Source organism: Streptomyces sp. NBC_00083 (assembly GCF_026343295.1).
GTDB lineage: Bacteria > Actinomycetota > Actinomycetes > Streptomycetales > Streptomycetaceae > Streptomyces.
Genome location: NZ_JAPELY010000002.1, coordinates 504476 through 561939, shown reverse-complemented (window position 1 = coordinate 561939; position 57464 = coordinate 504476). Strand labels below are relative to the sequence as shown.

46 protein-coding genes (2 of these 46 running past the window's edge) are annotated in these 57464 nt (G+C 72.5%); 22 read left to right on the top strand and 24 right to left on the bottom strand.

What is annotated here, in order from left to right; all coding sequences use genetic code 11:
* The 4 genes from OOJ98_RS19030 to OOJ98_RS19015 form a co-directional block, all read left to right on the top strand.
* Nucleotides 1-1677, top strand: partial view of a fatty acyl-AMP ligase gene (locus OOJ98_RS19030; protein WP_267056096.1) — the 3' portion only. Its footprint begins 120 nt before the window's first position; the window shows 1677 of its 1797 coding nt (coding positions 121-1797); its start codon lies beyond the left edge, outside the window; it ends in the stop codon at nucleotides 1675-1677.
* A 50-nt stretch (nucleotides 1678-1727) separates the two neighbouring features.
* Nucleotides 1728-2078 (top strand): acyl carrier protein, encoded by a 351-nt coding sequence (locus OOJ98_RS19025; RefSeq protein ID WP_267056095.1) that lies wholly within the window; start codon nucleotides 1728-1730, stop codon nucleotides 2076-2078.
* On the top strand, nucleotides 2075-2770 hold the full coding sequence (locus OOJ98_RS19020) for a 4'-phosphopantetheinyl transferase superfamily protein (protein WP_323177913.1): 696 nt from the start codon (nucleotides 2075-2077) through the stop codon (nucleotides 2768-2770). The genes OOJ98_RS19025 and OOJ98_RS19020 overlap by 4 nt, the downstream gene beginning before the upstream one ends.
* 80 nt (nucleotides 2771-2850) lie before the next feature.
* Nucleotides 2851-3210: a winged helix-turn-helix domain-containing protein gene (locus OOJ98_RS19015; protein WP_267056094.1), complete on the top strand. Its 360-nt coding sequence runs from the start codon at nucleotides 2851-2853 to the stop codon at nucleotides 3208-3210.
* 43 nt (nucleotides 3211-3253) lie between these two features.
* Here the strand turns inward: OOJ98_RS19015 and OOJ98_RS19010 are convergent, their stop codons facing one another.
* From OOJ98_RS19010 to ychF, 10 genes are all read right to left on the bottom strand, one after another.
* Entirely contained in the window at nucleotides 3254-6964 is a 3711-nt protein-coding gene (locus OOJ98_RS19010; protein WP_267056093.1) for a hypothetical protein, read from the bottom strand.
* Nucleotides 6961-8736, bottom strand: coding sequence for a toll/interleukin-1 receptor domain-containing protein (locus OOJ98_RS19005; RefSeq protein WP_267056092.1), 1776 nt, complete (start codon nucleotides 8734-8736; stop codon nucleotides 6961-6963). The genes OOJ98_RS19010 and OOJ98_RS19005 overlap by 4 nt, the downstream gene beginning before the upstream one ends.
* Nucleotides 8733-10619: a hypothetical protein gene (locus OOJ98_RS19000; protein ID WP_267056091.1), complete on the bottom strand. Its 1887-nt coding sequence runs from the start codon at nucleotides 10617-10619 to the stop codon at nucleotides 8733-8735. Before OOJ98_RS19000 ends, OOJ98_RS19005 begins: the two co-directional genes overlap by 4 nt.
* A complete protein-coding gene (locus OOJ98_RS18995; protein ID WP_267056090.1) occupies nucleotides 10616-10918 on the bottom strand; it encodes a hypothetical protein in 303 nt (100 codons plus the stop codon). The genes OOJ98_RS19000 and OOJ98_RS18995 overlap by 4 nt, the downstream gene beginning before the upstream one ends.
* A gap of 7 nt (nucleotides 10919-10925) precedes the next feature.
* Complete coding sequence (locus OOJ98_RS18990; RefSeq protein WP_267056089.1) at nucleotides 10926-12473, bottom strand: hypothetical protein; 1548 nt, start codon at nucleotides 12471-12473, stop codon at nucleotides 10926-10928.
* Complete coding sequence (locus tag OOJ98_RS18985) at nucleotides 12470-14035, bottom strand: hypothetical protein (protein WP_267056088.1); 1566 nt, start codon at nucleotides 14033-14035, stop codon at nucleotides 12470-12472. Before OOJ98_RS18985 ends, OOJ98_RS18990 begins: the two co-directional genes overlap by 4 nt.
* Complete coding sequence (locus OOJ98_RS18980) at nucleotides 14016-16070, bottom strand: Hsp70 family protein (protein WP_267056087.1); 2055 nt, start codon at nucleotides 16068-16070, stop codon at nucleotides 14016-14018. Before OOJ98_RS18980 ends, OOJ98_RS18985 begins: the two co-directional genes overlap by 20 nt.
* A gap of 104 nt (nucleotides 16071-16174) precedes the next feature.
* A complete protein-coding gene (locus OOJ98_RS18975) occupies nucleotides 16175-16576 on the bottom strand; it encodes a hypothetical protein (protein WP_267056086.1) in 402 nt (133 codons plus the stop codon).
* Nucleotides 16577-16789: 213 nt separating this feature from the next.
* The gene (locus tag OOJ98_RS18970; protein ID WP_267056085.1) at nucleotides 16790-17356 is read right to left on the bottom strand and encodes a DUF2716 domain-containing protein; all 567 of its coding nucleotides are present in this window, start codon (nucleotides 17354-17356) and stop codon (nucleotides 16790-16792) included.
* Nucleotides 17357-17548: 192 nt separating this feature from the next.
* On the bottom strand, nucleotides 17549-18637 hold the full coding sequence (gene ychF / locus OOJ98_RS18965) for a redox-regulated ATPase YchF (RefSeq protein WP_267056084.1): 1089 nt from the start codon (nucleotides 18635-18637) through the stop codon (nucleotides 17549-17551).
* A gap of 218 nt (nucleotides 18638-18855) precedes the next feature.
* Between ychF and OOJ98_RS18960 the strand changes: the two genes are divergently transcribed.
* Nucleotides 18856-19500, top strand: a complete 645-nt coding sequence (locus OOJ98_RS18960) for a DUF6542 domain-containing protein (protein ID WP_267056083.1) — start codon at nucleotides 18856-18858, stop codon at nucleotides 19498-19500.
* 131 nt (nucleotides 19501-19631) lie between these two features.
* Here OOJ98_RS18960 and ppgK read toward each other — a convergent pair whose 3' ends face one another.
* Together ppgK and OOJ98_RS18950 are read right to left on the bottom strand one after the other, a co-directional pair.
* Nucleotides 19632-20384: a polyphosphate--glucose phosphotransferase gene (ppgK, locus tag OOJ98_RS18955; protein ID WP_267056082.1), complete on the bottom strand. Its 753-nt coding sequence runs from the start codon at nucleotides 20382-20384 to the stop codon at nucleotides 19632-19634.
* A 39-nt stretch (nucleotides 20385-20423) separates the two neighbouring features.
* Nucleotides 20424-21461: a 4-hydroxy-3-methylbut-2-enyl diphosphate reductase gene (locus OOJ98_RS18950; RefSeq protein WP_267056081.1), complete on the bottom strand. Its 1038-nt coding sequence runs from the start codon at nucleotides 21459-21461 to the stop codon at nucleotides 20424-20426.
* 139 nt (nucleotides 21462-21600) lie between these two features.
* Here OOJ98_RS18950 and OOJ98_RS18945 point away from each other — a divergent pair, with 139 nt between their 5' ends.
* From OOJ98_RS18945 to OOJ98_RS18930, 4 genes are all read left to right on the top strand, one after another.
* Nucleotides 21601-23070 carry an APC family permease gene (locus OOJ98_RS18945; protein WP_267056080.1) on the top strand — a complete coding sequence of 490 codons (1470 nt, stop codon included), beginning with the start codon at nucleotides 21601-21603 and terminating at the stop codon, nucleotides 23068-23070.
* 9 nt (nucleotides 23071-23079) lie between these two features.
* A complete protein-coding gene (gene xseA, locus OOJ98_RS18940) occupies nucleotides 23080-24294 on the top strand; it encodes an exodeoxyribonuclease VII large subunit (protein WP_267056079.1) in 1215 nt (404 codons plus the stop codon).
* Nucleotides 24295-24304: 10 nt separating this feature from the next.
* Nucleotides 24305-24523 carry an exodeoxyribonuclease VII small subunit gene (locus tag OOJ98_RS18935; protein WP_267056078.1) on the top strand — a complete coding sequence of 73 codons (219 nt, stop codon included), beginning with the start codon at nucleotides 24305-24307 and terminating at the stop codon, nucleotides 24521-24523.
* 549 nt (nucleotides 24524-25072) lie between these two features.
* On the top strand, nucleotides 25073-25663 hold the full coding sequence (locus OOJ98_RS18930) for a malonic semialdehyde reductase (RefSeq protein ID WP_267056077.1): 591 nt from the start codon (nucleotides 25073-25075) through the stop codon (nucleotides 25661-25663).
* Nucleotides 25664-25783: 120 nt separating this feature from the next.
* On the opposite strand, the gene OOJ98_RS18925 is transcribed toward OOJ98_RS18930, so the two are convergent.
* Nucleotides 25784-26326, bottom strand: coding sequence for a DUF4245 domain-containing protein (locus tag OOJ98_RS18925; protein ID WP_267056076.1), 543 nt, complete (start codon nucleotides 26324-26326; stop codon nucleotides 25784-25786).
* Between the two features lie 126 nt (nucleotides 26327-26452).
* On the opposite strand from OOJ98_RS18925, the gene glpX reads away from it, so the two are divergent.
* The gene (gene glpX, locus OOJ98_RS18920) at nucleotides 26453-27484 is read left to right on the top strand and encodes a class II fructose-bisphosphatase (protein WP_267056075.1); all 1032 of its coding nucleotides are present in this window, start codon (nucleotides 26453-26455) and stop codon (nucleotides 27482-27484) included.
* A gap of 117 nt (nucleotides 27485-27601) precedes the next feature.
* On the opposite strand, the gene OOJ98_RS18915 is transcribed toward glpX, so the two are convergent.
* Complete coding sequence (locus OOJ98_RS18915; RefSeq protein ID WP_267056074.1) at nucleotides 27602-27955, bottom strand: WhiB family transcriptional regulator; 354 nt, start codon at nucleotides 27953-27955, stop codon at nucleotides 27602-27604.
* Nucleotides 27956-28106: 151 nt separating this feature from the next.
* Nucleotides 28107-28748 (bottom strand): DUF1707 domain-containing protein, encoded by a 642-nt coding sequence (locus OOJ98_RS18910; RefSeq protein WP_267057024.1) that lies wholly within the window; start codon nucleotides 28746-28748, stop codon nucleotides 28107-28109.
* A 240-nt stretch (nucleotides 28749-28988) separates the two neighbouring features.
* On the opposite strand from OOJ98_RS18910, the gene OOJ98_RS18905 reads away from it, so the two are divergent.
* Nucleotides 28989-30659, top strand: coding sequence for a fumarate hydratase (locus OOJ98_RS18905; RefSeq protein ID WP_267056073.1), 1671 nt, complete (start codon nucleotides 28989-28991; stop codon nucleotides 30657-30659).
* Nucleotides 30660-30755: 96 nt separating this feature from the next.
* Complete coding sequence (locus OOJ98_RS18900) at nucleotides 30756-31124, top strand: hypothetical protein (RefSeq protein ID WP_267056072.1); 369 nt, start codon at nucleotides 30756-30758, stop codon at nucleotides 31122-31124.
* Between the two features lie 21 nt (nucleotides 31125-31145).
* On the opposite strand, the gene OOJ98_RS18895 is transcribed toward OOJ98_RS18900, so the two are convergent.
* The gene (locus tag OOJ98_RS18895) at nucleotides 31146-32669 is read right to left on the bottom strand and encodes a ricin-type beta-trefoil lectin domain protein (protein WP_267056071.1); all 1524 of its coding nucleotides are present in this window, start codon (nucleotides 32667-32669) and stop codon (nucleotides 31146-31148) included.
* 141 nt (nucleotides 32670-32810) lie between these two features.
* Here OOJ98_RS18895 and OOJ98_RS18890 point away from each other — a divergent pair, with 141 nt between their 5' ends.
* The 3 genes from OOJ98_RS18890 (at nucleotide 32811) to OOJ98_RS18880 (ending at nucleotide 37389) form a co-directional block, all read left to right on the top strand.
* Nucleotides 32811-34202 carry an aspartate ammonia-lyase gene (locus tag OOJ98_RS18890; protein ID WP_267056070.1) on the top strand — a complete coding sequence of 464 codons (1392 nt, stop codon included), beginning with the start codon at nucleotides 32811-32813 and terminating at the stop codon, nucleotides 34200-34202.
* Nucleotides 34203-34258: 56 nt separating this feature from the next.
* On the top strand, nucleotides 34259-34936 hold the full coding sequence (locus tag OOJ98_RS18885) for a DUF402 domain-containing protein (RefSeq protein ID WP_267056069.1): 678 nt from the start codon (nucleotides 34259-34261) through the stop codon (nucleotides 34934-34936).
* Between the two features lie 293 nt (nucleotides 34937-35229).
* On the top strand, nucleotides 35230-37389 hold the full coding sequence (locus OOJ98_RS18880; protein WP_267056068.1) for an ATP-binding SpoIIE family protein phosphatase: 2160 nt from the start codon (nucleotides 35230-35232) through the stop codon (nucleotides 37387-37389).
* An 80-nt stretch (nucleotides 37390-37469) separates the two neighbouring features.
* On the opposite strand, the gene OOJ98_RS18875 is transcribed toward OOJ98_RS18880, so the two are convergent.
* Entirely contained in the window at nucleotides 37470-39758 is a 2289-nt protein-coding gene (locus OOJ98_RS18875; protein WP_267056067.1) for a transglycosylase domain-containing protein, read from the bottom strand.
* Nucleotides 39759-40028: 270 nt separating this feature from the next.
* On the opposite strand from OOJ98_RS18875, the gene OOJ98_RS18870 reads away from it, so the two are divergent.
* The 4 genes from OOJ98_RS18870 to OOJ98_RS18855 all read left to right on the top strand — a co-directional run bounded on the left by OOJ98_RS18870 (nucleotide 40029) and on the right by OOJ98_RS18855 (nucleotide 46022).
* Nucleotides 40029-42407 carry an ABC transporter permease gene (locus OOJ98_RS18870; protein ID WP_267056066.1) on the top strand — a complete coding sequence of 793 codons (2379 nt, stop codon included), beginning with the start codon at nucleotides 40029-40031 and terminating at the stop codon, nucleotides 42405-42407.
* Nucleotides 42408-42478: 71 nt separating this feature from the next.
* The gene (locus OOJ98_RS18865) at nucleotides 42479-43003 is read left to right on the top strand and encodes a PadR family transcriptional regulator (protein WP_267056065.1); all 525 of its coding nucleotides are present in this window, start codon (nucleotides 42479-42481) and stop codon (nucleotides 43001-43003) included.
* A complete protein-coding gene (locus OOJ98_RS18860; RefSeq protein WP_267056064.1) occupies nucleotides 43000-43692 on the top strand; it encodes an ABC transporter ATP-binding protein in 693 nt (230 codons plus the stop codon). The genes OOJ98_RS18865 and OOJ98_RS18860 overlap by 4 nt, the downstream gene beginning before the upstream one ends.
* Complete coding sequence (locus OOJ98_RS18855) at nucleotides 43689-46022, top strand: FtsX-like permease family protein (RefSeq protein WP_267056063.1); 2334 nt, start codon at nucleotides 43689-43691, stop codon at nucleotides 46020-46022. Before OOJ98_RS18860 ends, OOJ98_RS18855 begins: the two co-directional genes overlap by 4 nt.
* Before the next feature lie 51 nt (nucleotides 46023-46073).
* Here OOJ98_RS18855 and OOJ98_RS18850 read toward each other — a convergent pair whose 3' ends face one another.
* Nucleotides 46074-47012 (bottom strand): hydrogen peroxide-inducible genes activator, encoded by a 939-nt coding sequence (locus tag OOJ98_RS18850; RefSeq protein WP_267056062.1) that lies wholly within the window; start codon nucleotides 47010-47012, stop codon nucleotides 46074-46076.
* A 151-nt stretch (nucleotides 47013-47163) separates the two neighbouring features.
* Between OOJ98_RS18850 and OOJ98_RS18845 the strand changes: the two genes are divergently transcribed.
* Both OOJ98_RS18845 and OOJ98_RS18840 read left to right on the top strand, forming a co-directional pair.
* Nucleotides 47164-47718, top strand: coding sequence for a peroxiredoxin (locus OOJ98_RS18845; RefSeq protein ID WP_267056061.1), 555 nt, complete (start codon nucleotides 47164-47166; stop codon nucleotides 47716-47718).
* Nucleotides 47719-47721: 3 nt separating this feature from the next.
* Entirely contained in the window at nucleotides 47722-48255 is a 534-nt protein-coding gene (locus OOJ98_RS18840; RefSeq protein ID WP_161251190.1) for an alkyl hydroperoxide reductase, read from the top strand.
* 99 nt (nucleotides 48256-48354) lie between these two features.
* On the opposite strand, the gene OOJ98_RS18835 is transcribed toward OOJ98_RS18840, so the two are convergent.
* The 4 genes from OOJ98_RS18835 to OOJ98_RS18820 all read right to left on the bottom strand — a co-directional run bounded on the left by OOJ98_RS18835 (nucleotide 48355) and on the right by OOJ98_RS18820 (nucleotide 54050).
* A complete protein-coding gene (locus tag OOJ98_RS18835) occupies nucleotides 48355-49854 on the bottom strand; it encodes an AI-2E family transporter (RefSeq protein WP_267056060.1) in 1500 nt (499 codons plus the stop codon).
* A 168-nt stretch (nucleotides 49855-50022) separates the two neighbouring features.
* Nucleotides 50023-50733 carry a transglycosylase SLT domain-containing protein gene (locus tag OOJ98_RS18830; protein WP_267056059.1) on the bottom strand — a complete coding sequence of 237 codons (711 nt, stop codon included), beginning with the start codon at nucleotides 50731-50733 and terminating at the stop codon, nucleotides 50023-50025.
* Between the two features lie 385 nt (nucleotides 50734-51118).
* A complete protein-coding gene (locus tag OOJ98_RS18825) occupies nucleotides 51119-52441 on the bottom strand; it encodes a PhoH family protein (protein WP_267056058.1) in 1323 nt (440 codons plus the stop codon).
* An 847-nt stretch (nucleotides 52442-53288) separates the two neighbouring features.
* Nucleotides 53289-54050, bottom strand: a complete 762-nt coding sequence (locus OOJ98_RS18820; protein WP_114037243.1) for an isoprenyl transferase — start codon at nucleotides 54048-54050, stop codon at nucleotides 53289-53291.
* Nucleotides 54051-54186: 136 nt separating this feature from the next.
* On the opposite strand from OOJ98_RS18820, the gene mgrA reads away from it, so the two are divergent.
* Nucleotides 54187-55224: an L-glyceraldehyde 3-phosphate reductase gene (mgrA, locus tag OOJ98_RS18815; protein WP_267056057.1), complete on the top strand. Its 1038-nt coding sequence runs from the start codon at nucleotides 54187-54189 to the stop codon at nucleotides 55222-55224.
* Between the two features lie 365 nt (nucleotides 55225-55589).
* Here the strand turns inward: mgrA and OOJ98_RS18810 are convergent, their stop codons facing one another.
* Nucleotides 55590-57083: a DUF2079 domain-containing protein gene (locus tag OOJ98_RS18810; protein ID WP_267056056.1), complete on the bottom strand. Its 1494-nt coding sequence runs from the start codon at nucleotides 57081-57083 to the stop codon at nucleotides 55590-55592.
* A gap of 141 nt (nucleotides 57084-57224) precedes the next feature.
* Nucleotides 57225-57464: the 3' end of a class I SAM-dependent methyltransferase gene (locus OOJ98_RS18805; RefSeq protein ID WP_267056055.1), read on the bottom strand. Its footprint extends 564 nt past the window's final position; 240 of the gene's 804 nt are visible here — the last part of the coding sequence; the start codon falls outside the window, past its right edge; the stop codon is at nucleotides 57225-57227.

The following is a 57464-nucleotide window of genomic DNA, read 5'->3' as shown; positions in this document are numbered from 1 at the left end:
GGCGAGCGCGTCGACCGGGTCACGGCGGCGGAGCTGCTCGGCCGGGTCCGTGCCACCGCCGCGGCCCTGCGGACCGTGACGTCGCCCGGCGACCGGGTCGTCGTCCCGGCGCTGCCCGGCGCCGACTTCCCCGTCGGGTTCCTGGCCTGCCTGTACGCGGGGCTCATCGCCGTGCCCGTACCGCCGCTGCGGACCGGCGCCCGCGCCCGGACGAGCGAGCGCGCCGACCGGCTCGCGGTGATCCGCGGGGACTGCGGCGCGGTCGCGGTCCTGGTGTCCCCGGGCGACGAGGCGGGTGCGGACGGGCCGGACACGGACGGCTTCGCCCGCGTCGCCGTGGCACGGTCGCCGGCCCATGCGGACAGCTTCCTGCCCGCCGCGCCCGCGGCCCTCGACGCCGCGGCCGTCGCCCTGCTCCAGTACACCTCGGGGTCGACCAGCGACCCCCGCGGCGTGATCGTCGGCCACGGCAACCTGGTCGCCAACCAGATCGCGCTGCGCGACCGCTGTGACGTCGACTCCGGTACCACCGTGGTGAGTTGGCTCCCCTTCTTCCACGACATGGGACTCTGCACCGGCGTCGCGCTGCCGCTGGTCTCGGGCGCCGCGGCCGTCACGATGGAGCCCGCCACGTTCGTACGCGACCCGCTGGTGTGGCTGCGCGCGATCGAGGCCGAGGAGGACGTCTTCGCGGCCGCGCCGGACTTCGCGTACGAGCTGTGCGTACGGCGCGTCCCCGCGCGGGAGCGCGACCGGCTCGACCTGTCCACCTGGCGGGTGGCGGCCAACGGGGCGGAGCCGGTGCGCGCCGAGACCCTGCGCCGGTTCGCGGACGCCTTCCGGCCCTCGTTCTTCCGTACGGAGGTGTTCTCGCCGGGGTACGGCCTCGCCGAGTGCACGCTGAGCGTCACCCTGGGCCGCCCCCTGTACGAGGCGCCCGTGCGCCGCTACGACCGGGACGCGCTGGCGCGCGGCGCGGCGCTGCCCGCGGCGTCGCCCGGCTCGGCGGTCGAACTGGTCGGCTGCGGAACGGTGTTGGACGGGGTACGGATCCGCGTCGTCGACCCCGAGACGCGGCGCCCGCTGCCCGAGGGGTCGGTCGGCGAGATCTGGGTGGACTCACCCGGGAACTGCCTCGGCTACTGGGGCCGCGAGGCGGAGTCGGCGCAGGTGTTCGCGGCGCGGCTCGAAGGCGAGAACCTCGACGGACCCGCCGGACCCGACGGCCCGGACGGCGTGGCCCCGGGGGCGACGTCCTATGTGCGCACCGGCGACCTCGGGTGCGTCGAGGGCGGCGAACTGTTCATCACGGGACGCCTCAAGGACGTCCTCGTGGTCGGCGGCGAGAACTACTTCCCGCAGGACATCGAGGCGGTCGCGGGCGCCGCGCACGCCGCGTTCGCGCACCAGCGGGCCGCCGCCTGGCCGCTGGACGAGGCGGCGCCGGGGGTCGCGGTGGTCGTCGAGACGACCGAGCGCGACCCCGAGGTGCTCGCCCACGCCGTACGGGCGGCGGGCATCGCCGTCGCGCGGGCGCTGCCGGCTCCGGTGAGCGTCTTCGCCGTCGCCCGCAACCAGGTGCCCCGCACCACCAGCGGCAAGACCCGGCGCCGCGACTGCGCCAAGGACGTACGGGCCGGGCGGCTGCCGCTGCTCGCCCAGTGGTCGAGCCGGTGAAGCGGGCGTCCGGTCCGGGTGCCCCGCGTCCGGCCCAAGCGAAGGAGAGCATGGCCATGGAGAGCTCCGCGCCCGCCGCGCAGGTCGCGGTCACCGAACGGCAGGTGGGCGACCACCTCGTCCAACTCCTCAGTGAACTACTGGAGTTGGAGCGCCACCTCATCGACCGGGAGGTGCCGCTCAGTGCGTACGGGATCGACTCGATGACCAGCACCTGGCTGTCGGGCGAGCTCGGCCGGCGGTGCGGGGTCGAGATCGACCGCGCGGTGCTGCTCGACCGGCCGAGCGTCGCCGAGGTGGCCGAGGACGTGGTCGCGGCCCTGAACCGCACCCGGCCCGGCGCGAACCCCGGCCCGAAGGTCTCCAAGGAGACCGACGCGCCGGCCGATCAGCCGAGTTGATCGCATCGGCACTGCCGGAGGGGGTCGCCTGCGCGGAGCACTTCGGCGACACCCCGGACGAGGGTCTCTTCCCAGCCGAGCGGGCCCTGATGAAGGGGGTGGGGGCCGGGCGGCGCCGGGAGTTCACCACCGTGCGGCACTGCGCCCGCGTCGCCCTGGGCGCGCTCGGCGTGGCGCCTGCCCCGCTCCTGCCCGACGCCGAGGGCGCCCCGCGCTGGCCGGCCGGGACCGTCGGAAGCATGACCCACTGCCGCGGCTACCGCGCCGCCGTCGCCGCCCGGCGCACCGACGTCCGGGCGCTCGGCATCGACGCCGAACCGCACCGCCCGCTGCGCGCGGGCGTCCTGGCGTCGGTGGCGCTCCCCGAGGAGCGCGAGCGCCAGGCGGCGCTCCTCCTCCTGGCCCCGTCCGTCCACTGGGACCGGCTGTTGTTCTGCGCCAAGGAGGCGGCGTTCAAGGCGTGGTTCCCCGAGGGCGTACGCTCCGGCCCCGCGCGTCCGCGCAGCCTGCACGACATCCGCGTCACCCTGCGCCCCGCACCCCCCGGCCACCGCCCCGACCGGGGCGCCTTCGACGCCGAGGTGCTGCCCGGCCGCCCGGGATCGGCCCGCTTCCCCGGTCGCTGGCTGGCGACGGAGGACTTCCTCCTGGCGGCGGTGGCCGACCTCGTCACCCCCTCCGCCTGCCTGTAGGCCGGGACGAACGTTTGACAGCCGTTCATTCCATGGGAAAGTCTCGGCCTACAGGTTTCCGGGATTGCTAGAGGTGGGCCATGACGAGCGAGGAGCTTCTGGCTGTACTTGCCGCCGTCGGCCATGCCCAGCGACTGAGGGTCATCGCCGAGCTCTCCGAGGGCCGGATGTACGTCAGCGAACTGGCCCGCCGTCTCGGCATGTCCCGCCCGTTGCTCTACATGCACCTGGAGCGGCTGGAAAAAGCCGGTCTGGTCCTCGGCAGCCTGGAACTCTCGGACGACGGCAAGGCCCTCAAGTACTTCGAGCTCGCCCCCTTCGACCTGCACGTGAACCTCGCCACCATCCTGGCAGCAGTGGCGGAGGACGCGGCAGCGGGCCCCACCGCGGACACTCCCGAACCAGCCACCGCCCCCAAGCCGAAACGCAAGCGCGCGTAGCTGCGGGTGCGTCCGGGGCGCGCCGCGCCGCCCTGCGCCCCCGTCAGGTTCCGGCCGGGCCGATCGCGGACAGGATCTCCGTCAGTTTCGCCCGGCGGGTCTCGTCCTTCAGGGGGCCCGTGTCCGGGACGCGTTCCTGGGAGCCGGCCTCGGAGCCGGCGAACCGCGTCTCTCCGGTGCCGAGGAGGGCGGTGGCGTGGTGGGCGCACTCCGTGCGGGCCAGGTCGAGCCGGTCGCGCAGGGTGCGGCGGCCCGCGCCGGCGGCCGAGCGGATCTGCTCGCGGAGCTGCCAGGCCTGCCCGTACAGCGCGGTGACCAGGTGGTAGCGCGCTTCCACGTTGCCCGGATCCGCCGTCCACAGGGCGCGCAGTTCGTCCACGAGCAGGCGGAGGTCGTCGGGGCGGTCCCGGTGCGCGGCCATGGTCGCCGCCACCACCAGGGCGCGGCGGCTCTCGACCGTCTCCTCGTCGCTCCACCGCGCCAGGTCCTCGGCGATGCGCTGCACCGCGGGCAACTGCCCGCCCGCGCCGATCCACCGGCTGTACGTCTCGACCATGAGGTGGCGCAGCCGCTCGTCGTCCGAGCCGCCGTCCAGGAGCGCCCGGAGCCGCGCGACGGCTTCGGCGTACGCGCCGCGGTCGATGTCGTGGCGGACGAACGCCGCCGCGAGCCGCTGCCTGCCGCGCTCGCCGAACGCCTCGCGCCGCGCCGTCGACAGCACCTCGCTCGCCTCGTCGTGCCGGTCGAGGCTGGTGAGCAGCCTGGCCAGGGCGCGGGCGGGGCCGGTGGCGCCGGGCAGCCGTGCCACCCACCGTTCGAGCCCGGTCACGGCGGCCTCGACGACGCGCCGCTCGGTGTCGTCACCGGGCGCCGCGGACGTCTCCAGGATGGCGAACGCGGAGCGCGCGGAGGGGTGGTAGAGCTGGGTCGGGTCGTCGAGGAGGTCGGCGTACCGTTCGGGAATGCTGTCGCCGTTGCGGCCCCAGGAGCGGGCGGTACGCCGGAACCGTTCGGGGAAGTCCTGGGTGGCGGCGCCCGCGGAGGTCTCCTCGGCCGCGTCGTAGATCTTCCCGAGGGCGAAGTTGCAGGCCAGCTGGGCCAGTTGGTTGTGGCGCGCGAGGGTTTCGGCCGGGTTGCCCGGGATGCCGAGGAGCCGCGCGGCGCGCAGTACCACCTCGTTGGCCGGGTCGAGCGGCATCGCGTCGACGAGGCGCAGGTTGGCGATGACGTCGCCGCAGTACTCGGTGAGCGGCCACTCCGCCTCCGCCGCGGTCAGCGCCCCCACGAGCCGCAGCCGCCACAGGACACGGCCGCGCACCCATGTTTCGTGCTCCTGCTCCTCGGCCTCGTCACTGGCCCTGCGGGTGCGCCCCTGGGCCTGTGACGCGTCCCGGTACGCCTCGTCGATCCGCTGCCGGCACAGCTTCGCGAACGGCTCCCGTACCCGGGGCGGCAGTTCGCGCACGGCCGTGGCCACGCTCTGTTCGGCGCGGTCGCGGGCGGCGGCCAGCTCCTCCTCGCCGACCGAGCGGCCGACTCCGAGCAGCAGGGTCGGAGCGCGGTGGGCGAGCGTGTGGTTGAGCTCTTCGAGGCGCAGATGGGCCGTGGCGACCGCGACCTTGCCGGTACTGGCGAGGACCACCGGCACGTCGCGCGGGTCGCCGTCCAGCTCGTTGTGGGGCGCCGAGCCCGCGCACAGCGGGGCCGTGCCGAAGGAGCCGGCCAGGACCCGGTGCACCTCGGCCCGCTCGGCCGCCCCGCGCCGGATGTCGCCGTGGGCCAGGTCCTTGAGGTACAGCGCTTCGAGATGGCGGCGCCACGCCTGCGCGGCCGGGGCCAGGTCCCCGGCGGAGGTGTGCGCCACCGCGAGGTTGCGCAGCACGCCGGGGTGGAGCGGGTCGTCCCTGAGCATGGCGCCCCAGCGCTGCCGGGCGGCGGTCGTCCGACCCAGACGCAGATCGGACTCGGCCTGCCGGCCGCCCAAGTAGGCGCGGAGCAGGGCGACGGCCTCGCGGTGGCGCAGCGCGGGCGGATAGGCGTCGAGGGTGCGCCAGGCCTCGTCGAAGTTGGCGTCGAGCCGGGCCTCGGCGGCCCGCAGGGCGTGGGTGACGCGTTCGCGCGGTCCCGCGTCGGCGGGCGGCGGCGCGGGCGCCGGGATCCGGTCGGCGGGCGGGGCCGCCGCGGCGACGGCACCGGACCCGGGAAGCTGTTCGCTCTCCAGCTCCGCGAGGCGTGCGCCGAGGGCCAGTCCGTGCGCGGACGGCGCGGGCTCCACACCCGCGAACTCCCCTGCCTTGGCGCCCAGTTTGCGCTCGACCTTCTTCGTCAGGATGCTGCGCAGGCTGCCCAGCGGCTGCTGGAACAGCGCCTCGCACTCCTCGACCCGGCGGCGGAACTCCGCGAACTCCATGACCAGGCCGGCCGGTTCGGCGTCCTTGAACCGCTGGAGCGCCTCCAGCCACCCCTGCCGCACCGCTTCGAGGCGGGGCACGAGACCGCCGAGGATCTCCTTGTCCCCCGTGACCCGCGCGAAGTCCTCGGCGGCGCCGAGCGCCCCCTTCGCCAGCGCCTTCGCGTGGGCGAGCGCGTCGTCGCCGAGCCCGCCCAGCCGGCCGGCGGCCGCCTCGAACACCGCGAGCCGTTCGTCGGGTCCCGCCGGACCCGCGGGCCCGGCGGAGGCGTCCGGCGCCACCACGTCCCGCATCGGCTCGGGCGGGGCCGCGCCGAGTGCCTTCTCCGCGGCGCGCAGGGCCTTCTCGTGCCGGGCGGGGTCGCCGTCGGTGAAGGCCCTGGCGGCCGCGTGGGCGCCGAGGTCGGGGAAGCGCAGGGGCCGCCAGAACAGCCGCTGCCGGTGGATGAGCGCGGTGAGCGTGTCGGGCAGCGACCCGTCCGCGAGGCAGGCCGCGAGCCGGTCGGGGAGTTCGGCGCGGTCGGTCTCGAACAGGTCGCAGACCAGGTGCAGCAGGCGGAGCGCGGGCCCGTCCTGGCGGGGCAGCCGCTGCGCCAGGCGGCGTACCGTCGCGGGCGGATAGCCGTACACCATCCACTCCACGGCGAGCACCGCGAACGCGGCGCTCCCGCCGTGCCGCCGCCCCGCCAGTTCGGCGATGTGGGCGAGTTCCTCGGCGAGCGCGTCCCGGCCGCGCTCCGCGGTGCGGCCGCGCAGCCGCCCGTCGGCCGCCATGTCGTGGACGCCGGACCAGCGGCACTCCCCGGGCCGCAGCAGCGGCAGCGGGGGCTCGGCGCGCCGGTCCGAGCCGTCCGGGTCACCCTCCGGGCCGTCCGGGTCACCTTCCGGTTCGAAGTCGTCGCGGCCCGCCCGGATCGTGTCGGCGATGGTCTGCGCGCGGGTGCGGTCGTCACCTGCGTACCCCTCGGTTCCGGCGCGGGCCTCGTCGAGCCGGCGGTGCGCGAGGCTCAGATGGGCCCAGATCCGGTGGTGGGTGGGGGCAAGATCGGCCGCGGCCGTCAGCCAGCGCACCGCGGCCTCCAGACGGCCGTGGCGCAAATAGAGCAGCCCCACGTGGTACGGGTGCTTGGGGTTGGCGTTGTCGAGGCGGTGGGCGCGGGCGAGCAGGGTCAGTGCCCGCGCGGGCTCGGTCGAGGGATGCACGCCGATCCGGAAGCAGGCCTCGACGACGGCGTCCAACTGCCCCTGCGTGACGGGCAGTTGCTGCTCCATGTCGGCCCACAGCTGTCCGGTCAGCCGCTCCAGCACATCCGGCCGGCTCTCCAGCGCTCTCGGTGCGCTCATGCCCGCTCCCCCTGGACCGGCCCGCCGCCGCCCAGTTCGCCGGGCGGCACGATGAGGATCCGCTCGCCGTCCGACACCGCGGCCCGCTCCCCGTCCCCGGACAGGGTCATCGGATGCCGCGACACATAGGTCGTACGGCCGTCGCGGACCAGCGCGTGCGAGCCGTCGGGGTGGGCGAGGACCAGGAGCCGTCCGCCCCGCGCGGCGGCCACCGGCCGGGCGCCCGGCACCGAGTGGAAGCCGACGCGCACCGCGAGTTCGGCGTCGAAGCACACGCCGTGGCCGGCCGCGTCGACGATCGCCGTCAGCTCCTCCCCGGGCAGGGCCGCGGTGACCGCGCCGATCGGCTGGGCGACCTGGAGCAGCCGTCCTCCCGCCGGGTCGAGGCGGTGGATCCGCTGCTCGCCGACGGCCAGCACGAAGCCCCGCGTCCGGGCCATGGCCAGCAGCATCGGCTCCAGGGTGTGCTCGGCGCCGGCCCGGCCCGCGGTGTAGCGGGTGAGCCTCCCGTCGAGGCCGCCCACCAGCAGGCCCTCGCCGTCGGCGGTCAACACCTGGACGCCCGCCCGGTGTTCGAGCACCCGCTCCGGCCCGGCCCCGTCGAGGGTCAGGCGCCAGACCGCCCCGCCCCACAGACCCGCGTACAGGGTGTCGTCGGCGTCGAAGGCCAGCGCGCCCGGCACGGTGAGCCGGGCGCCGGTCCGCGCCGGGAGGTCCACGGCGCGGACCCGGCCGTCCGGGGCGGCGAGCACCACACGGCCCGACCAGTCGGCGACGGCGAGCAGACGCCGTCCGCGCGCCCAGAGCCGGGGCCGGTCCCTCAGCTCCACGACGCCCGCGGCCTCGTGCTCCGCGGTGTGCACGGTCAGGGTGCGGCCGTCGAGGACGGCGAGCGCGCGGCCGTCGGGGAAGAACACCGGACGGCCGCGCGCGGCCAGCACGGGCCGGTCCGGCTCGTTCCAGGAGGGCGGCTCCTCGGGCGCCCCGACCGCGAAGGGCCCGGTGGTGGCGGGCTCGCAGCCCGGCGCGGTCGTGACGAGCCGCACCTCGGCGGCGGCGTTGCGGAACGCGAGGTCGGCGAAGACCGCCCTGTTCCGCACGACCGGCACGGTGAGCGTGCCCGTCAGCTCGGCGTCGGCCGGTTCGGCGCCGATGGTGACCGTGCCGTCGGCCGGCCACTGCGGGGCGCCCTCCGGCACGGATCCGGTGACGCTGACCGGCGCGAGGGTGTGGCCGACCACCGCCCCCGCGACGGCGGTGTCGAACCGCAGGGTGGTGCGCGTCCCCGCGGTGCGCAGACCGACCGCCCTGCGCACCTCCTCGATCCAGTGCGGACGCGTGGTGGGGATCCAGTTGATCCGGTTCACGATGTACGGGACCTTCGCGGCGGCGCCCGGGTCGATGAGCAGCGGAATGAGCCGGCCGCCCTCGGGCGGGTTCAGCTTGTACGCCTCGTGCAGCTCCCACTGGCAGACGGGCTTGTCGAAGTAGGTCGCCGAGTAGAGCGCGACGACATGGCGGCTGCGCGGCAGTGCCTCTTCGAGGAAGGTCTGCCAGTCGACGCCCAGCGGGGTGCCGCTGGTGCGGGACACGTCGAGGTAGATCCGCGGGGCCGAGCCGTGCGCGGTCACACAGCCGCTGAGGGCGTCGTGCAGGTCCTTGGCCTGGATGTAGTCCTCGCGCGCGTAGCTGATGAACACGTCCCACTGGCCGCCGCCGGGCGGTACCGCCCCGCCGCTCGCCGTCGCGGTGTCCTGTCCCGCCGTCGTCATCGCAGCGTCCCGGCGATCGTCTGGATCAGTTCGTCGAGCAGTTTCAGGTCGCGGGGGTCCAGGCCGCGCTTGCCGCCGCGGCGCACGCGGCGCGCGTCCTCGATGATCCGGCCGAGTTCGGTGCGTACCGTGTACGGATCGGCGCGCAGCCGCGCGAGGGGCTCGGACTGCCGGGCGGCGAGGTCGTTGAACCGGCGTACCAGGGCGGAGACTTCGATGCTCCCCTTCACCTTGTCGACCTCCGCGCGGCGCGAGCCCACGAGAGCGGCCAGTTCGTCGAGCTGGCCGCCCGCGCCCTGCCTCGCGGTCGTGCGCGCGCTCTTGATCTCGGCGGAGATCCTGTCCAGGGACTGGCCGAGCCGGTCCGCGTCGCGCGCGGTGGAGATGCCGCCGCCGACCGACGACATGAGGCGGTCGTACGTCTCGTAGAGGGAGCCCACGACCAGGGAGTCGGCGATCTCCACCAGCCGCTGCCGGACGGCCTGTTCGAGCTCCCGGACGATCCGGGTGCCGGTCTCGCTGTGCACGGCCGACGCCAGGACGGGCAGGACGCCGCCCAGGTCGGTGAGGCGCTGGCGCAGCGCCGTGAGGCGTGCGACATCGACGCCTCCGCGCACGGACTCCATGGCGTCGACGTAGGCGTCCACGACGGGGTTGACGAGGGAGGCCTCCTGCCAGCTCCTGATCGCCTCCAGCAGCTCCCCGGCCTGGGTGATGGTCGGGTCGCGCAGCGCGGTCCTGGCGCAGGCGGCCGCCCGGTCGGGGTCGCGCAGCAGCTGGTAGAGGCAGGCCGCGTACAGGAAGTTGAGCCAGGGGAAGCCGGGCACGAGGGCGAGCACATGGGCGAGGAGGCGCTCGGCCTGCTCGGCCCGGCCGGTGCGCATCAGCTCGGCGGCGCGCTGCCCGTCGGCGTCGGCGATCAGCGAGTACAGGTCGTCGGCGCGGTCGGCGGGCAGCGGCGGTGCGGGGGGCGGCGCGTGCCGGTCGGTCCGGCGGGCGAGCTGGGAGAGGTACGCGTCGAAGTCGACGACGACGACGCTGTGCCGCCATCCGGGCGCCAGGCGCGCCAGCTCGCGCCGGGCACGGTCCACATCGCCCGTCTTGAACGCGGAGACGGCCGGCGCCACATGGGGTGCGAGCAGCGCGAGCAGCAGCCGGCGCGCCAGCGCCGCCACCCGCTCGCGGTCGGTGTCGGCCTGCCGGGCGCCGCGCTCCGCGGTGCCCAGCGCCCGCTCCAGGTCCCCCGTGCGGGACTGGCCGAGGGCGAGGAGGTAGGAGAGGGTGCCCTCTTCGGGCGCCAGCTCCACGAACGCCTCGATACGGGCGAGGGCGCCCCGCGGGTCGCTCCGCACGGTCTCGGTGTACGCGGTGATCTCCAACGGGGTGAGCCGGCGCCGCAGTTCGCGGCGCAGCTCCCCGGCCCGCTCGCGCAGGCCCTCGTCGTCCGGCGGGTCCTCGCGCAGCGGGAGCAGGGTGCGCAGCGCCTCCACCTGGCCGTCGCCGCCCAGGTGGTAGAGGCAGTAGGCGCGCAGATAGCGCCCTTCCTGATGGCCGGGGTGCGCCTCCAGGTACTCGTCGAGCAGTTCGAGGGCGATGGCGTACTGCTGCTCCGCGGCGTTGGCGCGGGCGTCTTCGAGGAGGTCCTCGTCGCCGCTGCCCAGGTCGAGGGACATCTCCAGGAGCGCGGAGACGGGCGGCGCGAGGATCAGGGCGGTCTCCGAGGCGACGGCCGCCGCCGCGTCCCGCGCCAGCTCTTCGAGCCGCCGGTCGTGCTCGGCGAAGTCGCCGTGCCCGGCGACCTCGGCGAACTCGAAGGCCGGCGCCACCAGCGACTGCACGGGGCGGATTTCCTGAAACGTGTGGTCACGGCCGGTGCCGGTCATGCGCGCTCCCCTTCGTCCGGTGCCTCGCCGGGGTCGGGAACCGTGCCGAGTGCGTGCTCGGCGAGCTGCCGGCACAGCAGGTACTCGGCTTCCTGGTCCACCTTCGCCAGCAGGAGCAGCACCCGCGCGAGCGAGCTCTGCTCGAAGAGCTGGTCCTCGTCGGCCGCGGGCTTGTGCTCCACCGGCGGCAGCCGGTCGAGCAGCCCGGCGTGGTCGGCCACGGGGTGCTTGTGCGGCAGAAGCCGCCTGAGGCGCCCGGGAGTCGCCCCGGCCCGCCGGCTCGGCAGGTTCCTGGTCATCGGTCTCCTAGGGCTCCTCGGGCAGCAGGATCTCTCCCGTGCGGGCGATGAGCTGCTGCTCGGCGCCGTGCAGGACCTCGGCGCCCTCGGCGTACACGCCGGAGGCCCGGTCGAGGTCGGCGAGCAGGTCGCGCAGGGCGCGCTTGGCGGGGGCGTCGTCGGGGAGGTCGCGGATGCGGGGGTAGACGATCAGCTCGATGCGCCGGCGCAGCGCGCGGGAGCGGCGCCGGTGGTCCTCGGCGGCGGCCCGCTGGTGCGGGACGGCGCCTTCCGGCAGCGGGCCCGGGTCGCCGTACGCGGTGAACTTGGCCTTGATGCGCCGGAAGCGGGCCCGGTCCTCCTCGGACCGGTCGGGGTCGTCGAGGAGCTCCCCGACGAGGGTGAGGTAGCGCGAGATGGCGTCGCCCTCCCCGCCGAGCGCGCGCTCGCGTTCCATGAGGTCGAGCACTTCGGGCAGCAGGATGCCCTTGGCGAGCCCGGTGCCGGCGTCCAGGGTCGCGAGGGCCTGTTCGCGCTCGGGCTGGCTGAGGGCGAAGTAGTAGCGCACGAGCCCGTCCACGAGGGCGGCGTCGCCCAGCTCCGGGTCCTCCTCGCGCACCGCCTCGACCCGGCGCCGCAGTTCCTCGAACTCCTCCGGCGTGGGCGCCCCGGACAGGGCGGGCCTGGCCAGCCACTCCCGCGGCAGCGCGACGAGCCGCAGGACGGCGATGCCGGTACGGAGCCGCCCCGCCGTGTCGCGCTCCTCGTCGGTGAGGGTCGTGTCGTCGGGGCCGGCCTGCTCGGCGAGCCGCGCGAGCCACTCGCCGAGCTGTGCGGGGTCGCCGTCCGCCCAGTCGCACACGAGGAGCCCCAACTCGGCCTGCACGGTGGGCCGTTCGCGTGCGACGGCCCGTGCGCGGGCATCGGCGAACGCCTCCCGCGCATCGTCGGAACGCCCGTCGAACACGGCCTGGACGCCCTTGACGAGCTGGAGGTCGTTCACCTCGGCGGGGATGTGCTCGGTGAGCTCGCCCAGCTCCCGTACGCGGTCGAAGTGGTGCAGCGCGCCGTCGGTCTCGCGTCGCCGCCAGTGCCCGGTGGCGAGCTGGAGGTGGGAGATGGCAGCGGTGCGGCGGCTGCCGGGCCGGTCGTCGAGCAGGTCGTGGTGGGCGGCGTACAGGTCGGCGACGCGGTCGTGGTTGCCGAGCCGCGCCTGGACGTACAGCTCCAGGTGGGCGGTGTCCCGCGTCGGCCCCTCGGCGGCGGTCAGTTCGTCGAGCACGGTCGCCGCGGCGGCGTAGCGGGCCGGCTCGTACGTGCCCAGCATGGCCCGCACATAGGCCTGGGCGAAGCGGATCCGGTTGAGCGCCCGGCCGCGCGGGCCCTCGTTGACGGCCTGCCCGAGCAGCCGGTCGGCGCGTTCGAGGGCGTCGCGGTCGTCGCTGGCGAGCAGGGCGAGCGCCTCCTCGTACGGCAGCCGCCAGCGGCTGGGCAGCACGAGGAGGAAGTAGCCGGCGCTGGCCACGCTCGTCAGGAAGAGGAGCGGCAGCACGACGAGGAGGAGGATCGTGGTCATGCGGGTGCCTTCCCGTCCGGTGCGCCGCGGCCGGGTTCCGCGCCGGGTGCGCGCTGCGCCCCGGGGCCTCCCGCCGTGCCCTGCGCGGCGTGCAGCCGCAGGGTGAAGTCGGCCAGCCGCAGGCCGTGTTCGTGGATCTCGGCGCGGCCCATCTGGCCGTTCTCGCGCACGCGGCGCAGCCCCGCCCTGACCTGTTCCCCGATGTGGGCGGCGGCGTCGAGGTGGCCGAGGCCGAGGAAGGTCTCGCCGTAGTCGAGCATCAGGTCGAACCGCCACCACATCAGCGTGCCGCCGTCGTGCAGCCACTGGTGCACGAAGGTGTTGGCCTCGGCGAGTTCGCCCTGGCCGAGCAGGCAGGACGCCATCGTGTGGGCGTGTTCGCGGCGCAGCTCGTGCGGCAGCCGGTCGAAGGCGGCGCGGGCCGTCTCCCGCAGCCGCCGGGCATAGGAGCCGTCGGTGGCCCCGGCGAGCCGGACCTGGACCGCGGCCCAGCCGCCGATGACGGAGAGCTGCGCCGTGTACGCCTCGGTGCGCCCGGGGTCGGTCGCCACCGCGCGCTCCAGGAGCGACAGGGCCTCCAGGGGCTCGCCCAGGTCCTGGTGGGCGATCTCGGCCGCGAGGAGCAGCAGCGCGTAGCCGGGCCGGTCGACGAGGGCCGCGTGGGCGAGCCCGACCGCCCGGCGCGGCTCGCCCGCCTCGCGCAGCGACCGTACGGCCGTCAGCGGGTCCATGGCGCGGCGGGCGCGGTCGAGGGAGTCGGTGAGCCGGCGCAGCGCCGCGTCGTCGAGCGCGGCGGCCCGCGGCCCGGTCAGCTCACCCAGCTCCTGACGGACCAGGCGTACGGGTTCCACCCGCCGCGTCCAGGGCGCGAGCCGGCCCTCGCGGCGCGGCGGGGCGAACACGGCGGCGCAGGCGGCGCGTTGGAGCAGCCGCTCCGGGTCGTCGTCGGGCAGCACCTCGAAGCAGCGCAGCGCCATGACGCCCAGGCTGTGCAGCCCGGGGTCGCGGGGCCCGGCCGGCAGCCCGCGGGCGCCTTCCGGCGTCAGGTGCGCGATCCGCTCCGGCTCGGCGAAGACCTCGCCGAGCGAGGGCGTGCCCCAGGCCGGCAGCGGCAGCAGCAGCGGGCGGTGCCCGGCCAGCACGATGTCGGCGGGCAGCGCGACGAGTCCGGCGCCGATCGCCTCGCGCCAGCCGGGGAACGCGCGCAGCGCGGCGGCCACCGAAGCGACCCGGTGCGCGGGCTCCTGCTCGGCGATGGCGTCGCTGAGGCTGCGTCCGGCGTCGGTCTCGTAGCTGACGACCTGGAACCAGCGGTCGCCCAACTGCCGCTGCTCGCCGCCCTCTTCGCGTACCACGGGGACCAGATCGGGCCGGCGCGGCCGGGTCTGCCAGGCGAGCAGCTCGGCCCGCTGCTCCCCGCTGATCTCCTCGACGGGGATCAGCCGGTACCAGCGCCGGCGCCGGGGCGCCCGGTAGAGCGAGCCCCACCAGCCGGCCCCCGCGTAGGCGGCGCCCAGCTCCTCCTCGATGACCCGGGTGCGGTCATCGACGGCTGTGGTCATATGCGTCCTCTAGCCGGTCGGCGAGCTCGTCCAGGGTGTCCTCGTCCACTCCGGAGCGCACCCCGGCGAGGAACGCGCCGAGCGCGCCGGTGAGTTCGGGCGGCGCCTGCCCGTCCTTGGCGGCGCGCAGCGCCTTCTTGACCATCCGGCGGTACTCGGCGGGAACATCGGCCTCACCGTCGTCCACGGGGGCGGGCTGCGCGGGCACGGTGGCGGCGGGCTGCGCGGGCGGGGTGGTGCTGGTGACGGGCGGGGTGGGGGGTGCGGCGGGCGGGGCGATGGGGGCGGGGACGGTGAAGGCCCCGGGCCCGGCGTCCGGCGCGGCGCCGGCTCCCCCGTCGGCGCCCGCTCCGGCGGGCTGCCCCGGACGGGCTCCTGTGTGCGGGGCCGGACCGGACCCCGCCGGGCGGACGGTGGCGTAGAGGTCCACCAACACCCCACGCCGTTCTGCAAGTTCGTCGACCTTGCCGATGGTCGTGCTCTGGTCGAAGGTGGCCTGGTACTCGCGCCCGGTGTTGGTGTGGGTGACCTGCACCCCGAGCAGCCCGTTCACATCGAGCGAGAACTCGACCTCGAACTGGTGGTAGCCCTCCGGCCTCGGCTCGATCTCGTCGAGGTGGATGGTGCCGATGAGGGAGTTGTCGTAGACGTACTCGCCCTCGCCCTGGTAGATCGCCGCCTCGATGCGGTCGGCCTGCTCGGGGTTGGTGTACGACTTCACCTGGCGGGCCGGGATCTTGGTGCCGCGCGGGATCAGCGCGTTGAACCGGCCCTGCTGGACCCCGACGCCCAGGGTGTGTTCGGTGATCAGGGTGACCGTGTAGTCCTGCTCGTCCGCGGACCGCTCGGCGTCGGGCCGCGTCGCGAGGTCGAACGCCGGTGACGGCTCGAACCGGTTGGCCACGATGGCGGCGCCCCGGGCGACGAGGGTGTCGGGGTTGGCGTCGCCGCGTACGAAACCCTCGTCCTGGTCGAAGTAGTCGAGCAGCATCTGCTTGACGCGCGGGATGCGGGTGGAGCCGCCCACCAGGAGCACCGCGTTGATGTGGTCGCGCTCCACACCCTTGGCGGTCCTGGCGAAGGTGAGCGCCTCGTCGACCTGGCGCAGGGAGCGGTCGAGGATGGGCTGGATCAGCGCCTCGAAGCCGGGCCGGTCGAGTGCGAGGGGGGTGGTGCCCGCGCCGAGGTCGAGGGTGGTGGTCGAGCGGAGGGACAGCTCGCGCTTGGCGACCTCGGCGGCGGCCTTGATCCGCAGCCGGTCCATGTCCTTGGGCAGCGTCTCGCCGAGGCTCTCGACGATCCACGCGGCGACGGCGTCGTCGAAGTCGCCCCCGCCGAGCCGCTGGTCGCCGGCGGTCGCGATGACCTCGATCTCGTCGTCCCGGGTCTCGATGATCGACACGTCGAAGGTGCCGCCGCCGAGGTCGAAGACGAGGTAGATCTGCCGCTCGGACTCGGCCCGGTCGACGCCGTAGGCGATGGCGGCGGCGGTGGGCTCGGGGATGAGCTGGCGGGGGTAGAGCCCGGCGAGCAGGGCGGCTTCCTCGGTGGCCTTCTTCTGCCGCTCCATGAAGTACGCGGGCACGGTGACCACCGCGTCATGGATGTCGGCGCCGAGCGCCTGTTCGGCGATGCGCTTCATCCGCATCAGGACGAGGGCGCTGATCTCCTGCGGGCGCAGCCATTCGGTGCCGAGCCTGGCCCGTACCGGATCGCCGACCGCGTAACTGCCGCTCGCCCCGAAGTGCTGGAGCAGTTCCGGGGTGAAGACGGCGCCCATCTCGCGCTTGATCTCGACCAGCGCGTCGCCCGCGCCCGCCTCCTGGCTGATGGCGTCCTTGGCGTCGTGTCCGACGACCAGCGCGCCGGTGGCGGGATCGATCCGCACCACCGAGGGCGTGGCGACGGCGGCCGCGCCCTCGTGCTCCGGGTCGGCGAGGATCTTCGGCGCGAAATCGTCGGGGTCGTAGGCCGAGACGGCGGAGTAGGTCGTGCCGAGGTCGATGCCGACGACCCGGTGCAGCTCGTCTTCCATGCGGGACCCTCCGGGGTCGCTCGTCGTCACTCGTCGTCGACTCGATCGCTCACGCACCGCTCACGCGGGGCTCACGTGCCGCTCAGTCGTCGCTGTCTCGTCGCTCACTCGTCGGCGAAGCCGTCGAGCACGTGGGTACGGGTGAAATCGCTGGTGAAGTCGGTGCGGGTGGTGTCCATGGGGTGGTGCACGCTCTCGCCGGCGGCGGCCAGGAAGGTCTCGATCTCCCGGCGCAGCACAGTGATCCCGGCGTCCCGGTCGTCGAGCACGGGCTCCCAGGTGGGTTCGAGCCGCAGCAGCGGAAGCGGCGGGAACCGCGCGTCGTGCGCGGCACGGGCCTCGGCGCTCTCCAGGTTGACGGCGTGCGCGGCGACGATCTCGTCGTGCCCGGCCCCGCGCGCCTGGAGCTGGGCGTCGTACCGGGCGGCGGCCGCGCGGATCTCCTCCGCGGTGGCCTCGGGCGCGACCCCGAGCCGCGCGTACTCGGTGGCCCGGGGCACCACCATGGGCACCCCGAACAGCCCCCCGCCCCCGTCCGCACCCACCATCCGCAAGCCCCGCTCTCCCCGCACGCGCCCCCGGTCGCCCCCGCTCCCAGTGAGCCACGCCACGATCACGTACGACCGCGACGTGCGCTCGATTGTAGGACGGGTGACTTCAACTTGCGTATGATCCAAGCCAGTTGGGGCGGATGGGGCTGATGGGACAGGAGCGCCCCACTACCGCGAGCCCCACCACGCCCGGACCACCACGCCGAGCCATCGCGTCGATCGCGGCCACCTCAGGCGGCGCCGTCTGCCCTGCCGGACGTACGGATGGGCCCGGCCGAGAAGCTTCTCCACCTCCGCGGATGCGGCGTCGAGGAATTCCTGGCCGAACAGGCAGAGGGACTCTTCCCAGGGGTGCCCGAAGCTGCCCGTACGGAAGTCTTCCGAGAGGTAGATGTAGTAGTCCCCATCGGGATACGGACTCAAAGGCCAGGCGGGCCGTCCAGGGCCACCGACGCGCTGCGGCGCGAAGCGGTACGACGTGTGCTGCCAGTCGAGTGCGAGCAGTGTTCCGCTCGGGCCGATGCAGGAAGTCAGCCCCTGCTCGACCACCTCGACCAAGCGGTCCAGACGCTCGCCTTCAAGGTCGTCGTCAAGCGCGGCAAGGCTCCAGGTAACCGATGCGACGGGCTCCTTGATGGCCGGCCACGCGAAGGAACTCATACTCGGCCGGAACTCGAACTCGTCGTAGAAGCGGTCCCAGACGCGTCGGTACTCGGCGTCGAGCAGCTCGACCACGGGACTCCCCATCATGGCCCGATGCTATCGATCACCCGTGATGACCCCTTGCGTCCATCGGTAGGGCTGAGCTGGCTGAACTGCGGTCTCGTCCTCCCCACCGGCGCAGTCGGCATGTTACGGACGCGCACGGACCGCGAAAGGCCGCCCAACCCGCTCCACCGCAGGTCGGACGGCCTTTCGCCGGATGTATCAGACGTTGAAGCGGAACTCCACCACATCCCCGTCCTGCATCACGTACTCCTTGCCCTCCATCCGCGCCTTGCCGCGCGAGCGGGCCTCGGCCACCGAGCCCGCGTCGATCAGGTCGTCGAAGGAGATGACCTCGGCCTTGATGAAGCCCTTCTGGAAGTCGGTGTGGATGACACCGGCCGCCTCGGGGGCCGTGGCGCCCTGGGGGATGGTCCAGGCGCGGGTTTCCTTGGGGCCGGCGGTCAGGTAGGTCTGCAGGCCCAGGGTGGCGAAGCCGACGCGGCCGAGGGTGGCCAGGCCGGGCTCCTCCTGGCCCATGGACTGGAGGAGTTCGAGCGCCTCCGCGTCGTCGAGCTCGATCAGCTCGGACTCGATCTTCGCGTTGAGGAAGATCGCCTCCGCCGGGGCGACCAGCGCGCGCTGCTCGTTCTTGAAGTCCTCGTCGACCAGCTCGTCCTCGTCGACGTTGAACACGTACAGGAACGGCTTCGTCGTCAGCAGGTGCAGCTCGTGCAGTAGGTCGCCCTGCTCCGTGCCCTTGGTGATGCCGTGCGAGAAGAGGGTGTCGCCCGCCTCGAGGATCTTCTGGGCCTTCTCCACCGCCGCCAGGACCGCGATCTTGTCCTTCTGGAGGCGGGACTCCTTCGTCAGGCGCGGCACCGCCTTCTCCACGGACTGGAGGTCGGCGAGGATCAGCTCGGTGTTGATCGTCTCGATGTCGTCCTTCGGGGACACCTTGCCGTCCACGTGGACGACGTTCTCATCCTTGAAGGCGCGGATGACCTGGCAGATCGCGTCCGACTCGCGGATGTTCGCGAGGAACTTGTTGCCGAGGCCCTCGCCCTCGCTCGCGCCGCGCACGATGCCGGCGATGTCGACGAAGTCGACCGTGGCCGGGAGCAGCCGCTGCGAGTTGAAGACCTCGGCCAGCTTGGCCAGGCGGGGGTCGGGGACGCCGACGACGCCGACGTTCGGCTCGATGGTGGCGAACGGGTAGTTGGCCGCCAGTACGTCGTTCTTGGTCAGGGCGTTGAACAGGGTCGACTTGCCGACATTCGGCAGACCGACGATTCCGATCGTGAGCGACACGTGGCGACTTCCCGGTACGAGGGCGGTGGACGGTCCGAGAGTGGACCGCCCACCAGTTTACGGGCGCCCGGTGCCGGGGGTGACGGCCCCGTCGCCGCCCTCGGATTCCAGGCCCGGGGCCGTCCGGGCCGCCCCGCGCCGTCGAACGTGTGGGCAAGCTCGGCCAAAGGGCGTGTCCTATGGGCGGTTACTCCCCCGCGGCGACCTACGTTGGTGCGGTGGAGCAATACAGGACACGCACCCCGCAGCGCGGACAGCGACCCCGGACACCGGGGCCGGCGGCTTCCCGGGCGCCCCTCGGCGGGGCCGCCGGGGCGGCGGTGAGCGGTGAGAGCGCCGCCGTCTACCGGGCGGCCGGCCGCACCCGGCCGGTGCCCCCCATCGTCCTCGCGCTGCGCAGACTCCCCTCCCCACGGCTCACCGGGCTCGGCGGCGGCCTTCTCGCCGCCGCCCTGATGTTCGCGCTCGGCGGCCTCGACTGGCTGCTCCTCGACGGCTCACCGGCGGTGTACGGGGTGCTGTTCCTGCTGGTCAGCGCTGCCATCGCGCTCTGGGTGCGGCCCGCCGACCTCATCACCGCGCCGATCTGCGTGCCCATCGCCTTCGCTTTCGGGATCGTCCCGATCGCGGGCGGCACCGGTGGCTTCGGCGGGCAGACGATGGCCGTCGTGACGGCGCTCGCCCTGCATGCGGGCTGGCTCTACGCCGGGACGCTGGTGGCGGGTGTCATCGCGACCGTACGCAAGGTCCGGCTGATGGGGCGCCGCCGCAGCCCCAAGAGGGTCGAGGCCGTCAAGGGCGTCAAGGGCGTCAATGGTGCCAAGAGCCTGAAGAATTCCGGCGGCCCCGCAGGCAGGCGGTAGCCGGCAGACCTGCGGCAGCGGGCAGGCAGGCGGTATCCGGCGGGCAAGGAGACGGGGCCGCCGTACGGGGGCAGGTGGGGTGCGGGGGCGCCCCCACCGGGCACCTCCACACCCGCCCCCGGCACACCGCCCTACCGTTCCGCCGCCACCATCGCCGCCCCCACGATCCCCGCGTTGTTCTGGAGCTCCGCCGGGACGATCTCGGCCGTGATGCCCTCGATCAGCGGGAGGAACTTGTCGGCCTTGCGGCTGACGCCGCCGCCGATGATGAACAGCTCGGGCGAGAACAGCATCTCCACGTGGGCGAGGTACTTCTGGACCCGGCGCGCCCAGTGCGACCAGCTCAGGTCCTCGTCCTCCTTGACCTTGGTCGACGCGTGCTTCTCCGCCTCGTGGCCGTGGAGTTCCAGATGGCCGAGTTCGGTGTTGGGCACGAGGCGGCCGTCCACGAAGAGCGCGCTGCCGATGCCCGTGCCGAAGGTCAGCAGGATCACCGTGCCCTTGCGGCCGCGGCCCGCGCCGAAGTTCATCTCGGCCACGCCCGCCGCGTCCGCGTCGTTCACGACGGTGACCGGCATGCCCCCGAGGCGGTCGGCGACGAGGCGGGCCGCGTCGACGCCCACCCACTCCTTGGCCACGTTCGCCGCGGTCCGTACGGTGTTCGCGGCGATCACCCCCGGAAACGTCAGGCCGACCGGGCCCGACCAGCCGAAGTGGCCGACCACCTCCGCGATGCCCTCCACGACCGCCTCAGGGGTCGCGGGGTGCGGCGTCAGCACCTTGTGGCGCTCCTGCGCCACATCACCGCGGGCCAGGTCGACCGGGGCACCCTTGATGCCGGATCCGCCGACGTCCACTCCGAACACGTTCCTCATGGCGTTCATGAGACCCACCGTACGGGTGGACGCGGCGCGGCGGCGGGGCTACTCGCCCGAGAGCTCGGCGGCCTCGGCGCGCAGGTCGCGGCGGAGCTCCTTGGGCAGCGAGAACGTGATCGACTCGTCAGCCGTCTTCACCGTCTCGACATCGCCGTAGCCGCGCTGGGCCAGCCACTCCAGGACGCCGTCCACCAGCACGTCCGGTACGGAGGCGCCCGAGGTCAGGCCGACCGTGGTGACGCCTTCGAGCCAGGCCTCGTCGATCTCGTCGGCGAAGTCGACCAGGTGGGCGGCGGCGGCGCCCGCGTCGAGGGCCACCTCGACCATGCGGATCGAGTTCGAGGAGTTCTTGGAGCCGACCACGATGACCAGCTGCGCGTCCTCGGCGAGCTTCTTCACCGCGACCTGGCGGTTCTGCGTGGCGTAGCAGATGTCGTCGCTGGGCGGCGAGAGCAGGTTGGGGAACTTGTTCTTGAGCGCGCCGACCGTCTCCATCGTCTCGTCGACCGAGAGCGTGGTCTGCGAGAGCCAGACGACCTTCGACTCGTCGCGGACCTCGACGTTGGCCACGTCGTCCGGGCCGTCGACCAGCGTGATGTGGTCCGGGGCCTCGCCGGAGGTGCCGATGACCTCCTCATGACCCTCGTGGCCGATCAGGAGGATGTCGTAGTCCTCCTTCGCGTACCGCACGGCTTCCTTGTGGACCTTGGTGACCAGCGGGCACGTGGCGTCGATGGTGGCGAGCCTGCGCTCGGCGGCCTCCGCGTGGACCGTCGGGGCCACGCCGTGCGCGGAGAACATCACGATGGAGCCCTCGGGCACCTCATCCGTCCGCTCGACGAAGATCGCGCCCTTCTTCTCCAGGGTCTGCACGACGTACTTGTTGTGGACGATCTCGTGCCGGACGTAGATGGGCGCCCCGTACTGCTCCAGGGCCTTCTCCACGGCGATCACGGCACGGTCCACGCCCGCGCAGTAGCCACGGGGAGCGGCGAGCAGGACCCGCTTGTCACTGTGGCGCGCAGCGCCTCCACTGGGGGCGGTGGTGGGCGACGGGTGGGCGGTAGCAGTCATGCCGTCCATGGTAGGGGCTGGCGCAGACAGCCCCGCCGACCCGTCGACCGGCCCCGCCACCTCATTCGCCGGGGCGGGCCGGTGCCGACCCGCGCCCGACCGGCGTGCCCGGCGGGCCAAAGATCGCCCGGCCGGTGAGACTGGCGGCATGAGCGGCGTACACGAGGAGCGCGGGCGGTCCGGGGAGCGCGCAGGGCACGGCGCGTCCCGCCGTACGGATGACGGGCCGGGCCCCGGCGACGTGGCCGAGGGGGCCGGGCAGCTCCGGCGGAGTCTCGGGTTCCGGGACCTCGTGGTCTACGGCCTCCTCTTCATCGCGCCCATGGCCCCGGTCGGCATCTTCGGCACCCTGGACGCCAAATCGCACGGCGCGGTCGCGCTCGTCTACCTGGTGGCGACGATCGCCATGGGGTTCACCGCGTACAGCTACGCGCAGATGGTGCGGGTCGTGCCGCTCGCCGGCTCGGTGTTCGCGTACGCGCGCAAGGCGCTCGGCGAGGGGCCCGGGTTCATCGCCGGGTGGATGGCGATGCTCGACTACCTGCTGATCCCGGCCGTCGCCTACCTCTTCTCCGGCATCGCGATGAACTCCCTCGTGCCGTCGGTCTCGCGCTGGGTGTGGACCGCGCTCGCCGTGGTGATCACCACCCTCCTGAACCTGTGGGGCGTACGGGCCGCGGCCCGGGTCGGTTTCGCGGTGCTCGCCATGGAGATCGTGGTGCTGCTCGTCTTCGTCGTGTCCGCGGTGGTCGTGCTGGTACGGGACGGGGCGCAGCGGGGCTGGCTCTCGCCGCTCAGCGGGGACGCGGGGTTCACGCTCGGCGCGGTCCTCGGCGCGGTGTCGGTCGCGGTCCTCTCCTACCTGGGCTTCGACGCGATCGCGACGTTCGCCGAGGAGGTGACGGGCGGCTCGGCGAAGGTGGCGCGGGCCGTGCTGCTCTGCCTGGTCCTCGCCGGGACCCTGTTCGTCGTGCAGTCCTATCTGGCGGCGCTGCTCGAACCGATGTCGTCCGCGCAGCTGGCAGCCGATCCGGTCAAGCAGGGCTCGGCGTTCTACGACACCGTGGAGACCTCGGTCGGCGGCTGGCTGCACACCCTGGTCGCGGTCAGCAAGGCGATCGGGGCGGCGTTCGCGGCGCTCGCCGGGCAGGCCGCCGCGGGCCGGCTGGTCTTCGCGATGGCCCGCGACCGGCGGCTGCCCCGCGTCCTGTCGCACACCGGCGCCGGGGTGCCCCGGCCCGCGCTGCTGCTCGCGGCGGTGGTCACGCTGGTCGCCGCGGTGTGGGCGGCCCGGCGCGACGACGGCATGGACCACCTCGTCTCGGTCGTCGACATGGGCGCCCTGACCGCGTTCTTCCTGCTGCACGTCTCGGTGATCGCCTGGTACGCGGTGCGCCGCATGGAGGGCGGCTTCAACTGGCTGAGCCATGTCGTGGTTCCGGTGCTCGGCGCGGCCGTCATCGTCGCGGTGGTCTGGGAGGCGACGGCCACGGCCCAGCTGGTCGGCCTCGGCTGGCTCGCGGTGGGTCTGGTGGTGCTCGCCATGCAGTGGGGCCGGCGCTCGGGCCCCGGCCCGGAGCGGCCGCAGCACGGCGGCGGTGTCGGTGGCGCGGGCTAGCCTGCGTACATGGCTCTGAATACGAGTGCGGACGCGCCGCTCCCCGTCGGCGAGGTGTCGCGCCTGATCGGGGGGTGGATCAACCGCCTCGGCGCGGTCTGGGTGGAGGGGCAGATCACCCAGCTCTCGCGGCGGCCCGGCGCGGGCGTGGTCTTCCTGACCCTGCGCGATCCCTCGCACGACATCTCGGTGGGCGTCACCTGCTACCGCCAGGTCTTCGACGCGGTCGCCGACGTGGTGTCCGAGGGCGCGCGCGTCGTCGTCCACGCGAAGCCCGAGTGGTACGCGCCGCGCGGTCAGCTCTCGCTGCGGGCGGTGGAGATAAAGCCGGTCGGCATCGGCGAACTGCTCGCCAGGCTGGAGCAGTTGAAGCGGACCCTGGCGTCGGAGGGGCTCTTCGCGCTGGACCGCAAGCGTCCGCTGCCGTTCCTGCCGCAGCTCGTCGGGCTCGTCGTGGGGCGCGCCTCGGCGGCCGAGCGGGACGTCCTGGAGAACGCGCGGCGGCGCTGGCCCGCGGTCCGCTTCGAGGTGCGCAACGTGGCGGTGCAGGGGGTGCACGCGGTGCCGCAGGTGGTCCGGGCGGTGCAGGAGCTGGACGAGCTGGACGACGTCGACGTGATCATCGTGGCGCGGGGCGGCGGCAGCGTCGAGGACCTGCTGCCGTTCTCGGACGAGGAGCTCGTACGGGCGGTCGGCCGGTGCCGTACGCCGGTGGTGTCGGCGATCGGGCACGAGCCGGACGCGCCGTTGCTCGACCTGGTCGCGGACCTGCGGGCCTCGACCCCGACGGACGCGGCGAAGAAGGTCGTGCCGGACGTCGGCGAGGAGCTGGACCGGGTCCGGCTGCTGCGGGACCGGGCGCGCCGCCATGTCGTCGGCCTCGTCGACCGTGAGGAGCGGGGGCTCGCGGGGGTGCTGGGGCGGCCCTGGATGGAGCGCCCGCAGCGGATGGTGGACGACCGGGCCGACGAGGTGGACGCGCTGCTGCACCGGTCGCGCCGGGTGCTCGGCCACCTCCTGGACCGGGCCGACTCCGAGCTCTCCCACACCCACGCCCGCGTCGTGGGGCTCTCCCCCGCGGCGACCCTTCAGCGGGGGTACGCGGTGCTCCAGCGGCCGGGCGGCGAGGTGGTCCGCTCCCCCGAGGAGGTCGCCCCCGGGGAGGATCTGCGCGCCCGGGTGGCCGAGGGCGAGCTGCATGTCACTGTCGTACCGCGGACTTAGGGTGGAGCGCATGGCCAAGACGGACGAGGACGCGGCGCTGGGGTACGAGCAGGCGCGGGACGAGCTGATCGATGTCGTACGCCGCCTCGAGGCGGGCGGCACGACGCTGGAGGAGTCGCTCGCGCTGTGGGAGCGGGGCGAGGAGCTGGCCAAGGTCTGCCGTCGCTGGCTCGAAGGAGCGCGGGCCCGCCTCGACGCTGCGCTGGCCGACCCGGCCGAGGAAGCCTGACCCCGCCGGACCCGCCCGGCCGACGCCGGGTGCCCTACAGGGGCGCGGGGCTGTGCCGTTTGCGCGGCTCCGCCGCGGCGGACGCGGGTGATCCGCTCCGGGTGCCCTACCAGGGGCGCGGGGCTGTGACACGTGCGCGGCTCCGCCGCGGTGGGCGTGGCCGCGTGGCTCGGTGCCGGGTGCCCTACGTCTTTAGGGGCGCGGGGAACTGCGCGAGACGCGGGCACGGTCCGCAGACGAAAGCCGGGGTTGCTGGGGCTCCGCCCCAGACCCCGGGGGATGCCCCACCCCACCCCTTCCCGAAACCCTCCGGGGGTTATGAAACGGCTGAGGTTCAAGCGCCCTGGGGCTCCGCCCCAGACCCCGTTCGCGCCCGAAAGGCGCTCGTCCTCAAACGCCGGACAGGCTGAGGTGACCTCCGCACAGCTCCCTGCAAGGGCCCGCACCCTGTGACCCTGCTCACCCAGGCGCCAACTTAGTTGAAAGTTAATCTAAACCCACGTACCGTCGGACGCATCGGTTGATCAATAGCCCGGAAGGTAATTCCAGATGTCTCTCGTTCTTGACCCCGCCGCCCAGGACCTCCTCTTCCGCGAGGCCCGCACCGCCAACACGTTCACCGACGAGCCGGTGACCGACGAGCAGGTCCAGGCGATCTACGACCTGGTCAAGTACGGCCCGACCGCGTTCAACCAGTCGCCCCTGCGCGTCACCCTGGTCCGCTCCCCCGAGGCCCGTGAGCGTCTCGTGCAGCACATGGCCGAGGGTAACCGCCCGAAGACCGCCGCGGCGCCGCTCGTAGCGATCCTCTCCGCCGACAACGAGTTCCACGAGGAACTGCCCACCCTCTTCCCGCACTTCCCCGCCGCCAAGGACGCCTTCTTCTCGGAGCGCCCGGTCCGCGAGGGCGCGGCCCTGTTCAACTCCGCGCTGCAGGCCGCCTACTTCATCGTCGGCGTCCGCGCCGCCGGTCTGGCCGCCGGCCCGATGACGGGTTACGACGCCGCCGGTGTGCAGAAGGAGTTCCTGGACGCCGACCACACCCCGCTGATGGTCGTCAACATCGGCAAGCCGGGCGAGGACGCCTGGTTCCCGCGCAGCCCGCGCCTGGCCTACGACGACGTCGTCACCACCGTCTGAGCGAGCCCGCCCGACAGGGCGGCACGACGCACGGCGAGGGCCGCCGCACCGAATGGGTGCGGCGGCCCTCGCCGTGCGTGCGGTCCCGGAAGCCCGCAGACCGCCGTCGTCAGACCGCCGTCAGACCGCCGTCTTCTTCGACTCCAGCGCCCCCGCCATCGCCACCAGCTGCCCGTACGGCGCCGTGCCGGTCACCACCGTGGTGGAACCCTTGTCCAGGCGGACCAGCGCGTCGTACTTGGGGCCGTCCCAGAAGGTCCAGGTCGCACCCGCGATCTGCTGCGACTTCTCGGTCTTCTGCGCGCTCTTGCTGACCTCGGCCACGAACTTCTCCGACGGCGCGGTCGACTGCTCGACGGCGACGTACTGGTTCTGCGGGTCGAGGAAGCCCAGGTGCCAGGCGTTGTCCTTGGTCCCGTCGTACGAGACCGAGGTCGCCTTCCACTTGTCCTGGTCGGGCAGGCCGACCGGGGCCGCCACCGGGTAGGGCGCGGCCCGGCGCACGGTCGTGAGCTCGACCGTGTAGTTGACCGCCTTGAGCGGGGGTGCGTCCGATTCGTCGTGCGGGATGAACACATAGATCACAGCCGCCGCGATGCCGATCACCGCCAGCGACTGCAGCATGTTCCGGACTGTCTGCTTGCTGCTGCGCGTTCCTGCCACGACCCTATGTTCTCAGGTCATGTCGCCGCTCATACGTGGGCCCCTCTGCTCAATTTGTCGACGTGCCGATAGAGTCCTAGCACCCTCTTACCTTGCGGCCGTCGCCGTACAGAAAGGTGCGCTCCGATGACCGAGCATCATCTGCCGTCCGAACTCGAAGTCTCGCCCGAGGCTCCCGACCGCAACCTCGCCCTCGAGCTGGTCCGGGTCACCGAGGCGGCGGCCATGGCCGCCGGCCGCTGGGTCGGCCGCGGGGACAAGATCGGCGCGGACGGCGCCGCGGTCAACGCCATGCGGACCCTCGTCTCCACCGTCTCGATGAACGGCATCGTCGTCATCGGTGAGGGCGAGAAGGACGAGGCCCCCATGCTCTACAACGGGGAGCGCATCGGCGACGGCACCGGCGCGGAGGTCGACATCGCCGTCGACCCCATCGACGGCACCACCCTGAACGCCAAGGGCATGCCGAACGCGATCGCCGTGCTCGCCGCCGCCGACCGCGGCGCCATGTTCGACCCGTCCGCGGTGTTCTACATGGACAAGCTGGTCACCGGCCCCGAGGCCGCCGACTTCGTCGACATCAACGCCCCGGTCTCGGTGAACATCCGCCGGGTGGCCAAGGCCAAGAACTCCTCGCCCGAGGACGTCACCGTCGTCATCCTGGACCGCCCCCGCCACGAGGGCATCGTCAAGGAGATCCGCGAGACCGGCGCGCGCATCAAGTTCATCTCGGACGGCGACGTCGCCGGTTCGATCATGGCCGTGCGCGAGGGCACCGGCGTCGACCTGCTCATGGGCATCGGCGGCACCCCCGAGGGCATCATCTCGGCCTGCGCGATCAAGTGCCTGGGCGGTGTGATCCAGGGCAAGCTGTGGCCCAAGGACGAGGCCGAGCGCCGCCGCGCGCTCGACGCCGGGCACGACCTGGACCGTACGCTCTCCACCAACGACCTGGTCAGCGGCGACAACGTGTTCTTCGTGGCCACCGGCATCACCGACGGCGAGCTCCTGCGCGGGGTCCGCTACCGCGGCGAGACCGCCACGACGCAGTCGCTCGTGATGCGCTCGAAGTCGGGCACGATCCGCCAGATCGACTCCACGCACCGGCTCTCCAAGCTGCGCGCGTACAGCGCGATCGACTTCGACCGGGCCAAGTAGGGCCGGGAGCACGGCGGTTCAGCAGTTCGTACGTAGGTGAAGGGGCGTCCCCGTTGTGCGGCGGGGGCGCCCCTTCACGTACGCGGAGCTGCGCGGGCCGCAGGAAGCCGGGCGGGGCTACGCGGCGGACGCGGACTTCTTGAGGTCGACCTCGCGCCGGCGTCGGCGGGCGATCACGACGCGGCGCTCGGCCGCGGTGAGGCCGCCCCAGACCCCGTACGGCTCGGGCATGAGCAGGGCGTGCTCGCGGCACTCCACCATGACCGGACAGCGGGCGCAGACGCGCTTGGCGGCCTCCTCGCGGGAGAGCCGCGCGGCCGTCGGCTCCTTCGAGGGGGCGAAGAACAGGCCCGCCTCGTCCCGGCGGCAGACCGCCTCCGCGTGCCACGGGCCCGCCTGATCCTCCCTGGCTTGACCACGCTGCGGCGGAACGGCGGCGACCTGCAGGGAATGATGCGGCGGATGCAGCACGGTCTACTCCTGACGACGGCTTCGCGAGCGAGCGACGATGGCACAGTCCCTACCCGCTGTACGCGGGCCTATGCACTGAGTTCCGACGAGCGGAACTGCGCTCGGGTGCGCGATGGCCTGAACTCGTCGCCGTCGTGCGCCGGTCCGTACGTCAGGATTCGAGCCGCTTGCGCAGCCGCTGATGCAGGTCGGCGATGAGCTTGCCCCGCTTCGGCTTGGCCTCGATGTTGCCGAAGACCGAGTACCCATGGACGACGACGACCGGCGCCTCGGGATCGTCGGACTCCAGGGTGTGCACCTCGAAGTTGCCGAAAATTCCGGTGCCGCTGCCGCGCAGGCTCAGGTTTTCCGGTACCCGCACCTCCACATTGCCGAAAATCGCGGTCGCGTTGATGACGGTCAGGCGCTGCTCGAACAGCGCCTCGGTGAGATCGATGTCCACGCTGCCGAAGAGCGAGAAGACATTGGTGCGCCGGCCGACCCGCCAGCGGCCCTTGCGGGTGGAGGCGGAGAAGACGGCGACGAGGTTCTCCGCGTCGACCGGTGCGCCCGTCTCCTCCGCCTCGCGCGGGGCGGCCGCCGCCACGGGGCGGGGGCGGGCGCCGCTCACGGGCAAGTCCCGTACCAGCGGCTCCAGTTCACCCACGGTCTTGGCGCGGTAGACCGCGTCGATCCGTTCGGAGTGCTCGGCCGCGTCGAGGCGCCCCTCGGCCAGCGCGTCGCGCAGGATGTCGGCGATCCGGTCCCGGTCGGCGTCGGAGGCCCGCAGCGCCGGGGGCTCGGCATGCTTGATGAGGTCGGCCTTCGCGGGCTCGGCCGGGTCCGCCTTGGCGTGCTTTTCGAGGTCCACGGAGGCAGCGTACCCAAACGCGATAGATCGCGACTAGTCGCGGGAGGGTACGAGCCGGTCGAACGGGCCGGCGCCGCAACTGAGCCCTACCTCACAGCAGCGGCGCCGGGGGCGCGGCATACGCTGGAGGGTGCTGTGCCAATGGAGGCCCAGCAGCTGTCTGCCGAGTGAGGAATGGCCGCAATGCCAGAGTTTCAGTACTCCGATCTGCTCCCCCTGGGAGAGGACACCACGCCCTACCGCCTGGTGACCGCCGAGGGTGTCTCCACCTTCGAGGCCGACGGCCGTACGTTCCTCAAGGTCGAGCCGGAGGCGCTGCGGACGCTGGCCGCCGAGGCGATCCACGACATCCAGCACTACCTCCGCCCGGCCCACCTGGCCCAGCTGCGCAAGATCATCGACGACCCGGAGGCGTCGGGCAACGACAAGTTCGTCGCGCTCGACCTCCTGAAGAACGCGAACATCGCCGCGGCGGGCGTCCTGCCGATGTGCCAGGACACCGGCACCGCGATCGTGATGGGCAAGCGCGGCCAGAACGTTCTGACCGGGGGCGGCGACGAGGCGGCCCTGTCGCGCGGCATCTACGACGCATACCTGAACCTGAACCTGCGGTACTCGCAGATGGCGCCCCTGACCATGTGGGACGAGAAGAACACCGGCTCCAACCTGCCCGCGCAGATCGAGCTGTACGCGACCGACGGCGGCGCCTACAAGTTCCTCTTCATGGCCAAGGGCGGCGGCTCGGCCAACAAGTCGTTCCTCTACCAGGAGACGAAGGCCGTCCTGAACGAGGCCTCCATGATGAAGTTCCTGGAGGAGAAGATCCGCTCGCTCGGCACCGCCGCGTGCCCGCCGTACCACCTGGCGATCGTGGTGGGCGGCACCAGCGCCGAGTTCGCCCTGAAGACCGCGAAGTACGCCTCCGCGCACTACCTCGACGAGCTGCCCTCCGAGGGCTCGGAGCTGGGCCACGGCTTCCGCGACGAGGAGCTGGAGAAGAAGGTCTTCGAGCTGACGCAGAAGATCGGCATCGGCGCGCAGTTCGGCGGCAAGTACTTCTGCCACGACGTGCGCGTGGTGCGCCTGCCGCGGCACGGCGCCTCGCTGCCCGTCGCGATCGCCGTGTCCTGCTCGGCCGACCGCCAGGCCGTCGCGAAGATCACCGCCGAGGGCGTCTTCCTGGAGCAGCTGGAGACCGACCCGGCGCGCTTCCTGCCGGACACCACGGACGAGCACCTGGACGCGGCCGACGACACCGTCGTCCGCATCGACCTCAACCAGCCGATGGACGCGATCCTGGCCGAGCTGACCAAGCACCCGGTCAAGACCCGCCTCTCGCTCACCGGCCCGCTGGTCGTGGCCCGCGACATCGCGCACGCCAAGATCAAGGAGCGGCTCGACGCGGGCGAGGAGATGCCGCAGTACCTCAAGGACCACCCCGTGTACTACGCGGGCCCGGCCAAGACGCCCGAGGGGTACGCCTCCGGTTCGTTCGGCCCGACCACGGCCGGCCGGATGGACTCCTACGTCGAGCAGTTCCAGGCGGCCGGCGGCTCCAAGGTGATGCTGGCCAAGGGCAACCGCTCGAAGCAGGTCACCGACGCCTGCGACGCGCACGGCGGCTTCTACCTCGGCTCGATCGGCGGCCCGGCCGCCCGGCTCGCGCAGGACTGCATCAAGAAGGTCGAGGTCGTCGAGTACGAGGAGCTCGGCATGGAAGCGGTGTGGAAGATCGAGGTCGAGGACTTCCCGGCGTTCGTCGTCGTCGACGACAAGGGCAACGACTTCTTCCAGGCCCCGGCCGAGCCGCCGACCTTCCTGAACATCCCCCTGCGGGGCGCCGTCCAGGCCTGACCCCCCGGACCCCGTTCGCCGTCCGGCGGTAAACCGGTCGGCGAATAGGGTCCAAAGGCCCTAAGGGCCTGGTGAATTGGCTGCCTATCCTGGCATGTGTCCGCAATCGCCCCGGCCGCCGCATCGGCCGGGGTGGTTCAACCACCGGGAGGGGTGGCGCAGTTGGGGTGGTTCAGCGAGCCCGGCGGGTTACGCGCGGGGCTCGGCCGGGCGTGGCTCCGGCGGCGCGCGAAGGCGTCGCCCGCGGCACAGGCGATGGTCGGCGCCGCGGGCCGTGTGGTCACGCCGATCCCGCGCGGCGGCTACGGCGAGGTGCTGTTCTGTGTGCACGGCCGGCCGCTGAAGTACGCGGCGCGGGCCCGCGTCCCGCTCGACTTCGGCGCGCGGGTGCGGGTGTCGGCGGCCCTGTCTCCCTCCGCCATCGAGGTGGCGCACCTCGGCCCCGCCGTGGACGGGCGTCCATGACGGGGCCGGGTGCCGTGCCGGTCAGGCGAAGCGCTGGCTCGCGGAGCCGTCGCAGGTGCGCAGGGTGAGCGGGTCCTTGGCGGCGCCGAGGGTGGCGCACAGGCTGGTGGCCGCGGCCGGGCGCAGGGTGCCCGAGGCGCGCACCCACTCCTGGTTGCCCGAGCCCGAGCAGTTCCAGATGATCAGCTGGGCGCCGGCGGTGTAGTTCGCCCCCGGCACGTCCAGGCAGCGGTCCTGGGTGAGCTGGGTGTGGACGGACTTGCGGCCTGCGTCGTACCACCAGCCCTGGTTGCGTCCGCCGTGGCAGTCCCAGCCGATGACGGCCGTGCCGTTCGCGCTGGTGGACGCGGTGACGTCGGCGCAGCTTCCGGTCGCCTCGTTCTTCAGCGGCCGGTACGCGTCGTCCCAGGCGAGCGGGTAGAGCGTCGGAGTCCCGGTGGAGGCGGGGTCGGCACAACTGCCTTCCTTCGCGCCGGAGTTGTAGAGCTGGGTGAGGCAGGAGGCGAAGGCGCCGTGGCCCCGGTAGTTGGGGTGGAAGGACTGCCGCACGGAGTTGGAGTCCGGCAGGCCGGGCTTGGAGAGGTCGATGTAGAGGCCCCGGGCCCAGGTGTCCTCCATGCAGACCTCATGGCCGTTGAAGAGCCGGGAGTCGTCGAGGTAGGTGGCACCGGTGTCCTCGGCCGCCTTGCGCATGCCGACCTCGAAGGCGGGCACCGCGGTGTTGCGGCCCCACACCGTGTCGGAGTCGTAGCCGAGGCCGCCGCAGACGAGCTTGCCGGGGAAGGCGGGGTTGTCGTGGAAGTCGGGGCCGATCGGGCTCGGGTAGCCCATCACGACGAGCTGGTACGAGCCGTCGGCGTAACCGGCGTCGCGCATCACGGTCTTGAGGTCGCTCACGGTCGCTTCGACCTTGGGCACGAGCGCGTCGACCCGGGCCTGCCAGCCGGGATCGTACTTCGACTGGCACGGGCCCTGGAGCAGCAGGTAGCGCTCGACGCAGTCGGTCATGACCGGGCCGAACTGGAGGTCGTCGTTGGCCCCGGCGACCAGGAGCACCATCTTGATGCGGGTGTTGCGCGCCTTGATGGCGAGGCTGTCGCTCTGCACGAGTTCGTCGGCGTACTGCTTGGTCCCGCCGATCCTGATGTTGCCGGTGTACGCGCCGGAGCAGGCGACGTTGTACGTCTCGTCGGCCGGGATGCCGGTGCGGTGGATCGCGGAGTCGGGCGAGCGGTGGCACCAGTTGTCGGGCCCGTTGGTGCCGGCTTCGTAGGTGCCGACGCCCTCGCCGGAGATCTCGCTGTCCCCCAGCGAGATCAGGCCGGTCTTGCGGTCGGCCAGGGGCCGCTCGGCCGGGTCGCCGTACAGCTGGGTGGCCTCCGCCGCCCGGATCTTCTCCAGGTCGGGCGGGAGCGGGGTGGACTGGACGGACGGTGCGGACGCGGCCTGCGCCGTGGTCGCGCCGGCCGCCATGCCGCCGAACGCCGCCGCGGCGGCCACCACCGCCGCGAACGTACAGCGGAGTCTGTGCCTGGTGCGCGTCATTACGCCTCCCTGGTGGGCTCCGGGGGTACGAGGGTCGTCCCCCCGGGGAAATGCAGCCCACCGGTATTTACTGGCCGGTAAGGCGTGTTGGGAATAGGTAGAACAAGACAACTGCTCAACTTTTGCAGGAGGTTCCATCCCATGAACGACAGCGAGTACCGGACCGAGCACGACTCGATGGGCGAGGTGCGGGTCCCCGCGCACGCCAAGTGGCGGGCCCAGACCCAGCGGGCGGTGGAGAACTTCCCCGTCTCGGGGCAGCGCCTCGAACGTGCCCACATCGAGGCGCTGGCCCGCATCAAGGCAGCCGCCGCCAAGGTCAACGCCGAGCTCGGAGTGGTCGACAAGGACATCGCGGGCGCCATCGAGGCGGCGGCCGGCGAGGTCGCCGACGGCCGCTGGGACGAGCACTTCCCGGTCGACGTCTTCCAGACCGGCTCCGGCACCTCGTCGAACATGAACATGAACGAGGTCGTGGCGACGCTGGCCACCGAGAAGCTGGGCCGCGACGTCCACCCCAACGACCACGTGAACGCCTCGCAGTCCTCCAACGACGTCTTCCCGTCGTCCATCCACATCGCGGCGACCGCCGCCGTCACCGCCGATCTGATCCCGGCCCTCGACCACCTGGCGGCCGCCCTGGAGCGCAAGTCGGACGAGTTCGCGGACGTGGTCAAGTCGGGGCGCACCCATCTGATGGACGCCACCCCGGTCACCCTCGGCCAGGAGTTCGGCGGCTACGCGGCGCAGGTGCGCTACGGCGTCGAGCGGCTGCGCTCCGCCCTGCCCCGCCTGGCCGAACTCCCGCTGGGCGGCACCGCGGTCGGCACCGGCATCAACACCCCGCACGGCTTCTCGGCGGCCGTCATCGCCGAGGTCGCGCGCACCACCGGGCTTCCGCTGACCGAGGCGAGGAACCACTTCGAGGCGCAGGGCGCGCGCGACGGCCTGGTGGAGACCAGCGGTCAGCTGCGCACCATCGCGGTCTCGCTCACGAAGATCTCCAACGACCTGCGCTGGATGGCGTCGGGCCCGCGCACAGGATTGGCCGAGATCAGCCTTCCCGACCTCCAGCCGGGCTCGTCGATCATGCCGGGAAAGGTCAATCCGGTCATTCCGGAGGCCGTCCTGATGGTCGCGGCCCAGGTGATCGGCAACGACGCGACGGTGGCGACCGCGGGCGCGGCCGGCAACTTCGAGCTCAACGTCATGCTGCCGGTGATCGCCAAGAACCTCCTGGAGTCGGTGCGGCTCCTCGCCCATGTGTCGCGGCTGCTCGCCGACCGCACCGTCGACGGCGTCACCGCACACGTGGAGCGGGCCCGCGAGTACGCCGAGTCCTCGCCGTCGGTGGTCACCCCGCTCAACAAGTACATCGGGTACGAGGAGGCGGCCAAGGTGGCCAAGAAGTCCCTGGCCGAGCGGAAGACGATCCGTGAAGTCGTCCTGGAATCGGGGTACGTGGAGCGCGGCGACCTGACGGTCGACCAGCTCGACGAGGCGTTGGACGTCCTGCGGATGACCCGGCCCTGACCCCCTCGTGATCCACGTCGCAGCGGGGTCTTGACCGCACTCCGTAATATCTGCACATGGCAGGCACAGGAGGCGGCACCCCACACTGGGCGCCGGGGGACCAGATCCTCTGGCGCTATCGCGACCATGCCCCGGGCGGGAAGGGGCGTGTGCACATCTGCCGCCCGGTCACCGTCGTCGAGGACACCGACGACGTGCTCGCGGTGTGGATGGCGCCCGGCACCCAGTGCGTACGGCCGGTGCTCGCGGACGGCCGCCCGCTCTACCAGGAGCCGCTGGCCACCCGATACACCGCGCCGCGCACCACGCAGCGCTCCCAGTGGTTCGGCACCGGCGTGCTCAAACTGGCCCGCCCCGGGGAACCCTGGTCGGTGTGGCTGTTCTGGGAGCGGGGCTGGCGTTTCAAGAACTGGTACGTGAACCTGGAGGAGCCGCGCGCGCGGTGGTCGGGCGGCATCGACTCCACGGACCACTTCCTCGACATCTCGGTCGAGCCGGACCGCAGTTGGAGCTGGCTCGACGAGGACGAGTTCGCGCAGGCCCAGCGGGTGGGCCTGATCGACGACGGGCAGGCGGGGCGGGTCCGGGCGGCCGGGCGCGCCGCGGTCGAGGTGATCGCCGCGTGGGGCCGCCCGTTCTCGGACGGCTGGGAGGCCTGGCGGCCCGATCCGCGCTGGCCCGTTCCCGCGCTCCCGGTGGACTGGGATCGCACTCCGGCGCACATGACGTCGTGAGACCCTTGATGCGCCCCCGGGGTTCAAACGTAGGATCGTCCTCCGCGGGGCCGCGCAGGAGCCACCCGCGCCAATCGGCAGTCCCGGTGCAAGAATTGACCGTATGTCACCACAGGGGGGTGGAGCATGCCCGGTGTCGCCGCCGCCCGGACGGGACCTCCCCCGCACCCCAAGGACCTGGGGGAGGGTACTGCGCGTGAAGCGACCGCTTCGCGCATCCTTGCCCTGCCGCTGCCACTGCCGCCGCTCGCGGCAGGGCGGATGTCTCATCCCGGACGGACGGAACCCGACGCGTGACGGAGCCCCAGCCCACCTCGCACGAGAGCCGGCACAAGGAACGCGCCCGGCCCTCCGAGCAGACCCTTCCTCACGCTCTTGAGGAGCAGGGGAGGCCTCATGCAGACACACCGCCCGCCGCGGAGGCGGGCGCGGACCCGCGCGGCGGGCACGGAGGCGATCACGCCGCCGCGCCCGCCGGCCAGGACGCCGCGCGCGGCCCCGGCCGGCGCGGCCGGACGGGCGCCCGTCCGGCCGACCGGAGCGGCGGCGTGACGGCCTCCGTGCCGGGCCAGCCCGAACGCGCCGGCCGGGACGCGGCGGCCGCGGCGGCCGTGCCCGGCGTCGGCGGCACCGGCAGCGGCGGACCCGGAGCCGGAGCGCCCGGCAGCGGCGGACCCGGCGAAGGCACCCCGGGCGGCGGATCAGGCGTCCCGGCATCCGGTGACGGCGTCGACGTGGCACGGCGCGAGGGCGACCGGCTGCGCTTCGTGGGCGCCGCGACCCGCCGGATCGCCCGCGGCATAGACCTCGACGAGATCGTGCTCGGCCTGTGCCGGGCCACCGTGCCGACGTTCTCCGACGCGATCCTGGTCCATCTGCGCGACCCGCTGCCGGTCGGCGACGAGCGCCCGGCGACCCCGTTCGTGCTGCGCCTTCGCCGTACCGACCGGCTGCGTTTAGTCGACGAGGCGCTGAGCGAGAGCGCGGAGGCCGAGGGCCTGACCGTGCTCGGCGGCTCCGGCCCCGACCTCACCCCGGCGTCCGAGCTGTGCGAGGTGCGCACGGGCGGCGAGCTGAACGAGGTGCTGCGCGGGGTGCGTCCGGTCTTCGCGGAGTCTCCCGCCGCCCGCGCCGCCCTGGCCGAGCTGCTCGGACCCGACCGTACGGTGCCCGGCGGCCGGCGGGCGATCCTGGCGCCGCTGCGCGGCCGGCGCCGGGTGATCGGCGCCGCCGTCTTCGTCCGCGGCCCCGAACGACCCGCCTTCGAGGCCAACGACCTGCTCGTGGCGGCCCAGTTGGCCACCCACACCGCGCTCGGCATCGACAAGGCGGTGCTCTACGGCCGTGAGGCGTACATCGCCGACGAACTCCAGCGCACCATGCTGCCCGACAGCCTCCCCCAGCCCACCGGCGTGCGGCTCGCCTCGCGCTACCTTCCGGCGGCCGAGACGGCCCGGGTCGGCGGCGACTGGTACGACGCGATCCCGCTGCCCGGCAGCCGGGTCGCGCTCGTGGTCGGCGACGTCATGGGCCACTCCATGACGTCCGCCGCGATCATGGGTCAGCTCCGCACCACCGCGCAGACCCTGGCCGGCCTCGATCTGCCGCCCGCCGAGGTCCTCCACCACCTCGACGAGCAGGCCCAGCGGCTCGGCACCGACCGCATGGCGACCTGCCTGTACGCGGTGTACGACCCGGTCGCGCACCGCATCACCATCGCCAACGCCGGCCATCCGCCACCGGTGCTGCTCCACCTCGGGGGCCGCGCCGAGGTCCTGCGGGTGCCGCCGGGCGCCCCCATCGGGGTGGGCGGCGTCGACTTCGAGGCGGTCGAGCTGGACGCCCCGGCGGGCGCCACGCTGCTCCTGTACACCGACGGCCTGGTCGAGTCGCGGCTGCGCGATGTGTGGACCGGCATCGAGCAGCTGCGCGAACGGCTCGCCGCCACCGCCCAGTTGACCGGCCCCGACCACTCGCCGCCGCTCGAAGCGCTCTGCGACGACGTGCTGGACATGCTCGGCCCCGGCGACCGGGACGACGACATCGCGCTGCTCGCCGCCCGCTTCGACGGGATCGCGCCGAGCGATGTGGCGTACTGGTTCCTCGACCCGGAGGAGACGGCGCCCGGCCGCGCCCGGCGCCTGGCCCGCAGGGCCCTGGAGCGGTGGGGTCTTGAGGAGTTGACCGACTCGGTGGAGCTCCTGGTGAGCGAGGTCGTCACCAACGCCGTGCGCTATGCCGAGCGGCCGGTCACGCTGCGGCTGCTCAAGACGGACGTGTTGCGCTGCGAGGTCGGTGACGATTCGCCCCAACTGCCGCGCCAGCGGCGGGCCCGCGAGACCGACGAGGGCGGGCGCGGCCTGTTCCTCGTCAACCGCCTGGCGCGGCGCTGGGGCGCGACCCGGCTCTCCGGCGGCAAGGTGGTCTGGTTCGAGCTGCCCACCCGCCCCTGAGGCTCCAGGGCGCCCACCCACGGCACACGACGGCCCCCGTCCCCGGTTTCCCGGGGCGGGGGCCGTCGCCGTGAGGTGGGTCAGCCGCTGGGGTCGAACGGATCGCCCGGCAGGCTCGGTCCGCCCGAGTTGGTCGGCGTGGCCGGCGGCGACTTCGGCGGACGGTGCGAAGCCGTCCCGCTCGGCGTCATGCTCGGCGACTTCGACGGCGTACCGCTGGGCGACTTCGACGGCGTCATGCTCGGCGACTTCGACGTGGTGGCGCTGGGCGACTTCGACACGGTGGCGCTCGGCGACTTCGACGGCGTGTAGGCGGGCTCGACGGCCGCGCCCTGGTCGGTCTCCAGGTCGAACTTGTTGGCACCGTCCTTGACGGCGCCGAAGGTGTACGCGGCCCAGATGCGGGCCGGGATGGAGCCACCGTTGACACGGCCCGGCTCGCCGGCGCCGTTGACCATCGTGACCTGGCCGCCCGTGGGGATGTGGACGTCCTTGCCGTCGACCTTCACGACGCGCGGATCGGCGGCCTCGCCCCACATCCCGACCGAGGTGACGAGCTCCGGCGTATAGCCGGTGAACCAGGCCGACTTGTTGTCGTCGGAGGTACCGGTCTTGCCCGCGACCTGGCGGCCGTCGCGGCCGTCGGCCTCGGCCACCGACTTCTGGGCCGTACCGTCGTCGACCACGCCGGTCAGCACCGAGGTCACGGCGTCGGCCGCGTCCCGGCTGATGACCTGGCTGCCGATGGGGTCGGGCTTGTTGTACTTGTGGTCCTTGTGCACGGCCGACTTCACGATCGACGGCGTGACCTTCTTGCCGTGGTTGTCGAGCGTGGCGTAGACCGCGGCCATCTGGAGCGGGCTCGCGCCCAGGGAGCCCAGCGTCATGGAGGGCACCGGAGCCTTGCCCTCGATGGATTGCATGCCCATCGACACACCGATGTCACGGACCTTGGAGAGGTCCGCGTCGACACCCATCTGCGCGAAGACGGAGTTGATCGACTTGTTCATCGCGACCTGGACGCTGACGGGGCCGTAGCTGGCCTCGTCCTCGTTCGGCGGGGCGAAGGCGATCTTGCTGCCCTTGACCGGGCGCCTGTTGTCACCGTCGTAGACCGTGTTGGCCTTGATCGGCTTGCCGTCCTGCGTCTCGGCGCCCTCGTTGAGCGCCGCGGCGAGGATCACCGGCTTGAACGTCGAGGCGGGCTGGTAGGTCTCGTTGGTCGCGTTGCTGATCTGGTGCTTCACGTAGTCCTGGCCGCCGTAGAGCGCGACCACGGCACCGGTCTTCGGATCGACCGAGGCGGCGCCGGCCTGGAGGTCGGCGTCGACCTTGCGCTTATTCGGGTCGAGCTTGCCGGTCAGCTTCTCCTTGACCGCGCTCTCCAGGAGCTTCTGCTTGGCGGGGTCGATGTTCAGCGTGATCGTCCAGCCGCCGCGCGCCCGCAGGGCGTCGCTGACCCCGTTGGCGCTCAGCTCGTCGTTGGCGGCGTCGATCAGGTAGCCGGTCTGGCCCTCCATGCCCGGCGCGACCTTCGGCTTCATCGGCGGCTCGAACTTCGTCGCCTTGCGCTCTTCCGGGGTCAGCCACTTCTTCTCGACCATGTTGTCGAGGGCCTTGTTCCAGCGGCCCTGCACCAGTCGCTTGCCATTGTCGCTGGCCGTCTGCCAGTCGTACTGGCTGGGCGCCTGGAGCAGCGCGGCGAGGTACGTGCCCTCCGACAGCGTGAGCTTGTTGACGTCCTTGCCGTAGTACGCCTGCGCCGCGGCCTGGATGCCATAGGCGTTCCGGCCGTAGAAGCTGGTGTTCATGTACCCGACGAGGATCTCTTCCTTGCTGTAGCGCTGGTCCACCTTGAGGGAGATCACGATCTCCTTCAGCTTGCGGGTGACCGTCTGCTCCTGCGTCAGGTAGTTGTTCTTCACGTACTGCTGGGTGATGGTCGAGCCGCCCTGCGCGCCCTTGCCCATCAGGGTCTTGAGGATGCCGCGGGAGGTGCCCTTGAAGTCGACGCCCTTGTCCTCGTAGAACGTCTTGTTCTCCAGCGCGACGAAGCTGTGCTGGATCGGCACGGGCACCTGCTCCAGCTTGACGGCCTCGCGGTTCACCTTGCCGGAGCGAGCGAGGATCTGGCCGTTGGGGAGCTTGTAGACGTTGCTCTCCAGCTGGGCGTCCGCGTTGCCCGACGGGATCGGCACCATCAGGTAGATGACGTAGAACGCGCCCATCGCGAGGAGGCAGAGCCCGAAGAAGGTGCCGAGCATCTTCTTCCAGGTGAAGAACCGGCGTATGCCCTTCTTCTTCACCTTCTGCTTTTTGCCTCGGCGCGCCCCGCCCTGGCGGGCGCGCCGCTCTTCCGCTCGGCCCATAACCTCAGTCGCTCGCCTTCATATGACTCACCAGACTCGCCAGATCAGCTCAGAAAACTAACACCGCACGTATGGACAAAGCGGATTCGATCACGCCTTTTCCGTACGTGAGAATCAGCACCTGCCCCATGGGAACCGACGATCGAATCGTCCCAAGGGTTGCGAGAGTTCCTGACACCGCCCCTTTTTGTCCCGCAATGACACAGCTCTACGGCGCTATGCACCCCGGGTATACACAGGGGGTATACCTCGTGCGTATAGTGCTCTCCCATGAAGCGACGCCTCCACGATCTGGGCCTCGGCATCCGGTTCGCCGTCAGCGGCGGCCGCGAGGGCTGGGTCCGCACCCTGCTCACCGCGGTCGGTGTCGGCCTCGGGGTCGCCCTGCTCCTCGGCGCCGCCTCCGTGCCGCACCTCAACGACGCGCGGGCCGACCGCATTCATGACCGGCAGCCGTTCGCGGCCGGCTCCGACCGGAACGTCGCGCACCGCAAGGTCTCGCTCCTCTACGCCGTCGCCGACACCGAGTACCGCGACGACACCATCGGCGGGAAGGTGCTACGCCCGGCCAACGCGGACCCGGTGCTGCCGCCCGGCCTCACCTCGATACCCGCCCCCGGCACCATGGCCGTCTCCCCCGCCCTGCGCGACCTGCTCGCCTCTCCCGAGGGCGAACTGCTGCGCCCGCGGCTCCCCTACGAGATCACCGCGACGATCGCGGACGCGGGCCTGGTCGAACCGTCGGAGCTCTACTACTACGCGGGCGACGCGACCCTTGCCACCGATGCCGGCGCCTCGTCCGCGGCCGGCTTCGGCGCCGTCGACGAGACGCAGCCGCTCGATCCGATGCTGGTGGTGCTCGTCATCCTGAGCTGCGTCGTGCTCCTGATGCCCGTCGCCATCTTCATCGCGACCGCCGTACGGTTCGGCGGCGAGCGGCGCGACCGCCGGCTCGCGGCCCTGCGCCTGGTCGGCGCCGATACCCGGACCACCCGCTGGGTCGCGGGCGGCGAGGCCCTGGCCGGCGCCGTGCTCGGCCTCGCCGTCGGCACCCTGCTCTTCCTCGGCCTCGCCGAGCTCATCGGCCCGCTCGGCCTGTGGAGCTTCGGCTTCTTCCCCGGCGACCTCAGGCCGCTGCCCTGGCTGGCGCTGCTGGTCGCCGTCGCGGTGCCCGCCCTCGCGGTGGGCGTCACCCTGGCCGCGATGCGCTCGGTGAGCGTCGAGCCCCTCGGTGTCGTACGGGGCGGACGCACCCGGCGCCGCAGGGTGTGGTGGCGGGTCGCGATGCCGGGCCTCGGCGTGGTGCTGCTCTTCGTCTCCCAGAGCCCGGACGCCCGCACCGTGTCGCTGTCGGTGGCGCCGTCCGGCATCGGGGCCCAGCTGATGGACGCCATGGCGCCGGTCGCCATCGCCGCGGGCGCCACCCTGGTCCTGGCCGGCCTCATCACCCTGCTGCCCTGGCTGGTCGAGGCGGTGGTGGGCCGACTGCACGGCGGCTCTCCCTCCTGGCAACTGGCCGTCCGCAGGCTCCAGTTGAGCAGCGGCGCCGCCTCGCGGGCCGTCAGCGGCATCACGGTGGCGGTCGCCGGGTCGGTGGCGCTCCAGATGTTCTTCGTCGGCATCCACGACGACTTCACCAAGGTGACGGGCGCGGACGCGAGCCGCGCCCAGTACACCGTGCTCACCGACTACCCCGACGCCGCGCTCGCCGAGCGCATGATCGGCGCGTTCCGCGGAACGCCCGGCGTGAGCAAGGTGATCGGCTCCGTCAGCAGCTATGTGACCCGCCCGGGGCCGGTCCCCGCCGGCGACATCAGGCCCATCACCCAGCTGACCCTCGGCGACTGCGCGACCCTGCGCGAGCTGGCCCGCATCGACACGTGCACGGACGGCGACACCTTCGTGGTGCACCCTGCGGACGCCGAGCAGGCGGCCTGGGTCGACCGCACGGCCCGGCCGGGCGAGCCGGTCAACACCGCTCCGGACGAGAGCGGCGTACCGCCGAAGCTGTGGACGCTGCCCGCCGCCGCCCGTACCGTCGCGGGGCGCCCGGACCCCACGGGCGAGGTACAGGACGGCATCTTCGCCACCCCCGGTGCGATGGACACCTCGCTGCTCACCTCGGGGGCCCGCACCTCCGCCATGCTCACCGTCGACCAGCGGGTGCCGGACGCCGCCGAGCACATCCGCAACACCGCGGCCCGGCTCTCGCCGCAGCTGCGCGTCGCCACCGTGCGCACCATCGAGCGCGACCGCCAGTACGCCGGGATCCAGACCGGGCTGCAGGCCGCCTCGCTCGCCACGCTCGGCCTGATCGCGGCCGGCATGCTCGTCTCGCAGGTGGAGCAATTGCGCGAGCGCAGGCGCCTGCTGGCGGCGCTGGTCGCCTTCGGCACCCGGCGCTCCACCCTCGCCGGATCCGTCCTGTGGCAGACCGCGGTGCCGGTGGCCCTCGGGATCGCGCTCGCCGTGGCGGGCGGTACCGCGCTCGGCGCCCTCATGCTGCGGATCATCGACAAGAGCGTCACCGGCTGGTGGCTCTTCCTGCCGCTGGCCGGGGCCGGCGCCGCGGTGATCCTCGCGGTCACCCTGCTGAGCCTGCCGGTCCTGTGGCGCCAGATGCGCCCCGAGGGGCTGCGCACCGAATGACCACCGGCACTCCCGTCCGACAGTCCCATTCCCCTTACGCATCGCGGTAGTTGAGAAGGAAGGAACGCCCCATGTCCATCGGCCACACCCTCCTCGGGCTCCTTGAGTCGGGCCCGCGCCACGGGTACGACCTGAAGCGCGCCTTCGACGAGAAGTTCGGGCACGACCGCCCGCTGCACTACGGGCAGGTCTACTCGACGATGTCCCGGCTCCTGAAGAACGGCCTCGTCGAGGTCGACGGCGTGGAGGCCGGCGGCGGCCCCGAGCGCAAGCGGTACGCCATCACCGAGGCCGGCGTCACCGACGTCGAGACGTGGATCAGGCAGCCCGAGAAGCCCGAGCCCTACCTCCAGTCGACCCTCTACACCAAGGTCGTCCTCGCCCTGCTGACCGGCCGCGACGCGGGCGACGTCCTGGACACCCAGCGCGCCGAACACCTGCGCCTGATGCGCGTCCTCACCGACCGCAAGCGCCACGGCGACCTCACCGACCAACTGATCTGCGATCACGCCCTGTTCCACCTGGAGGCCGATCTGCGGTGGCTCGAACTGACCGCCGCGCGCCTCGTCCAGCTCGCCACGGAGGTACGCACATGACGCCCGCCGGCTCCCTGCTCGTCGCCAAGGACCTGCACAAGGCCTACGGCCCGACCCCGGCCCTCGACGGCGCCGGGTTCTCCATCCACCCCGGCGAGGTCGTCGCGGTGATGGGCCCCTCCGGCTCCGGCAAGTCGACCCTGCTGCACTGCCTCGCCGGGATCGTCACCCCGGACTCGGGCACCATCACGTACGACGGCCGCGAGCTGTCCGCGATGCCGGACGCCGAGCGCAGCGCCCTGCGCCGCACCGAGTTCGGCTTCGTCTTCCAATTCGGTCAGCTGGTACCCGAGTTGACGTGCGTGGAGAACGTGGCGCTGCCGCTGCGGCTGACCGGCGTCAAGCGCAGGGAGGCCGAGCGCAGGTCCCTGGAGTGGATGGAGCGCCTGGAGGTCGCCGACCTCGGGAACAAGCGGCCCGGCGAGGTCTCCGGCGGCCAGGGCCAGCGGGTGGCCGTGGCCCGCTCGCTCGTCACCCAGCCCCGTGTCGTCTTCGCCGACGAGCCGACCGGCGCGCTCGACTCCCTCAACGGCGAGCGCGTCATGCAGTTGCTCACCGAGGCGGCCCGCTCCACCAACGCGGCGGTCGTCCTGGTCACCCACGAGGCGCGGGTCGCGGCCTACTCGGACCGCGAGATCGTCGTACGCGACGGAAAGTCCCGCGACATGATGCTGGAGCACGCGGTATGAGCCTGTTCCGCGATCTCGCCTTCGGCGCCCGGTTCGCCCTGGCGGGCGGCCGCGAGGGCTGGACGCGCACCCTGCTCACCGCGGTCGGCGTGGGCCTGGGCGTCGCCCTGCTGCTCGGCACCACCGCGCTGCCCGGCGCGCTGACCGCCCGGCAGAACCGCGACAACGCCCGCAACGACTACGGGGCCTCGATCGACGGCGGACCCGCCAAGGACACCCTCCTGCTCGGGCGCGCCGACACCCAGTACAAGGGCGCCGACGTACGGGGCCGGCTGGTCCAGGCGGAGGGCCCGCAGGCGCCGGTGCCGCCCGGCGTCGCGAAGCTTCCGGCCCCCGGCACCATGGTCGCCTCGCCCGCCCTGCGCGACCTGCTCGCCTCCCCCGACGGCGCGCTGCTGCGCGAGCGCATCCCGTACCGGATCACCGCGACCATCGCCGACCAGGGCCTGATGGGCCCGCACGAACTCGCCTACTACGCGGGCAGCGACACCCTCGCGCAGCGCAAGAGCGCGGCGAACGACGGCGGCGGCGATGTGCAGCGGGTCAAGGCGTTCGTCCACGCCGTGCAGGAGAAGCTCGATCCGATCCTGGCGCTGCTCATCGTCATCATCTTCGTGGTGCTGCTGATGCCCGTCGGCGTGTTCATCGCGGCCGCCGTGCGCTTCGGCGGCGACCGGCGCGACCGCCGGCTCGCGGCGCTGCGCCTGGCGGGCGCCGACCGCCGCATGACCCGCTGGATGGCGGCGGGCGAGGCACTGGCCGGCGCCGCGGTCGGCGTCGTCGTCGGCGCCGTGTTCTTCCTGATCGGCCGCCAGTACGTGGGCGACGTGTCGGTGGCGGGGCTCAACGTCTTCCCCTCCGACATCGACCCGAGTCCGCTGCTCGCGGTGGTCGTGGCGCTCGCGGTGCCGGCGTCGGCGGTCGCGGTGACCCTGTTCGCGATGCGCTCGGTGGTGGTGGAGCCCCTCGGCGTCGTCCGCACCTCGGCGCCGCGCAGGCGCCGCATGTGGTGGCGGGTGCTGCCGCCGCTCGCCGGCGCGGGGCTGCTGCTGCCGATGATGGGCCGGGGCCGCGACCACGGCATGTTCAACCAGGCCCAGGTGATCAGCGGCACCGTGCTGCTGCTCATCGGCGTGACCGCGCTGCTGCCCTGGCTGGTGGAGGCGGTCGTGGGCAGGCTCGGCGGCGGCCCGGTCGGCTGGCAACTCGCCATGCGCAGGCTTCAGTTGACGTCCGGCTCGGCCGCCCGCATGGTGAACGGCATCGCGGTGGCGGTGGCCGGAGCGATCGCCCTGCAGATGCTGTTCGGCGCGGTCGAGGGCGACTACGTGAAGGCGAACGGCGAGGACACCAGCCGGGCGCAGGTGATGGTTCCGCTCGGTGGCGCCTCTCCCGACGCGCAGGCCCGCGAGATCGCCGCGCTGAAGGGCACCGAAGGCGTGAGCGCCGCGGTGGTGCTCGGCTCGCTCGACGGCGGCGACACGGCCAAGGAGCCCCAGCACTACACCCCGGTCACGGTCGGCACCTGCGCGGACCTCCGCCAGGCCGCCACCCTGCCCTCGTGCAAGGACGGCGACGCGTTCATCGTGACCGGCGGCGACTGGCAGCCCGAGGGGCTGCCCACCCCGGGCGGCACGCTCTACCTCGACCCGACCAACGGCGGCTCCGCCGCCAAGGGCGCGGAGGTCCGCTGGACCGTTCCGGCGACGACCGGCAAGGCCGTGGCCCGCCCCGACCCGGCAGGCCAGCGCCGCCCCGGCATCCTGGTCACCCCGGGTGCGCTGCCGCCCGGCGCGAAGCTCCCGGTCCACTCCACGGTGTTCGTCTCCACCACGCCCGGCGACGCCCTCGCCAAGGAGCGGGTACTGACCCTGGCCGCCAAGGCCGACCCGCTCAGCCCGGCGCGCTCCCTGACCGGCACCCAGACCAACGCCCGGTTCGCGGGCGTGCGCCAGGGCCTCTACATCGGGGCCGCGGCGGTCCTGATGCTGATCGGGGCGAGCCTGCTGGTGTCGATGCTGGAGCAGCTGCGCGAACGCAAGAAACTGCTCTCCGCCCTGGTCGCCTTCGGCACACGGCGCTCCACGCTGAGTTACTCGGTCCTGTGGCAGACCACGGTGCCGGTGGCCCTCGGCCTGGCGCTCGCGGCGGCGGTGGGCCTCGGGCTCGGCTCGGTGCTGCTGCGGATGGTGGGCCGCCCGGTCGCCGTCGACTGGGTCCCGGCGGTGTCGATGGTGGGCATCGGCGCGGGCGTGGTCCTGCTCGTGACGGCTCTGTCCCTGCCCCCGCTGTGGCGCCTGATGCGCCCGGAGGGGCTGCGGACGGAGTAGCCGGTCGCGCCCGAACTCCCCTGTGACGCAGGGGAGTTCGGGCGCACCGCGTTACGTGGAGACCCGTACCGGAAGGTCGCGCAGCGCCCCGCGCAGGGCGGCGGCGAACTCCTCGAACTCGCCCTGGCGCGCGGCACCCGCCCGCATCGCCAGGGCGATCGTGCGCGAGGGCGCCGGTTCTGCGAAGTACCCGGTGACGAGACGGTCGTTGCGGCCCGTCTCGATCTCGACCGCCGTCCGGGGCAGCAGCGTCACCCCGAGCCCGCCGGCCACGAGCTGCACCAGCGTGGAGAGGCCGGCCGCGGTCGTCGTCACCGGCGCCCCTTCGGTCCGCCCGGCCTCCCGGCATATGTCGAGCGCCTGGTCGCGCAGGCAGTGCCCCTCGTCGAGCAGCAGCAGATGCAGCTCGCGCAGCGCCTCACGGGGGATGCCGCTGCGCCCGCCGAGCCAGTGGTCCTGCGGCGTGACCAGCACGAAGTCCTCGTCGAACAGCGGGAGTTCGGTGACCCCGGGCACCCCGAGCGGTACGGCGAGCAGCAGCAGGTCGAGCCGCCCCGCGGCGAGCCCTTCGAGCAGCGACGACGTCTGCTCCTCATGGACCTGGAGGTCGAGCTCCGGGTAGCGCTCGTGGACGAGCCGCAGCACGGCGGGGAGCAGATAGGGCGCGACGGTGGGGATCACGCCGAGCCTGAGCACCCCGGTGAACGGCGCCCGTACCGCCTCGGCCTCCTCCATCAGCTCGCCGACCGCGTCGAGCACCGCCTTGGCCCGCACCGCGAGCCGCTCCCCCGCCGGCGAGAGCAGCACCTTGCGGGTCGTACGCTCCAGGAGCTGCACCCCGAGCGCCTCCTCAAGGGCCGAGACCGCGCCGGACAGCGCGGGCTGGCTCATGCCGATCGCGGCGGCGGCATCGCGGAAGTGCAGATGCTCCGCGACGGCCGCGAACGCGCGCAGCTGCGCCAGGCTGGGCTGCTTGCCCCTATTACTCATGGCCACTGATAGGCACCTCCGATCACGGTGACCCAGTCTAGCTATTTCCCTGATCAATGGCGGCTGTGCCAGGATCGGTAATCCGTCCAACCCCACAGGAAACTTCCCGAATCCGCTCGATTCGGGCTTCCTCGTTTTGCAAGGAGAGCGCGTGCTCACTGTTGGTGACCAGTTCCCCACGTACGACCTGACTGCCTGCGTGTCGCTGGAGAGCGGCAACGAGTTCCAGCAGATCGACCACAAGACCTACGAGGGCAAGTGGCGTGTGGTCTTCGCGTGGCCCAAGGACTTCACCTTCGTCTGCCCGACCGAGATCGCCGCGTTCGGCAAGCTGAACGACGAGTTCGCCGACCGCGACGCCCAGGTCCTCGGCTTCTCCGGTGACTCCGAGTTCGTGCACCACGCCTGGCGCAAGGACCACCCGGACCTGACCGACCTGCCCTTCCCGATGCTCGCCGACTCGAAGCACGAGCTCATGCGCGACCTCGGCATCGAGGGCGAGGACGGCTTCGCGCAGCGCGCCGTCTTCATCGTCGACCCGAACAACGAGATCCAGTTCACGATGGTGACCGCCGGTTCCGTGGGCCGTAACCCCAAGGAGGTCCTGCGGGTCCTCGACGCCCTGCAGACCGACGAGCTGTGCCCGTGCAACTGGACCAAGGGCGAGACCACCCTCGACCCGGTCGCCCTCCTGGCCGGTGAGTGACCCATGTCCCTCGACGCGCTGAAGTCCGCGGTCCCGGACTACGCCAAGGACCTCAAGCTGAACCTCGGCTCGGTCATCGGCAACTCCGAGCTCCCGGCCCAGCAGCTGTGGGGCACGGTGCTCGCCACCGCCATCGCCTCGCGCAGCCCGATCGTGCTGCGTGAGCTGGAGCCGGAGGCCAAGGCCAACCTGTCGCCCGAGGCGTACACGGCCGCGAAGGCCGCCGCCGCCGTCATGGCGATGAACAACGTCTTCTACCGCACCCGCCACCTGCTCTCCGACCCGGAGTACGGCACGCTGCGGGCCGGTCTGCGGATGAACGTCATCGGCAACCCGGGCGTGGAGAAGGTCGACTTCGAGCTGTGGTCGCTCGCCGTCTCCGCGGTGAACGGCTGCGGCCAGTGCCTCGACTCGCACGAGCAGGTCCTGCGCAAGGCCGGTGTCGACCGCGAGACGATCCAGGAAGCCTTCAAGATCGCCGCGGTGGTCCAGGCCGTGGGCGTCACCCTCGACTCCGAGGCCGCGCTGGCCCAGTAGGCCGCGTACCGCACCACCACAAGGGCCCCGCCGGTCGATCCCGGCGGGGCCCTTGCGCATGTCCTTGCGGGACGGACGGCCCCGGCGCCCGGGGCTCGGCTACTCCCGCTCGCCCCCGGACGCGGCGGGCAGCGGGACGGCGGGCGGCGGGCCCGCCTCGACCGCCTGGGCGCTGCGCAGGGCGTTGTCACGGGCGTACTTGCGCAGGTAGCCGACGACCGTGTTGGTGACCGCGACCAGCGGGACCGCGACGACGGCTCCGCCGATGCCGCCCACCAGGCCGCCCGCTGCCACCGAGAGGACCACGGCGAGCGGATGCACCCGCACCGCTCGGCCCAGGATGAACGGCTGCAGGACGTGCCCCTCGATCTGCTGCACGGCCAGGACCACGAGCAGCACCATCAGGGCGTTGAACACCCCGTCGGTGACCAGCGCGACCACCACGGCGAGGGCGCCCGAGACGACCGCGCCGACCAGCGGGATGAACGCGAACAGGAAGATGAACACGGCCAGCGGCACCGCCATGGGCACGCCCAGGAAGTAGATGCCGATGCCGATGCAGATCGCGTCGATCAGGGCCACTATCACCGTGCCGCGCACATAGGCGGTGAGCGTGCGCCAGGCCTTGGGCCCCGCGCCCGCGACGCCCGGACGGGCGGCGGCGGGCACCAGGTTGAGGACCCACTGCCAGATCTTCGGGCCGTCGTACAGCAGGAACAGCGTCGAGAACATCGCGAGCAGGATGCCGGTGAGCACCTCGACGAGGACGGTCACGCCCTGGAGGCCGGCCGAGGTGATCTCGTTGGTGTTGGCCCCGATGGTGTCGCTGAGGTTCTTGGCGATCTGGTTGATCTGGTCCTCGGTGACGTGGAACGGGCTGTTCAGCGCCCAGCGCTTGAGCTCCTCGATACCGGCCCGCACCTTGCTGGACAGGTCGTCGAGGTTGTCCATCACCTGCCACACCACGAACCAGCCGACGAGGCCCATGATGACGAACCCGGAGATCGCGGTGACGGCGGTGGCGAGGCCGCGCGGCAGCCCCATCCGCTTGAGCCGGGCGACGGTCGGCTGGAGCAGCGCGGTGATCAGGAGCGCCGCGACGAACGCGAGGACCACCAGGCTGACCGCGCTGATGATCTGCGTCAGTACGTAGAGGGAGCCGGCCAGCACGAGCAGCCGCCAGCCGACGGCGGCCGCGACCCGCATGCTCCACGGCACGGCGTCGACCGGATCGGGACGCGCGGCGACCGCGGGCGCGTACGAGGGCGGCGGCGGTACGTGTTCGGGGGCCTGCTCGTCCGGGGAGCCGGGCTCGGCCGACGGCGCGTCCTCGGCGCCGGGCGCCGGGCCGGACGCGGGGCCGCTCTCGGCGAGGCCGGACGGGCCCGGCCCGGTGTGCGCGGCAGCGCCCTTTACCGGGCCGGTGTGCGCGGGGGCCGTCACGGAACCGGAAGGCGTGGGAGCGGGCGGCGCGGGATCGGCGATCGCCGGGTCGGGCCCGGCGTCGGCGTCCGCCTCGGCCCGGCGCTCCTCAAGGCGCTCCCCCATCCGCGTCAGCCCGGCGCCGAGCCGTCCGAGCAAACTGGGCACTCTCGACATGTTCCCGCCGTTTCCCTTGTCCCCGCAGTTGAGTCTCCCCACCGCCTACCCCCGAACCGTGCAGATGACCGTACACGGGCGGAGCCCCGCACCGAAGGACGGTGCGGGGCTCCGGAAGGTTGAGCGGCCCCGGAGTGTTTCTGCGCCGGGCCGGCCCACCGAGTGGTTCTAGTACCAGCTGTGGGACTGCCAGTACGACCAGGCGCCGCAGGGGCTGCCGTAGCGGTCGTTCATGTAGTTGAGGCCCCACTTGATCTGCGTGGCCGGGTTGGTCCGCCAGTCGGAGCCGACCGAGCTCATCTTGGAGCCCGGCAGCGCCTGGACGAGGCCGTAGGCGCCGGAACCCGAGTTGGTCGCCGTGTAGTTCCAGCTCGACTCGTTGTTCACGATGTGGCTGAAGCACTGGAACTGGTCCGACGGCACTATCTGACGGGCGATCGACTGGATCTCGGAGATCGAGTAGGAGCTCTTGACCGCGAAGTCGGTGCGGCTGGCCGAACGGCTGGCGGCCTGGGTCTCCAGATCGCGGGCCTTGGCGTCCGCTGCGGCCTTGTCGGCCTTGTCCTTGTCCGCCGCGTCCTTCTTGGACTTGGCGTCCTGCGCGGCCTGGACGCGCGCGGCCTCCTCGGCGGACTTCTTCGCCGCGGCACTGGCCTGGGCGGACTGCGCGTCCGCCTGCTGCGTCAGGGACGCGGTCTGGACCTGGGCCTGCTGTCCTGCGGGGATGTCCGCCAGGAGCGTCGAATCGGCGGCGGTGGCCTCGAAGTTGTCGTTCGAGGCGGCGGCGGGGCTGCCTGCGGCAACGCCGACGACGGCGCCAACGGTGGTGACCGCAGTGGCAGATGCCACCGCGAACCCCCGGACCGAGATCCGGCTCACACGGTTTCCTTCCAGCAGCATCCGCACGGGTGACCTCGCGGACGCAATCGTGCCCCTGGCTCTCTCCTCCCAACTGCTGGGTCACGGGAGGAACTGACCCGGTGGGCAACTCCCCTGCGGGAAGTGCCGCGTGATGCGCGGGCGGCATACGGCTCAGCTATTGAGTTGCGTGGGTACCGGGGTACCCGGGATACAGGGGTGCCGTATGCGGGGCCTGACGGATGCAAGACTCTGCCGGAAGCCGGCGCCGCTAAGCAATTCCCGGCCGCGTGTGAAACCTCACACCTCGTCCGCCTCAGAATTTTCCCCCGTCCACCCGCACAGGAAGGCGCCGCCCGGCTAAGCTGCTGCGCTTGCCCGGCGGCGCCAACTGGTGCTTACTGCCTCAGATCGAGACGTCCTCCAGCATTTCGGTCACCAGTGCGGCGATCTGTGAACGCTCGGACCGGGTGAGGGTGACATGCGCGAACAGCGGGTGCCCCTTGAGCTTTTCGACGACCGCCACGACACCGTCGTACCGGCCGACCCTCAAGTTGTCGCGCTGGGCCACGTCGTGGGTGAGCACCACGCGCGAATTGGCCCCGATCCTGGACAGAACGGTCAGCAGGACGTTCCGTTCCAGGGACTGCGCCTCGTCCACGATCACGAAGGCGTCGTGCAGCGAGCGCCCCCGGATGTGGGTGAGGGGCAGCACTTCGAGCATGCCGCGCGAGGTGATCTCCTCGATGACCTCACGGCTCGTCACCGCGGACAGCGTGTCGAAGACGGCCTGGGCCCAGGGGCCCATCTTCTCGGCCTCGGAGCCCGGAAGGTAGCCGAGTTCCTGACCGCCCACCGCGTACAGCGGCCGGAAGACCATCACCTTCTTGTGCTGCCTGCGCTCCAGGACCGCTTCGAGGCCCGCGCAGAGCGCGAGCGCCGACTTGCCCGTGCCGGCCCGGCCGCCCATCGAGATGATGCCGATCTCGGGGTCGAGCAGCAGATCGAGCGCGATCCGCTGTTCGGCGCTGCGGCCGTGGATGCCGAACGCCTCGCGGTCGCCCCGCACCAGCTTGACGTTGCCGTCCGGCGCGACCCTTCCGAGCGCCTTGCCGCGCTCGGAGAGCAGCACGAGGCCGGTGTGGACGGGGAGCCCCGCCGCCTCGGGGACGTAGAGCGTCTCCTCCTCGAAGAGCAGATCGACCTGCTCGCCGCTGAGCGGCAGTTCGGCCATGCCGTTCCAGCCGGAGTCGGTGATGGCCAGCTCCGCGCGGTACTCCTCCGCGAGCAGCCCCACCGACGACGCCTTGATCCTGAGCGGCAGGTCCTTCGATACGACGGTGACGTCGTACCCCTCCGCCTGGAGGTTCCGGGCGACGGCGAGGATCCGGGAGTCGTTGTCCCCCAACCTGTAGCCGGCGGGCAGTACGCCGGGATCGGAATGGTTCAGCTCGACACGGAGGGTGCCGCCTAGCTCGCCCATCGGGATGGGGGCGTCGAGACGTCCGTACCGGACCCGGAAGTCGTCGAGCAGGCGCAGCGCCTGCCGGGCGAAGTAGCCGAGCTCGGGATGGTGCCTCTTTGCCTCCAGCTCCGTGACCACGACGATGGGGAGCACCACTTCGTGCTCCTCGAACCGGGTCATCGCGTTGGGGTCGGCCAGCAGGACGCTGGTGTCGAGGACGTAGGTGCGCCGGTCGGGCATGCGGCGCTTTGTGCTGGTCACCACGGAAGGACGTACCCCCTCGTAAGAGGCGCATGAGGTCGGGGTGCGACGGCGTCGCGGATACGGGGACCGGGCTTCGACCGCGCTGCGCGGGCCGAGCTCCGGCCCTCCACGTCGCCCGCGCGCGGTGCGCGGTCGTCCTGGTGCAAAGGGCCTCCCGGGCGGGTGGCGTTGCGGCCACCCACTGAGATCCGACGCCCGTGGTCCGGGCGTCGACCTGGTGGGGTTATGCCCTCGAACACGCGAAGCCATGCCCCGTCATATGCCCAGAGTTCCCCCTGGGGCTCCGCCCCGACCCCCGGAAGCCCCCTTGAGGCCGCCGGACCCCAGCCCCCGGCCGGCCCGAGAAGCCCACGCCGGGTGCCCTACCGGCTCCGCCGCGGTGGGCGCGGCCGCGCGGCTCGGTGCCGGATGCCCTACCGGCTCCGCCGCGGTGGGTGCGGGTGGCGACTCCGGGTGCCCTACTAGGGGCGCGGGGAACTGCGCGGGTGCCCCAGCACGGTCCGCAGACGAAAGCCGGCCGGGGTTGCTGGGGCTCCGCCCCAGGCCCCGGGATGCCCCACCCCGCCCCTTCCCGAAACCCTCCGGGGGTTATGAAATGGGCTGAGGTACAGACCCCTGGGGCTCCGCCCCAGACCCCGTTCGCGCCTGAAGGGCGCTCGTCCTCAAACGCCGGACAGGCTGAAGATGCCCAAACCAAGCGCCCTGCCAAGGGAGAGGGATGCCGATGCCGGGCGCCCTGCCAGGAGGTGCGAGGATGCCGGCGCTGGGCATCCTGGCAGAGGGCAGCCCGCCCGGGGGCGCGGGGAACTGCGCGGGGCGGGCTCGGCCGGGGTGCCGGAACGCACCGTCAGGTGCCGTACCTCCGATGCCGCGCAGCGTAATCGCGCAGAGCCCGCAGAAAGTCCACCTTGCGGAACGCCGGCCAGAACACTTCGCAGAAGTAGTACTCGGAGTGCGCGGACTGCCAGAGCATGAAGCCCGACAGGCGCTGCTCCCCGCTCGTGCGGATCACGAGGTCGGGGTCGGGCTGCCCCCGCGTGTACAGGTGCTCCGAGATGTGCTCGACATCGACGATCTCCGCGAGCTCCTCGAAGGACGTCCCCTTCGCCGCGTGCTCCAGGAGCAGCGAGCGGACCGCGTCCGCGATCTCCTGGCGCCCGCCGTAGCCGACGGCGACATTGACCAGTATCCCGTCGATGTCGTGCGTGGCCTGCTCGGCCTCCTTGAGGACGGCCTGGGTGTGGCCGGGGAGCAGGTCCGCGTTGCCCACGTGGTGCACGCGCCAGCGCCCGTCCGCCGCCAAGTCCCGCACCGCGTCCTCGATGATGCCGAGCAGCGGGATCAACTGGTCCTCGGGGCGGTCCAGGTTGTCGGTGGAGAGCAGCCAGAGGGTGACGACCTCGACGTCCGTCTCGGCACACCAGCCGAGCAGCTCCTGGATCTTGCTGGCGCCGGCCTGGTGGCCCTGCTCGGGGCTGCGGGCCGATGCCTTGGCCCAGCGCCGGTTGCCGTCCAGGATGACGCCGATGTGCTTGGGCACCTGGTCGTGGTCGAGGCGGCCTTCCACCCGGCGCGCATAGAGCCTGTAGACCAGGTCGCGCAAACTCACCGATTCCACCCTCTCGTTGCCTTCCGGGGGCCCGCCGCCGCCCCGCACACCGGCCGCCCCAGGGAAAGCACAGTACTGCGCACGGGACATGGCGGCCCAACTCGGTCTGTCACAAGTCCGTGATAAGCAGGGAAACGTGACTGAATCGCTCCGCTTCCTCCCCGCCCCCGACCGCTACGACTCGATGGAGTACCGCCGCACCGGCCTCAGCGGCCTCAAGCTCCCCGCCGTCTCGCTCGGCCTGTGGCACAACTTCGGTGACGACCGCGCCCTGAACACCCAGCGCGCGATCCTGCGCCGCGCCTTCGACCTGGGCATCACCCACTTCGACCTGGCCAACAACTACGGCCCGCCGCCCGGCTCGGCCGAGCTGAACTTCGGCAAGATTTTCGGCCAGGACCTCTCCCCGTACCGGGACGAGCTCGTCATCTCCACCAAGGCCGGCTATCTGATGCACCCCGGGCCGTACGGCGAGTGGGGTTCGCGCAAGTACCTGATGTCCTCGCTCGACGCCTCGCTCCGGCGCATGGGCCTCGACTACGTCGACATCTTCTACTCGCACCGCTTCGACCCCCACACCCCGCTGGAGGAGACGATGGGCGCGCTCGCCTCCGCCGTCCAGCAGGGCAAGGCGCTGTACGTGGGCGTCTCCTCGTACAACAGCGAGCAGACCGGGCAGGCGGCGCGGATGCTGCGCGAGATGGGGGTGCCGGCCCTGATCCACCAGCCCTCGTACTCGATGATCAACCGCTGGACGGAGCAGGACGGGCTGCTCGACACGCTGGAGGCGGCCGGCATGGGCTGCATCTCGTTCGCGCCGCTCGCCCAGGGGCTGCTCACCGACAAGTACCTCTCGGGCATCCCGGAGGGCTCCCGCGCGTCGCAGGGCAAGTCGCTCGACCCGAACCTGCTCTCCGAGGACGTCGTACGCCGACTGCGCGGCCTGAACGACATCGCCGCCCGCCGCGGCCAGTCGCTCGCGCAGCTGGCGCTGACCTGGGTGCTGCGCGACCCGCGCATGACGTCGGCGCTGATCGGCGCGTCCAGCGTGCGGCAGTTGGAGCAGAACGTGGCGGCGCTGGCCGGACCGGCGCTCAGCGACGGGGAGTTGAAGGAGATCGACACCTTCGCCGTGGACACCGAGGGCACCAACATCTGGGCCGGACGCCGCTGACGGCACTCGGGTCCGGCGGTCCCGGAGAGGGAGCGGAAGAAAAAACGGGCCGGTCCGTGGGGGGGATACGGACCGGCCCGAGGGGGGGTTTCCACCATAACCCTTCGTAAGTGCTGCTGGGTGCCACGGCGCTCCAGAACTACGCTCCGAAACCGGGCCAGTACGGTTTCGTGGTCCCCCGCAGGGGTGACCCCGGCCTGAGCTCTCACCTTGACCGTGCAGGTCAGAGGGGGTGACGGCGGAGAGAAGCGGCGCGGAGCACCGCCCTGGAGGGCCGAGAAATCGCTCCGGCCGCACATCACCCCTCCGGCGCAAGCAGCGCGGCGCCATGTGACGGTCCGGTGCCGCTCCGTACACGACAGCGCTTACCGCGCGGAGTCCCGTGCCGCGCGCCGCAGCAGCGAGACCCCGTCCGCCTCGGCGACCCGTACGTATCCGTACCGGGTGAGCGCGAGGGCGTACTCCCGTTCCTGACGGTCGGCCGGGTAGGGCCAGGTGCCGGGCGGGTAGGGCCAGGACGGCGCGGGCCTGCGGTCGTAGGCGATCCACTGCGCCGTGGGTCGCGGGACGGCCGGGTCCCTCTCGTACAGCCTGCCCTCCACCGGGAAGGTCGGGAACAGGACGACCGTGGTGCGTGAAGTGAGCTGGGGCGCAAGGCGGTTGGAGGCGGCGACCGTCGCGCCGTCGGGGATGTGGCGCAGCAGCCCGCGTACGGCGAGGACGTGCGGGTCGGTGCGCCAGGTGGAGCGGTGCGCGAGCTGGGCGAGGGGGAAGGACGGCACGAGGACGAGGGTGACGGCCAGGACCGTCGCGAGCGAGGCCCGCACATGGCGCCGGGCGAGCGGGTCGCCGGCGGCGGCGTAGGGCCGCAGCGCGTCGATGAGCGCCGCGAACACGACGGGCATCAGGACGGCCGTGTAGTGGAAGGCGGTCCCCCAGTGGAAGGCGTTGGTGGACAGCATCCGCCAGCCGAGCGTGGGCACCGCGATCAGGGCGAGCGGCGAGCGCAGGGCGATCAGCGCGGCGGGTGCGAAGACCAGGACGAGGGTGGTCGCCTTCACCTCGGGGCGCACCGCGTCGAGCGGCGCCAGCAGGAGCGTGGTGAGCAGGGAGTGGTGGGCGGGGGCGAGGTTGGCGGCGTGTGCGTAGGTGCCCGCCGGGTTGAAGAACGGCATCGCCACCTTGAACTCCAGGGCGCTGCCGAGGAGTCCGAGCGCGGCGGTGGCGAGCCCGAGCCGGCGCGGCCCGCGCCAGGCGACGTACGCCCCGATCGCGGCCAGGGTGAGACCGAGGTCCTCCTTGACCAGCAGCAGCGGCACACCCCAGGCGACCGCGCGCCGCCAGTTGCGGCGGGCCAGCGCCTCGAGGGCCCAGGAGACCAGCGGGACCGCGAAGCACACCTCGTGGAAGTCGAAGCCGACCGCCGAGGCGATGCCCCAGCTCAGCCCGTATCCGAGGGCGACGACATGGGCGGCGCGGCGGCCCATGACGCGCACGGCCTGCCGGGCGAGCGGCACCACGGCGAGCGCGAGCAGCGCGGCCTGCGCGAGGAGCAGCGTGTACGGCGAGGGGGCGAGGCGGTAGAGCGGGGCGAGGACGGCGAGCACCGGGTGGAAGTGGTCGCCGAGGAGGTTGAAGCCGTCGCCGCGCAGCGGGGCGACGGGCGCGTCGAGGTGGGCGTAGGCGCGGACCGCCTGCTCGAAGATGCCGAGGTCGTAGCCGGTGGTGCGGACCAGCGCCTGGCGGCGGGCGGAGACGGTCGCGTACAGGAGGAAGAGCGCGGCGGCCCACCCCCACCACAGGAGGGCGGGCCTGCCGATGCGTACGCGCGGGATGCGGAAGGCGGCGGGCAGAGGCATGGTCGACGACTGCGCACGCCGCCCTACCCTTTGGTCAGCGATTGTCCCCATGTGTCCCGATGCTAGGGCCTGTCCGGCGGATCTGGTCGCCGTCAAGGCCGCCCGGCCTTGGCGTCCCAGACAAGATCCGCCGGACAGGCCCTAGCCAGTGCGGGTGGGCCTCAGGGGCTTCCGTGCTTCGATCAGGAAGCGTGTCGTGTGCGCGACGAAGGGGCCTTCGGTACGGATCTGCTCGTCCAGCGCCTTCAACCGGTCGTGGTACTCCTCGACGGTGAAGCCCGGCACCATCCAGATGACCTTGCGCAGGAAGTAGACGACGGCGCCGATGTCGTTGAACTCGGTCCGCAGCTTCTCCAGGCGCAGGTCGGCCACTTCGAGCCC

Excerpts from the sequence above, each read along its gene's own strand:
- OOJ98_RS19025 (WP_267056095.1), top strand. The coding sequence starts at position 1,728 with ATGGCCATGGAGAGCTCCGCGCCCGCCGCGCAGGTCGCGGTCACCGAA.
- OOJ98_RS19015 (WP_267056094.1), top strand. The coding sequence starts at position 2,851 with ATGACGAGCGAGGAGCTTCTGGCTGTACTTGCCGCCGTCGGCCATGCC.
- OOJ98_RS19010 (WP_267056093.1), bottom strand. The coding sequence starts at position 6,964 with ATGAGCGCACCGAGAGCGCTGGAGAGCCGGCCGGATGTGCTGGAGCGG.
- OOJ98_RS19005 (WP_267056092.1), bottom strand. The coding sequence starts at position 8,736 with ATGACGACGGCGGGACAGGACACCGCGACGGCGAGCGGCGGGGCGGTA.
- OOJ98_RS19000 (WP_267056091.1), bottom strand. The coding sequence starts at position 10,619 with ATGACCGGCACCGGCCGTGACCACACGTTTCAGGAAATCCGCCCCGTG.
- OOJ98_RS18995 (WP_267056090.1), bottom strand. The coding sequence starts at position 10,918 with ATGACCAGGAACCTGCCGAGCCGGCGGGCCGGGGCGACTCCCGGGCGC.
- OOJ98_RS18990 (WP_267056089.1), bottom strand. The coding sequence starts at position 12,473 with ATGACCACGATCCTCCTCCTCGTCGTGCTGCCGCTCCTCTTCCTGACG.
- OOJ98_RS18985 (WP_267056088.1), bottom strand. The coding sequence starts at position 14,035 with ATGACCACAGCCGTCGATGACCGCACCCGGGTCATCGAGGAGGAGCTG.
- OOJ98_RS18980 (WP_267056087.1), bottom strand. The coding sequence starts at position 16,070 with ATGGAAGACGAGCTGCACCGGGTCGTCGGCATCGACCTCGGCACGACC.
- OOJ98_RS18975 (WP_267056086.1), bottom strand. The coding sequence starts at position 16,576 with ATGGTGGTGCCCCGGGCCACCGAGTACGCGCGGCTCGGGGTCGCGCCC.
- ppgK (WP_267056082.1), bottom strand. The coding sequence starts at position 20,384 with ATGAACGCCATGAGGAACGTGTTCGGAGTGGACGTCGGCGGATCCGGC.
- OOJ98_RS18950 (WP_267056081.1), bottom strand. The coding sequence starts at position 21,461 with ATGGACGGCATGACTGCTACCGCCCACCCGTCGCCCACCACCGCCCCC.
- OOJ98_RS18945 (WP_267056080.1), top strand. The coding sequence starts at position 21,601 with ATGAGCGGCGTACACGAGGAGCGCGGGCGGTCCGGGGAGCGCGCAGGG.
- xseA (WP_267056079.1), top strand. The coding sequence starts at position 23,080 with ATGGCTCTGAATACGAGTGCGGACGCGCCGCTCCCCGTCGGCGAGGTG.
- OOJ98_RS18935 (WP_267056078.1), top strand. The coding sequence starts at position 24,305 with ATGGCCAAGACGGACGAGGACGCGGCGCTGGGGTACGAGCAGGCGCGG.
- OOJ98_RS18930 (WP_267056077.1), top strand. The coding sequence starts at position 25,073 with ATGTCTCTCGTTCTTGACCCCGCCGCCCAGGACCTCCTCTTCCGCGAG.
- glpX (WP_267056075.1), top strand. The coding sequence starts at position 26,453 with ATGACCGAGCATCATCTGCCGTCCGAACTCGAAGTCTCGCCCGAGGCT.
- OOJ98_RS18905 (WP_267056073.1), top strand. The coding sequence starts at position 28,989 with ATGCCAGAGTTTCAGTACTCCGATCTGCTCCCCCTGGGAGAGGACACC.
- OOJ98_RS18895 (WP_267056071.1), bottom strand. The coding sequence starts at position 32,669 with ATGACGCGCACCAGGCACAGACTCCGCTGTACGTTCGCGGCGGTGGTG.
- OOJ98_RS18890 (WP_267056070.1), top strand. The coding sequence starts at position 32,811 with ATGAACGACAGCGAGTACCGGACCGAGCACGACTCGATGGGCGAGGTG.
- OOJ98_RS18885 (WP_267056069.1), top strand. The coding sequence starts at position 34,259 with ATGGCAGGCACAGGAGGCGGCACCCCACACTGGGCGCCGGGGGACCAG.
- OOJ98_RS18875 (WP_267056067.1), bottom strand. The coding sequence starts at position 39,758 with ATGGGCCGAGCGGAAGAGCGGCGCGCCCGCCAGGGCGGGGCGCGCCGA.
- OOJ98_RS18870 (WP_267056066.1), top strand. The coding sequence starts at position 40,029 with ATGAAGCGACGCCTCCACGATCTGGGCCTCGGCATCCGGTTCGCCGTC.
- OOJ98_RS18865 (WP_267056065.1), top strand. The coding sequence starts at position 42,479 with ATGTCCATCGGCCACACCCTCCTCGGGCTCCTTGAGTCGGGCCCGCGC.
- OOJ98_RS18860 (WP_267056064.1), top strand. The coding sequence starts at position 43,000 with ATGACGCCCGCCGGCTCCCTGCTCGTCGCCAAGGACCTGCACAAGGCC.
- OOJ98_RS18855 (WP_267056063.1), top strand. The coding sequence starts at position 43,689 with ATGAGCCTGTTCCGCGATCTCGCCTTCGGCGCCCGGTTCGCCCTGGCG.
- OOJ98_RS18850 (WP_267056062.1), bottom strand. The coding sequence starts at position 47,012 with ATGAGTAATAGGGGCAAGCAGCCCAGCCTGGCGCAGCTGCGCGCGTTC.
- OOJ98_RS18840 (WP_161251190.1), top strand. The coding sequence starts at position 47,722 with ATGTCCCTCGACGCGCTGAAGTCCGCGGTCCCGGACTACGCCAAGGAC.
- OOJ98_RS18835 (WP_267056060.1), bottom strand. The coding sequence starts at position 49,854 with ATGTCGAGAGTGCCCAGTTTGCTCGGACGGCTCGGCGCCGGGCTGACG.
- OOJ98_RS18810 (WP_267056056.1), bottom strand. The coding sequence starts at position 57,083 with ATGCCTCTGCCCGCCGCCTTCCGCATCCCGCGCGTACGCATCGGCAGG.